The organism is Streptomyces sp. NPDC016640 (genome assembly GCF_043076215.1).
Classification (GTDB): Bacteria; Actinomycetota; Actinomycetes; order Streptomycetales; family Streptomycetaceae; genus Streptomyces.
On record NZ_JBIBRG010000002.1, the window covers coordinates 57,672 to 114,050 of the forward strand.

Here is a 56,379-nt window from a genome sequence, read left to right on the forward strand (position 1 = left end):
CCCGATCTACCAGCTCGGGCTGATCTCGCTCTTCCACTACACCCAGGCGCAGGTCAGCGGCGGGGAGCCGACCACCTTCGAGGGGTTCGGCAACTACGCCGCGCTCTTCGCCGACGAACAGTTCTGGCAGGTGCTGCTGGCCACCGTGCTGTTCGCGGCGGCCTGCGTGGTCAGCACCCTGGCCGTGGGCTGCGCGCTCGCCGTGCTGCTCACGCGGGTGCGGGCCGTGCCCCGGCTCGCGCTGATGCTGGCCGCGCTCGGCGCCTGGGCGACCCCGGCGATCACCGGCTCCACGGTCTGGCTGTTCCTGTTCGACGCCGACTTCGGCCCCGTCAACCGGGTGCTGGGCCTCGGCGACCACTCCTGGACGTACGGGCGGCTCAGCGCCTTCTTCCTGGTACTGCTCGAAGTGGTCTGGTGCTCCTTCCCGTTCGTGATGGTGACGGTGTACGCCGGCATCCGCGCCGTACCCTCCGAGGTGCTGGAGGCCGCCGCCCTGGACGGCGCCTCGCAGTGGCGCATCTGGCGCTCGGTGCTCGCCCCGATGCTCCGGCCGATCCTGGTGGTGGTCACCATCCAGTCGGTCATCTGGGACTTCAAGGTCTTCACCCAGATCTACGTCATGACGAACGGCGGCGGCATCGCGGGCCAGAACCTGGTCCTGAACGTCTACGCCTACCAGCAGGCGTTCGCGTCCTCGCAGTACGGCCTCGGCGCGGCGGTCGGCGTGGTGATGCTGCTCGTCCTGCTCGCCGTGACGCTGGTGTATCTGCGGCTGCTGCGCCGCCAGGGGGAGGAACTGTGACGCTCGTGGGCCGGAACCGGGAACCCCGGGTGAATCCTGTGCGCCGGTTCGTCCGGCGGCCGGGACGGCTGGCGGCCGAGACGGCGGCACTGCTGACCGCCGCGGTGGTCGCCTTCCCGCTGTACTGGATGGTGCTGAGCGCCTTCAAGCCGGCCGGGGAGATCGAGTCGTCCGAGCCGCGTCCGTGGACGCTGGCGCCCACGCTGGACTCCTTCCGGCGGGTGTTCGGACAGCAGGAATTCGGCCGGTACTTCCTCAACAGCGTCGTCGTCGCGGTCGCCGTGGTGATGGCCTCGGCGCTGATCGCCTTTCTCGCCGCGACGGCCGTGACGCGATTCCGGTTCCGTATGCGGACTACCTTGATGATCATGTTTCTGGTGGCCCAGACGGTGCCCGTGGAAGCGCTGACGATCCCCTTGTTCTTCCTCATGCGGGACTTCGGTCAGCTGAACACGCTGTGGTCGCTGATCCTGCCCCACACCGCGTTCTCGCTGCCGTTCGCGATCTGGATGCTCAGGGGGTTCGTGAAGGCCGTTCCGGAGGCGCTGGAGGAGGCCGCGTACATCGACGGGGCGAGCCGCGCCCGCTTTCTGTGGCAGATCCTTTTCCCGCTCGTCCTGCCCGGTCTGGTGGCCACGAGCGTGTTTTCCTTCATCTCCGCCTGGAACGACTTCCTGTTCGCCAAGTCCTTCATCATCAGCGACATCTCGCAGTCGACCCTGCCGATGGCGCTGCTGGTCTTCTACAAACCCGACGAGCCGGACTGGGGCGGGGTCATGGCCGCGTCCACCGTGATGACGATTCCGGTACTGGTCTTCTTCGTACTCGTACAGCGGCGTCTGGTCTCCGGACTGGGCGGCGCGGTAAAGGACTGACGTGTCGGAAAGGACTGATGTGACCGAACTGATTCCAGCGCCCCGCAGCGTCGTCGCCGGCTCCGGTGAGGTGCGGCTGACGGCGGATTCCCGGCTCCACGCCGGTTCCGGGACGGAGGGCGTCGGCCACTGGCTGCGCACCGTCCTGCGGGAGGCGACCGGCCTGCCGCTGCGCGAGGGGCGGGAGCCCGGCGACGCGGACGGCGACGGCATCGTGCTCCGGCTCGGCCCCGGGCTCGGCCCCGAGGCGTACCGCCTCGTCAGCGACGGGAGGGGCGTCCTGGTCGAGGGCGGCGGCGCGGCCGGGGTGTTCCTGGGCGCCCAGACGCTCCGGCAGCTCCTCGGCCCCGACGCGTACCGCCGGGCCCCGCTCCGCCGCGACCGGGTCTGGACGGTGCCGCACGTCGCGATCGAGGACGCGCCCCGCTTCCGCTGGCGCGGACTGATGCTCGACGTCGCCCGGCACTTCATGCCCAAGGAAGGCGTGCTGCGCTATCTCGACCTGATGGCGGCGCACAAACTCAACGTCCTCCACCTCCACCTGACGGACGACCAGGGATGGCGGATCGAGATCCGCCGGTATCCGCGGCTGACCGAGGTCGGCTCCTGGCGCGCCCGGACGAAAATCGGCCACCGCGCCTCACCCCTGTGGGACGACAGGCCGCACGGCGGTCACTACACCCAGGACGACATCCGCGAGATCGTCGCCTACGCCGCCGAGCGCCATATCAGCGTCGTCCCGGAAATCGACGTGCCCGGCCACTCGCAGGCCGCCATCGCCGCGTATCCGGAACTCGGCAACACCGATGTCGTCGACACCGCGTCGCTGACCGTGTGGGACACCTGGGGGATCAATCCGAACGTACTCGCCCCCACGGACGGCACCCTGCGCTTCTACGAGGGGGTGCTCGAGGAAGTCCTGGAACTGTTCCCGGCGGACGCCGGCCCGTTCTCGCCGTTCGTGCACATCGGCGGCGACGAATGCCCCAAGGACCAGTGGCGCGCGTCGGACACCGCGCGGAAGCGGATCGAAGACCTCGGACTCGCGGACGAGGAGGCGCTCCAGGCCTGGTTCACCGGGCACTTCGAGAGCTGGCTCGCCGCGCGGGGGCGCCGGCTGATCGGCTGGGACGAGATCCTGCAGGGCGGCCTCGCGCCGGGCGCCGCGGTGTCCTCCTGGCGCGGCTACGCGGGCGGGGTCGCCGCCGCCCGGGCGGGGCACGACGTGGTCATGTGCCCCGAGCAGCAGGTGTACCTGGACCACCGGCAGGACGCGGGCCCCGACGAGCCGGTGCCGATCGGGTACGTGCGCACCCTGGAGGACGTCTACCGGTTCGAGCCCGTGCCGGCGGAGCTGACGCCCGGGGAGGCCGGGCGGATCCTCGGCACCCAGGCCAACGTGTGGACCGAGGTGATGGAGGACCAGGGGCGCGTGGACTACCAGACGTTCCCCCGCCTCGCCGCCCTCGCCGAGGTCGCCTGGAGCGCCCTGCCCGCCCCCGCCGAACGGGACTTCGCCGGCTTCGAACGGCGCATGAGCGCCCACTACCGGCGCCTGGACGCCCTCGGGGTCGCCTACCGGCCGCCCACCGGGCCCCTGCCCTGGCAGCGGCGTCCGGGCGTGCTGGGACGCCCGGTCGACGGCCCGCCGCCGAACCGGTAGCCCGCGCTCCCCTGGGTCCCGGCGCGGGTGACCCGCCGCCCGCCCGGGACCTCGAACGGGCCCCGCGCACCCGTTCGCCCGGAGCCGAACGGACCGTGCGACACGGGGACGGGGGTCAGCGAGGGGTGCCATGGTGAAAACGCGCCGGTGAAGACGGGTGAAACCGGTCACCTCCCGGGCGAGGCGGGCGAATGCCTCCTAGCGGACCCCCGTCTTCGGCGCCTGCCAAGATGTGCCAGAGTTGCCACGTCCGCCCTGTCAGCACGTACCGTACGGCAGCACAGGTGGGACCAGGTGGGGCAGCGGGAAGGGGCAGCCGGTTTTGAGCACGCACGCACCGCGGACGGCGCAGGCCGTGACGCTGCCCACGACCCTGGACGAGGCGGTGGCGGTCCTCACCGCCATGCCCGCCGCCGTGCCCGTCGCGGGCGGCACCGACCTGATGGCCGCCGTCAACTCCGGGCAGCTCAGACCCGCCGCGCTGGTCGGCCTCGGCCGGATCAGCGAGATCCGCGGCTGGCAGTACCTGGACGGGCACGCGCTGCTCGGCGCCGGTCTCACCCACGCGCGCATGGGCCGTCCCGACTTCGCCGCCCTCATCCCGGCGCTCGCCGCCTCCGCGCGGGCCGCCGGACCGCCGCACATCCGCAACGCCGGAACCCTGGGCGGCAACATCGCCTCCGCCGCCCCCACCGGGGACGCGCTGCCGGTGCTGGCCGCGCTGGAGGCGACGCTGATCGTCGCGGGCCCGGGCGGTGCCCGCCGCGAGGTCCCGGTGTCGCACCTGCTGGCCGGGATGGACCTGCTGCGCCCCGGTGAACTGATCGGCTTCGTGCGCGTGCCGCTGCTGCACGCCCCCCAGGTCTTCCTGAAGGCGACCGGCCGCACCGGTCCCGGCCGCGCGGTCGCCTCCGTCGCCCTGGTGCTCGACCCGGCCCGCCGCGGGGTGCGCTGCGCGGTGGGCGCCATCGCGCCGATGCCGCTGCGGCCCCTGGACGCCGAGCAGTGGGTCGCGCAGCTCATCGACTGGGACAACAACCGCGCGATCGTGCCCGACGCGCTGAACGCGTTCGGGGAGTACGTCGCCGCGGCCTGCATCCCCGACGCCGCACCCGGCGAGGACGGCACGGTCCCACCGCTTCCGCCCGGGGTACTGCACCTGCGGCGCACCGTCGCCGCGCTGGCCCGACGAGCACTGGGGAGGGCGCTGTCGTGACCGACGACCAGCACGGACAGGGAACGCCCCCGGGCGGCGGGCGCTGGGACCCGCTGCCGCAGGGCGAGTACGACGACGGCGCCACGGCCTTCGTGAATCTCCCCGAGGGGGGCATCGACGCCCTGCTGGACGCCATGGAGAGCCCGCTCGCCGCGCCCGGCCACGGCTATGTGCCGCCGCAGATAACGGTCACGCCCGCGACCGCCGCGGGCACCGACCCGGCGGCCCCCGGCACCTGGGCCGCGCCCGTCGACGGTGTCCAGTGGCACGATCCGCAGGCCGCCGAGGGGGGCGCGACGCCGGCGGACCGGTTCACGTACGACCCCGGTGCCGCCGGGCAGTGGGCCTACGAGGAGACCGCGGCGGAGAACCCCGCGCCGGGCCACGACGTCACCGGCCAGTGGTCGATCCCCGTCGCCGGCGGCGACCTGCCGGACGAATCGGGCGAGTTCACCACATCGGCCCTGGCCCAGCAGTGGGGCGGCACCCCTCCGGCCACCCTCCCGGGCGGCGCCCCGGCCCCCTGGGCCCCCCAGTCCATCGGCGAGCCGTGGGGTCCCGGCGTGCCGGGCGTCCCGCAGGAGCAGGACCGGCCGGACGATGGGTACGGCCTCGCGCACCAGCCGCCCGCCGGCCCGGACGGGTACGGCGTGCGGTCCGACGCGTCCGCCCCCGGGTGGCAGCTGGGCGGACACGCGCCCGAGCGGCCCGGCCCGGCGGACCACCTGCCGGACGCCGGTCCCGTGCCGGAGCCCTCCGGCTTCCCCGGTCACGCGCCGGAGCGGCCGGCGGACACCGCCGGAGCCGGGACCCACGGGGAACCCGACGGGGCCGGCGCCCCCGGTTCCCCGTCCGGCGCGGACCCGTACGGCGGGCAGCCGGCCGACGCGCCGGCGCCCGAGCCGCCGGCGGGCGAACACGCCCCCGGCGGGCCCGCGCACGACGGCCCCCGGTCCTCCGGCGCCCCCCAGCCGTACCCGGAGCCGCAGTGGCAGTCCGGCGCCGAGGCCGCGGACGGGGCCCCGGCCGGGCTCCGCGAGCACCCGCACCCCGGCGGCCAGGACGGCGCGGAGGCCGCTTTCGAGGCGGACGGGACCCCTGTGGCGCCGGAGGCCGCGGAAGCGGCTCCTGAGGCCGCCGAGGGCCCGGCGGAGCCCGCCGCCGCCCCCGCTCCCGGCGCGGAAGCCGGAACCGAAGCCCCCGAAACCGCCGAAGCCCCCGAAACCGCCGAGACCCCCGAAGTCACCGAAGCCCTCGAAGTCACCGAAACCGCCGAGGCCGCCACCGGCGACGACGCACCGGCGGCCGGCCCCGGGACCCCGGGCGCGGCCGACGGCCCGGACCCCGGGACGGAGTCCGGCGCTCCCGGCGAACCGGACACCTCGGGCGTGCCCGACGCCCCGCCCCACGACGACCACCCTCCGGCCACCTACGTGCTCCGCGTCAACGGCACCGAGCGGCCCGTCACCGACGCCTGGATCGGCGAGTCGCTGCTCTACGTGCTGCGCGAACGCCTCGGGCTGGCCGGCGCCAAGGACGGCTGCTCGCAGGGCGAGTGCGGCGCCTGCAACGTGCAGGTCGACGGGCGGCTCGTGGCGTCCTGCCTGGTCCCGGCCGCCACCGCGGCCGGCAGCGAGGTCCGTACCGTCGAGGGCCTGGCTCAGGACGGCCGGCCCTCCGACGTGCAGCGGGCGCTCGCCCGGTGCGGCGCCGTGCAGTGCGGCTTCTGCGTACCGGGCATGGCGATGACCGTGCACGACCTGCTGGAGGGCAACCCGGCCCCCACCGAGCTGGAGACCCGCCAGGCCCTGTGCGGCAACCTGTGCCGGTGCTCCGGGTACCGGGGAGTTTTGGACGCGGTCCAGGAGGTCGTCGCCGAACGCGAGGCGCACTCCGAGTCCCCCGGACCCGGCCAGGACGGCGAGGCGGACACGCCCCGCATCCCGCACCAGGCGGGGCCCGGCGCCGGCGGCGTCAACCTCTCGGCGTTCGGCGCCCCCGGTCACCGCGACCAGCCGCAGGGCCGGCCGCACGACCAGTCCCAGGACCAGTCCCATGACCAGTCCTACGACCAGCCCTACGACCAGTCCCATGACCAGTCCCACGGCCAGGACGGAGGCCAGGCGTGAGCAACGAAGCAGCCACCGCGCAGGCCGTGCAGGCCGCGGAGGCCGCCCCCGAGCCCGAACCGGTCCCGCACGGAATCGGCGCCTCCCTGCCGGCCGCCGACGCCCGCGCCAAGACCGAGGGCACCTTCCCGTACGCCGCCGACCTGTGGGCCGAGGGCCTGCTGTGGGCGGCCGTGCTGCGCTCACCGCACCCGCACGCGCGCATCGTCTCCATCGACACCACCCACGCGCGTGAGATGCCCGGCGTCCGCGCGGTGGTCACGCACGAGGACGTCCCCGGCACCCCGGTGCACGGCCGCGGCAGGACGGACCGCCCGGTCTTCGCCTCCGAGGTGGTGCGCCACCACGGCGAGCCCATCGCGGCCGTCGCCGCCGACCACCCGGACACCGCGCGGATGGCCGCCGCCGCCGTCATCGTCGAGTACGAGGTGCTCGATCCGGTGACCGACCCCGAACAGGCCTTCGAGGCCGAACCGCTGCACCCCGACGGCAACCTGATCCGGCACATCCCGCTGCGTCACGGCGACCCCGAGGCGGCCGGCGACGTCGTCGTCGAGGGCCTGTACCGCATCGGCCGCCAGGACCCCGCCCCGATCGGCGCCGAGGCCGGACTCGCCGTGCCCCGCCCCGACGGCGGCGTGGAGCTGTACCTGGCCTCCACCGACCCGCACGGCGACCGTGACACCGCCGCGGCGGCCTTCGGCCTGGCGCCCGAACGGGTGAAGGTCGTGGTCACCGGGGTCCCCGGCGCCACCGCCGACCGCGAGGACCAGAGCTTCCAGCTCCCGCTCGGCCTGCTGGCGCTGAAGACCGGCTGCCCGGTCAAACTCACCGCCACGCGCGAGGAGTCCTTCCTCGGCCACGCCCACCGCCATCCCACCCTGCTGCGCTACCGCCACCACGCCGACGCCGAGGGCAAGCTGGTCAAGGTCGAGGCGCAGGTCCTGCTCGACGCGGGCGCCTACGCCGACACCTCCTCGGAGGCCCTGGCCGCCGCCGTCGCCTTCGCCTGCGGCCCGTACGTCGTCCCGAACGCCTTCATCGAGGGCTGGGCCGTGCGCACCAACAACCCGCCCTCCGGCCATGTGCGCGGCGAGGGCGCGATGCAGGTGTGCGCCGCCTACGAGGCGCAGATGGACAAGCTGGCCAAGAAGCTCGGCGTCGACCCGGCGGAGGTGCGCCTGCGCAACGTCATGGCCACCGGTGACGTCCTGCCCACCGGCCAGACCGTGACCTGCCCGGCCCCCGTCGCCGAACTCCTCGAGGCGGTACGGGACTTCCCGCTGCCGCCGCTGCCCAAGGACACCCCGGAGGACGAGTGGCTGCTGCCCGGCGGCCCCGAGGGCGCGGGCGAACCGGGCGCGGTGCGCCGGGGCGTGGGCTACGGCCTGGGCATGGTCCACATGCTCGGCGCGGAGGGCGCGGACGAGGTGTCCACGGCCACCGTGCGGGTCCAGGGCGGCGTGGCGACGGTGCTGTGCGCGGCCGTGGAGACCGGCCAGGGGTTCTCCACCCTGGCCCGGCAGATCGTGCAGGAGACCCTCGGCGTCGACGAGGTCCACGTGGTGCCCGTCGACACCGACCAGCCCCCCGCCGGCCCGGGCTGCCGCGGCCGGCACACCTGGGTGTCGGGCGGCGCGGTGGAGCGCGCGGCGAAGATGGTCCGCACCCAGCTGCTCCAGCCGCTGGCCCACCAGTTCGGCATGTCCACCGAGCTGCTCCAGATCACCGACGGCAAGATCACCTCGTACGACGGCGTGCTGTCCACGACCGTCACCGAGGCCCTGGACGGCAAGGAACTGTGGGCCACCGCCCAGTGCCGTCCGCACCCGACGGAGCCGCTGGACGGGTCCGGCCAGGGCGACGCCTTCGTCGGCATGTCCTTCTGCGCGATCCGCGCGGTGGTCGACGTCGACATCGAGCTCGGCTCGGTGCGGGTCGTGGAGCTGGCGGTCGCCCAGGACGTGGGCCGGGTGCTGAACCCGGCGCAGCTGGCGGCCCGGATCGAGGCGGGCGTGACCCAGGGGGTGGGCGCCGCGCTCACCGAGAACCTGCGCACGCCGCGCGGCCTGGTCCGCCACCCGGACCTGACCGGATACGCCCTCCCGACCGCGCTGGACGCGCCGGACATCCACATCGTGAAGCTGGTCGAGGAGCGGGACGTGGTCGCCCCGTTCGGCGCGAAGGCGGTCAGCGCGGTGCCGGTGGTGACCTCGCCGGCGGCCATCGCCTCCGCCGTGCGGGCCGCCACCGGCCGCCCGGTGAACCGCCTGCCGATCCGTCCGCAGGCCGCGGTGGTGACCGGCGGCTGAGAGCCGTCGCGGACCATGGCCGTGACGGTTCCCGCGGCGGTCCCCGTGACGGTTCCCGCGACGATTGCCGTGGAGAGGCAACGCACGGGGGCCTCCGGGCGTCTTCGGTGGCAGGGGCGCCGGTCCCGCCGTCGCCGTTTCCGGCCAGGGGGCCGTTGTCAGTGACGGGGCGTAGTGTTCTGAGCGGTGGGGGACGGCTGCCGGGCCCGGAGGGGCAGGGGCCGTCCTGCCCGGGGCGGGGCGTTCGCGAGCCCGGGACCGAGCACACGTATCGCGGGGGAATCATGAGCACGACCGACACCGTCACCACGACGGCGATCACACTCACCGACGCCGGCCTCGACCCCTTCCTCTTGCACGCGTCCGCGCACCGCCGGCCGACCGGCACCGGACTGCCCGCGGACAGCGGCCCGTTCGGCTTCGCGGAGCCGGTGCGGCAGTGCGGCCCGCGCACCGTGGCCGACGCGACGGGCGGTCCCGGTGACCTGCTCCCCGCCGGGCTGCGGGGCCGGCCGGTCATCGGCGGACTGCTGGACCCCGTCGGTCCGGACACCGGGCCGGTGCTGCTCGACGGGGCGGCCGGCGAGGTCCAGGCGACGTGCTTCTTCCGTGACCGGCCCGACCTGATGGACCGCCGGCCGCTCGTCCCGTCCCTGTCCACGCTGGTGCGGTTCGCCGCGGCGACGGACGAACTGGCGGCCCTGCGCGGCCAGTTCGCCGACCACGCGGACCGCTACGGCACCGAGGCGGTCGCGGAGGCCTCCCGGCAACTGCTCGCGGTGTTCGAGGAGGGCGCGGACGGCGGGCCGGCGCCGTTCCGGAAGCTGGCCGCGCTGATCCGCCCCCTGGCCCTGGTGACGGGCCCCGGCACGGCCTCGGCGCCGGCCCTCGACCTGCCCCCGCGCCTGCTGGACGAGGAGTTCGGCCGGGGCGGCGTGGTCCGCTTCGAGGAGGTCGACTTCCCCGCGACGCTCACGCACGAGCCGACCCGCCGCTTCCTGCGGGGGACCGGCCTGCCGGAGCACGCCTTCCTGTTCCTCCTGGACACCGACCTGCCGCTGCGCACCCTCGCGGAGTACTACGGCGACGAACACGACGGCGCGTTCCCCGCCGGCCGCCTCCCCGCCCGGGCCGGACAGCTGATACGCCTCGGGTCGCTGGTGGAGGACACCGCCCTGGTCGTCGACGGAACCACGGGCGCGATCCTCAGCTGGAGCCCGCCGGAATCCGCCCTCCGCCCCCTCTGCACGGACATCTCCACGCTCGCCTTCACCCTCTGGCTGCTCCACCGCGAGCACGCCGTCGACGAGCGGTCGGGCCACGCGCTGACCTCCGACACCTACGACCAGCTGGCGCTGACGATGATCCGGGTGCTGTCGTCCATCGACCCGGCGGGCACCCCCACCGACACGGACTGGCACTACTGGACGGAGCTCCTCCAGGACGAGGCGGGCGGGGTGCTCTGACAGCACCCCTCCGCGGGAGCCGGTGCGGAAAGGGCGGCGCCCCCGGAGGAGCGCCGCCCACCGGTCGTTCCGATCGGGAAAAGCGGAGGCCGTGGCGGGATTCGAACCCGCGTACCTCGCTTTGCAGGCGAGTCCCTGGGCCACTCGGGCACACGGCCGTGTCGGGGGCGGAGCACCGTGCGGTGCTTCGGCTTTCCGGACCCGGTGCGCCGACCGTACGGCGCGGCGGCCGCGCCGCTCAAGGCAACGAGGAGTGCCGCAACGGGACTGCCACACGCCGTTCATGAAGCGGCGCGGCGGGACCCGGGACGGTCCTAGGACCGAGGTCCGGGGCCCGGTCCGCCCCCCGACAGGGGTCAAACCGCACCGTGGCCCTTACTCTGGCGGGCATGACCACCCCGAACCCGCGCGACACCGATGTCGCCGTGACCGCCGACGGCCCCGCCCCGGACGCCGCGTCCGCCGAGACCGTGCTGAGCCGCCCGTACCGGGCGCTGAGCATCGGGATCGTCTCCGTCGTGCTCCTGATCGCCTTCGAGGCGACCGCGGTCGGGACGGCGATGCCGGTGGCGGCGCGGGAACTGGACGGGGTGGCGCTGTACGCGTTCGCGTTCTCGGGCTACTTCACGACCAGCCTGTTCGGCATGGTGCTCGCCGGCCAGTGGTCGGACCGCAGCGGCCCGCTCGGGCCGCTGACCTCGGGCATCACCTCCTTCGCCGTCGGACTGCTGCTGGCCGGGACGGCGGGGTCGATGTGGCTGTTCGTCCTGGGCCGGGCCGTGCAGGGACTCGGCGGCGGGCTGGTGATCGTCGCGCTGTACGTCATCGTCGGACGGGCCTACCCGCAGCGGCTGCGGCCGGCGATCATGGCGGCGTTCGCGGCGAGCTGGGTCGTCCCGTCGATCGTCGGCCCGCTCGCCTCCGGCGCGGTGACCGAGCAGCTCGGCTGGCGCTGGGTGTTCCTCGGGATACCTGTGCTGGTGGTGTTCCCGCTGGCCCTCGCGCTGCCGCAGATCCGGCGCATGGCGTCCGGGCCGGTGGGTGACGGAGCGACCGCGCCCGCCTCCTCAGGCTCCCGCCGCATCCGGCTCGCCCTGGCGATCTCCCTCGGCGCGGGACTGCTCCAGTACGCCGCCCAGGACCTGCGCTGGATCTCCCTGCTGCCGGGCGCCGTGGGCCTGGCGCTGCTCGTCCCGGCCGTACGGGGACTGCTCCCGCGCGGCACCTACCGGGCGGCGCGCGGCCTGCCCTCGGTGGTGCTGCTGCGCGGCATCGCGGCGGGGTCCTTCATCGCCGCGGAGTCCTTCGTGCCGCTGATGCTGGTCACCCAGCGGGGGCTCAGCCCGACGCTCGCCGGGTTCTCGCTCGCGGCGGGCGGCGGGACGTGGGCGCTGGGTTCGTGGGTGCAGTCGCGGCCCCGGCTGGAGCCGTACCGGGATCGGCTGACGACACTCGGCATGGTGCTGGTGGCGGCGGCCATCGCGGCGGCCCCGAGCGTGCTGATCGACGCGGTGCCCGCCTGGACGGTCGCGGTCGCCTGGGCCTTCGGCTGCTTCGGGATGGGCCTGGTGATCTCCTCCACCAGCGTGCTGCTGCTCCAGCTCTCCGCCCCCGAGGAGGCGGGCACCAACTCCGCCGCGCTCCAGATATCCGACGGGCTGTCCAACGTCCTGCTGCTGTCCGCGGGCGGCGCGGCGTTCGCCGCCCTCGGCGGCGGCACGGTCACCCACGCGGCCACGCAGGCCACCGGCTCCCACCCGGCCGCCTTCGCGGCGGTGTTCCTGCCGATGGCGGCGGTGGCCCTGGCGGGGGCGTGGGTGACGACACGGCTGCGGGCCGCCTCCTGAGCGGTACCAGTCCGGCCCCACTCGGTGGGTGCCGATGAACGGTGTGGAACCGCGTCCGGACACCGACGCCGCGAACGCCTGGTGATCGCGGCGGCCACCGGGGCCGTGGACGAGGTCGAGGCCCTCCCCGAGGCCCTGCGGGAGCTGTCCGGACCGCCGGTGTGACGTCGGTCCCACCCTCGGAGGGCCCGGCACGGCCCGCGCGTCGGCGGATGCGGCCCGCCGGTAGGGTGGCCCGGTCGTCATACGTAGCCGAGCCGCTCGACCCCATCCGACGGAGACCGTGACTACCACCGCCAGCTCCAGCACCGCCTCCCACTCGCACCACCTGTCGCCCGCCTTCCCGGGCCGTGCCCCCTGGGGTACCGCCGGCAAGCTGCGCGCCTGGCAGCAGAGGGCGATGGAGAAGTACATCCAGGCGCAGCCCCGGGACTTCCTGGCGGTCGCCACGCCCGGTGCCGGTAAGACGACCTTCGCGCTGACGCTGGCCTCCTGGCTGCTGCACCACCACGTCGTGCAGCAGGTGACCGTCGTCGCGCCCACCGAGCACCTGAAGAAGCAGTGGGCGGAGGCCGCCGCCCGCATAGGCATCAAGCTCGACCCGGAGTACAGCGCGGGCCCGCTCGGCAGGGAGTACGACGGTGTCGCCGTCACGTACGCCGGTGTCGGGGTGCGCCCCATGCTGCACCGCAACCGTGTCGAGCAGCGCAAGACGCTCGTCATCCTCGACGAGATCCACCACGCCGGCGACAGCAAGTCCTGGGGCGAGGCGTGTCTGGAGGCGTTCGAGCCGGCCACCCGCAGGCTCGCGCTCACCGGTACGCCGTTCCGGTCCGACACCAACCCCATCCCCTTCGTCACCTACGAGGAGGGTGACGACGGGATCCGGCGGTCGTCGGCCGACTACACCTACGGGTACGGCTCCGCCCTCGCCGACGGCGTCGTCCGCCCCGTCATCTTCCTCTCCTACAGCGGCAACATGCGCTGGCGCACCAAGGCCGGCGACGAGATCGAGGCCCGCCTCGGCGAGCCCATGACCAAGGACGCGGTCAGCCAGGCCTGGCGCACCGCGCTCGATCCGCGCGGCGAGTGGATGCCGTCCGTGCTGCGCGCCGCCGACCAGCGGCTCTCCGAGGTCAGGAAGGCCATCCCGGACGCCGGTGCCCTCGTCATCGCCACCGACCAGGACTCCGCCCGCGCCTACGCCAAGCTCATCCGTGACATCACCGGACACCGGGCCACCCTCGTGCTGTCCGACGACACCGGCGCGTCCCAGCGGATCGACGACTTCAGCGGCGGCGACGACCGCTGGATGGTCGCCGTGCGCATGGTGTCCGAGGGCGTCGACGTACCGCGCCTCGCGGTCGGCGTGTACGCCACCACCATCTCCACCCCGCTGTTCTTCGCCCAGGCCGTCGGCCGTTTCGTCCGGTCCCGGCGGCGCGGCGAGACCGCGTCCGTGTTCCTGCCGACCGTCCCCGACCTGCTCGGCTTCGCGGGCGAGATGGAGCGCGAGCGCGACCACGTCCTCGACAAGCCCAAGAAGGGCGGCGAGGAGGACCCGTACGCCGAGTCCGAGAAGGAGATGGCGGAGGCGAACCGGGAGGAGGACGAGGACACCGGCGAGCAGGACATGCTCCCCTTCGAGGCGCTGGAGTCCGACGCCGTCTTCGACCGGGTGATGTACAACGGCGCCGAGTTCGGCATGCAGGCCCACCCGGGGAGCGAGGAGGAGCAGGACTACCTCGGCATCCCGGGGCTGCTGGAGCCCGACCAGGTGCAGCTGCTGCTGCAGAAGCGGCAGGCCCGGCAGATCGCGCACAGCCGCAAGAAGCCGGACGAGGAGGCCGACCTGCTCGAACTGCCCGCCGAGCGGCGGCCGGTGGTCTCCCACAAGGAGATGATGGAGCTGCGCAAGCAGCTCAACAACCTGGTCGGCGCGTACGTCCACCAGAGCGGCAAGCCGCACGGCGTGATCCACACCGAGCTGCGCCGGGTCTGCGGCGGGCCGCCCTCGGCGGAGGCCACGGCGGGCCAGCTGCGCCAGCGGATCGACAAGGTGCGGGAGTGGGCCACGCGCATGCGGTGATCCCGTCTGCCGAACACCATGCCGGCAAACCCGTGCACGTACCGGGACATACGGAACCACTTTGTCGCGACGGTGCCCGGATTCTGGACGGAGCCTTCCGCTGACCGAACCGGCTCGCTACTGTCCCGCTACGCACACGCCCCGTGGCAGCGCCGCCGCGGAGCGCAGCCGTGAAGCGACTGTGCCCGGGACACCGCCGGGCCGCCGGCCGATCGGCGGCCTCTGAAGCGCGTGACCGACGGGACTCGGTGACGCATCCGCCGCGAGGGACCGCCGACTTCACCACTAAGGAGTGGGCGTCGTGACCGCGGAGACCTCTCAGACGCTCGACCGGGGACTGCGGGTCCTCAAGCTGCTGGCCGATACGGACCACGGGCTGACCGTCACCGAGCTGTCCCAGAAACTGGGCGTCAACCGGACTGTTGTCTACCGGCTGCTTGCCACGCTGGAGCAGCACGCGCTGGTCCGCCGTGACCTCGGCGGACGGGCCCGGGTCGGGCTCGGGGTGCTGCGGCTGGGCCGGCAGGTGCATCCACTGGTGCGCGAGGCGGCGATGCCGGCGTTGCGGTCGCTGGCGGAGGACATCGGAGCGACCGCCCACCTGACGCTGGTCGACGGGTCGGAGGCGTTGGCCGTGGCCGTGGTGGAGCCGTCGTGGACGGACTACCACGTGGCGTACCGGGCCGGGTTCCGGCATCCGCTGGAGCGGGGGGCCGCGGGGAAGGCGATCCTCGCCGCCCGGCAGCAGCGGGCCGACGACCCCGGGTACACGCTGACGCACGGTGAGCTGGAGGCGGGGGCGTGCGGGGCGGCCGCGCCGTTGCTGGGGATCACCGGGGTGGAGGGGAGCGTCGGGGTCGTCATGCTGGCGGACGTCGTTCCGGAGCGGGTCGGTACGAGGGTGATGGACGCGGCACGGGAGGTGGCGGAGGCACTGCGGTGAGCCGGGGCGGACCGTTCCGCCGGCGTTCGCCGGGTGCCCTGCCCGCACACATGTCGCGTTAGATTGACCCCGTGCTCTCTCGCCTCACGCGTCCCCAGGCCCTGGCCGTCTGCGCCGCCCCCGTCGTCGCCCTGCTGGCCACGGCCGTGTTCGCGCCCCTGCCGTTCTCGGTCGCGCAGCCCGGGATGACGGCCGACGTGCTCGGCGAGAACAAGGGGACGCAGGTCATCACGGTCTCCGGCGCCCCCGTGCGGGAGACCACCGGGCAGCTGCGGATGACCACCATCGAGGCGACCTCCCCGGACACCCGCGTCGACCTCCCGGACGTGATCGACGGCTGGCTGCGCACCGACCGGGCGGTCATGCCCCGTGACTCGGTCTACCCCAGTGGGGACGACGTCCGGGAGATCGAGCGCTACAACCGCAAGCAGATGAAGGAGTCCCAGGACGAGGCGACGCGGGCCGCGCTGGGACACCTGGACCTTCAGGACGAGGACATCGAGGTCACCCTGGAGCTCGCCGACGTCGGCGGCCCCAGCGCCGGGCTGCTGTTCTCCCTCGGCATCGTCGACAAGCTGAACGGCGACGGCGACGGCGGCGATCTCACCGGCGGCCGGGTCGTGGCCGGCACGGGCACGATCGACGAGGACGGCACCGTCGGCCCGGTCGGCGGCGTCCCCCTGAAGACGCAGGCGGCCCGGCGGGACGGCGCCACCGTCTTCCTCGTCCCCGAGGCCGAGTGCTCCGACGCCCGGACCGGACTGCCCGAGGGACTGCGCCTGATCCCGGTCACCACGCTCGAGGGCGCCGTCGACGCGCTGGTCGCGCTGGAGAAGGGCACCGGTGGGGTCCCCGCCTGCTGACGCCGGCCGCCTACCCCTCCTTGACGAACCCCTCCGCGACCATCCAGTCCAGCGCCACCTGGTGGGGGTCCTCCCCGTCGACGTCCACCTTGGCGTTGAGGGTCTGCGCCACGTCGTTGTCCAGCCTCGCCGTCACCGGGTCCAGGACCTCGGCGATGGCCGGCCACTTCTCGAAGGTGCCGGTGTTGACCGTCGGCGCCGCGGTGTAGTGGGGGAAGAACTTCCCGTCGTCCTCCATCACCACCAGGTTCATGGACCTGATGCGCCCGTCGGTGGTGAACACCTCGCCGTAGGTGCAGGCGCCCTTCGCCGTCTGGGTGTAGATGATGCCGGTGTCCATCTGCGTGACGTTGCGCGCCGGGAGGTTCATGCCGTACGCCTTCTCCATGCCCGGCAGCCCGTCCGCGCGGTTGGCGAACTCGCCCTCCACGCACAGCGTCACCGCGCCCGGGTCGGACGTCGCCAGCGCGGCCACGTCGGAGAGCGTCCGGGTGCGGTACCTCTCGAAGGAGGCCTGGTTCATGGCGAGGGCGTAGGTGTTGTTCAGGTCCGACGGCTCCAGCCAGGTCACGCCGTTCCTCGCGTCCGCGTCCCGCACCGCCTCCCACTGCCCGCGCGGATCCGGGATCGGCCCGCTGTTGCCCTGGTACGTGATCCACGCCGTGCCCGTGTACTCGAAGCCGGCGTCCGCCTCGCCCTTGACGACCGCCTCCCGGGAGCCGACGGACCCCTGGATGCCGGTCCGGTCGACGACCTCCGCGCCGGCCGCCTGGAAGGCGATGCCCATGATCGCGCCCAGAACGAGCTGCTCGGTGAACTCCTTGGAGGTGACGGTGAGCTTCGCGCCCTCCAGCGGCTCGCCCCCGCCGATCGAGCCCGGCTCCACGTCGTCGACCATGGGGGAGCCGCTGGTCAGCCCGCAGCCGGCGGCCGCCGCCAGCAGGGCCGCGGCGAGGAGCGCACCCCTGTGCCGTCCCGGACGTCTCACGGGTTCGCCTTCAGACCCCGCGGCCGCAGCAGCAGCTCCGCCAGTGAGGCCAGCCAGTCCACCAGCAGCGCGAGGGCGACGGTGAGGATCGAGCCCGCCATCAGCACCGGCATCCGCTGGCTGGTGATTCCCGTGGTGATCAGTACGCCCAGGCCGCCGCCCCCGCCGAAGGCCGCCAGGGTCGCCGTGCCGACGTTCAGGACGAGCGCGGTGCGCACACCGGCGAGGATGAGCGGGACCGCCAGCGGCAGCTCCACCCGGGTCAGCACGCCCAACGGGGACATGCCGATGCCGCGCGCCGCCTCCAGCAGCGTCGGGTCGTTGGCCTTCAGACCGGCGATGGTGTTGGCCAGCACCGGCAGGACGGCGTAGGCGACGATGCCGATCAGGGCGGCCCTGCGGCCGATGCCCAGCCAGATCACCAGCAGCGCCAGCAGGCCGATGGCGGGGGTGGCCTGGCCCGTGTTGGCGAACGCCATCGCCACCGGGCCGGCCCGGCGGAACACCCGGCGGGTCAGCAGGACGCCCAGCGGGATCGCGATGACCAGCACGAAGAACGTCGAGACGACGGTCAGCCGGAGGTGCTGCCACAACGCCTTGGACACCCGGCCGTCCGACAGCGCGTTCCGGGTCAGCGCGTCGAGGTCGGCCTGCTCGAACCAGAGCCAGGTGGCGAGCAGTACGGCGATCAGCACCGCCGGCAGGAACGTCAGCTTGCGCCAGGTCACCCGGGGCGGTCCCGACGGCGGCGGGGGAGCGGTGTCCCCCTCCTCCCCCGGCGCGCCTCCGTCCCGGAAGGCGAGGCCCTTCACCTCGTGCTCGCCCTCGGGCCGACGCCCGGACGCGGGCCTCACGCCTTCGCCTCCGCGCCGAAGCCCTCCTGCTCGGCGTGCGTCTGCGCGGCCCGCTGCTCCTCCAGATCGTGCCGGGCCTCCCGCGCCTCCAGCCGGTCGGCCTCCAGCAGTTCGTGCACGGAGTTCATCAGCGTCTCCACGTCCACGACACCCTCGTACGCGCCGCGCCGCCCGGTGACCGCGACCCGGCCCGTGTTGTCGGTGAGCACCGCCTCCAGCGCGTCCCGCAGCGTCGCGTCCCGGGTCACCGTGTCGTGGACCGGCGTGCCGGCCCGGGCCGGCGAGCCTTTGGCGCGCATCACGTCGCCGCGCCGCAGCCACTTGTAGGGGCGGCCCTGTTTGTCGAGCAGCAGGATCTCGTCGAAGCCGCTGGAGCGCAGCCGGTTGAAGATGTGCTGGAGCGGGTCGTCGACGGTCGCCGTCGGGTAGTCGGTGATCTCCACGTCCCGCACCCGGGTGAGGTTGAGCCGCTTCAGCGCCGCCCCGGCGCCCACGAAGCCCGAGACGAAGTCGTCGGCGGGGTTGGTGAGGATCGCCTCGGGGGTGTCGAACTGGGCGATGCGGGAGCGTTCGCGCAGCACCGCGATCCGGTCGCCGATCTTGATCGCCTCGTCGAAGTCGTGGGTGACGAAGACGATCGTCTTGTGCAGTTCGCGCTGTAGCCGGATCAGCTCGTCCTGGAGGTGGTCGCGGGTGATCGGGTCGACCGCGCCGAACGGCTCGTCCATCAGCAGCACCGGCGGATCCGCGGCGAGCGCCCGCGCCACCCCCACCCGCTGCTGCTGGCCGCCGGAGAGCTGACGCGGGTAGCGGCCGTGGAACTCGCCGGGGTCCAGGCCGACCAGGTCCAGCATCTCCTCGACCCGCGCCCGCACCCGGCTTGTCGGCCAGCGCAGCATCCTCGGCACCAGCGCGATGTTCTGCGCCACCGTCATGTGCGGGAACAGTCCGCCGGCCTGGATCGCGTAGCCGATCGTGCGGCGCAGCCGCACCGGGTCCATGTGGGTGACGTCCTCGCCGCCGATGCGGATGCGGCCGCCCGTCGGCTCGATCAGCCGGTTGATCATCTTCAGCGTGGTGGACTTCCCGCAGCCCGACGGGCCGACGAGGATCACCGTCTCGCCCGCCCTGATGTCCATGCTGACGTCGTCCACGGCCGGCAGGGCGCTGCCCGGGTAGCGCTTGGTCAGACCCTCCAGCTCGATGGCCGCCCCGGCCGACCGGGACGGCGTCCCGGGCGCCGTGGCGGCACCGGGGGCCGTGGTGGCACCGGGGGCCGCGGGTGTCCCGGGTGTCTCAGCCACGGATCCCCCTGGGAATGGTCAGCCGTCCGACCAGGACGTACGCGGCGTCGAACAGCAGGGCCAGCACGATGATCCCGAGCGTGCCCGCGAGGACCTGGTTGAGCGCGTTCCTGCTGCCCAGGGAGGCGATCCCGCGGAAGATCAGGTTGCCCAGGCCCGGACCGGAGGCGTAGGCGGCGATGGCGGCGATGCCCATCAGCATCTGCGTGGAGACCCTGATCCCGGTCAGGATCGGCGGCCAGGCCAGCGGCAGCTCCACCCGGGCCAGCCGGGCCACGCGCGACATGCCGATGCCCTTGGCCGCGTCCACCAGGGACGGATCGACCCCGCGCAGTCCCACGATCGAGTTCCGCACGATCGGCAGCAGACCGTACAGCGTCAGCGCGATCACCGTCGGCGGCACCCCGAGCCCCACGACGGGGATCAGCAGACCGATCATGGCCAGCGCCGGAACGGTCAGCAGGGTGGCGGTGACGGTCGTGGCGAGGTCGCCCGCCCACTCGCTGCGGTAGGTGGCCACCCCGATCAGCACGCCCAGCACGGTCGCCACCACCATGCACTGGAAGACGGCGCCGGCGTGCTGGAACGCGTCGGCGAGCAGTTGCTGACGGCGGCTGCCCAGGTACTCCCAGAAGTTCACATCCGCTCACCCCAGCTCGGCCAGGTCGGTTCGCTCGCCGAGCGACGCCTGCTCCACCAGCGGGATGATCCGCAGCGGAACGGGGTTCTCCATGACGATCGCCGTGGAGGCCCGGACGATGCCATCAAAGCCGACGACGCGGTCGATCACCCGCTGGAGATCGGCGTTGGACCGGGCCACCAGCCGGCACAGCATGTCCCCGGTGCCGGTGGTGGTGTGCAGCTCCAGCACCTCCGGCACGGTCGCCAAGTGGGCCCGCACGTCGGCTCCTTGCCCCTGCCGGATCTGCAGCGTGGCGAACGCCGTGACCGGGTAGCCGAGGGCCGCCGGGTCGACCTGGGGACCGAATCCGCGGATGACTCCGTTCGACTGAAGCCGGTCGAGGCGGGCCTGCGCGGTCCCGCGGGCCACCCCGAGCCGGCGGGACATCTCCAGCACTCCGATCCGTGGCTCCCGCGCCAGCAGCAGGATGATCCGCCCGTCCAGATGATCGATCGTCATGGCCGCCTCCCTGATGGTCATCCTGTACAGACAGCCCGGCACAATGGGCATGCGGCTGTACAGCCTGCCCAGTGATCGGGCCAACTATTGCGCATCTTGCAAAGCTGACTCACCCTGCACCTATGACGCAGACCACACACCACGCTCCCGCACCGACCGCCCGGCAGGCCGACCCCTTCCCGGTCAAGGGAATGGACGCGGTCGTCTTCGCCGTGGGCAACGCCAAGCAGGCGGCGCACTACTACTCCACCGCCTTCGGCATGAAGCTGGTCGCCTACTCCGGACCGGAGAACGGCAGCCGCGAGACCGCGAGCTACGTCCTGGAGAACGGCTCCGCCCGCTTCGTCCTCACCTCGGTGATCAAGCCGGCCACCGAGTGGGGCACCTTCCTCGCCGAGCACGTGGCCGCGCACGGCGACGGCGTCGTCGACCTCGCCATCGAGGTCCCGGACGCGCGCGCCGCGTACGCCTACGCCATCGAGCACGGCGCCCGCCCGGTCGCCGAGCCGTACGAGCTGAAGGACGAGCACGGCACCGTCGTCCTGGCCGCGATCGGCACCTACGGCAGGACGCGCCACACCCTGGTCGAGCGCGGCGGCTACGACGGCCCCTACCTGCCCGGCTACGTGACCGCCGACCCGCTGGTCGAGCCGCCGGCCCAGCGCACCTTCCAGGCCATCGACCACTGCGTCGGCAACGTCGAGCTCGGCCGGATGAACGAGTGGGTCGGGTTCTACAACAAGGTCATGGGCTTCACGAACATGAAGGAGTTCGTGGGCGACGACATCGCCACCGAGTACAGCGCGCTGATGTCGAAGGTGGTCGCCGACGGCACGCTCAAGGTCAAGTTCCCGATCAACGAGCCCGCCGTCGCCAAGAAGAAGTCCCAGATCGACGAGTACCTGGAGTTCTACGGCGGCGCCGGCGTCCAGCACATCGCGCTGAACACCAACGACATCGTGCAGACGGTCCGCCGGATGCGCGCCTCGGGCGTCCAGTTCCTGGACACCCCGGACTCCTACTACGACACCCTCGGCGAGTGGGCCGGCGAGACCCGGGTGCCGGTCGAGACCCTGCGCGAGCTGAAGATCCTCGTCGACCGCGACGAGGACGGCTATCTGCTGCAGATCTTCACCAAGCCGGTCCAGGACCGGCCGACCGTGTTCTTCGAACTCATCGAACGCCACGGCTCGATGGGCTTCGGCAAGGGCAACTTCAAGGCCCTCTTCGAGGCCATCGAACGCGAACAGGCCAAGCGCGGCAACCTGTGACGCCGGCCGCCGCCGGCTGCGGACAGCCGCACCGCGCCCACCGCGGGCGGTCGTGCCTCCCCCCGTGCCCGAACGGCCCGGGAGGCGCCCCGCAGGCACCGGGCCGCGCGACCGGCCCCCGGCCCGCACCGGCCCGGGGCACTCCTGCCGACGCGTTCAGGAAGGCCCCGGCCCCGCCTGGACGGACGGCTCCCCCAGGCGGGCCAGCGCCGCCTTCGCCCGCGGCACCCGGAGCGGACAGAAGTACGGATTGATCTGCAACGCCTCCCGCAGATGCCGCCGAGCCGCCCCGTACCGCCCCAGCTCCCGTTCGATCATCCCCCGGTGGAACACGTACGGCGCGCTGCGCACCCCACCGCCCCGCGTCCCCTCCGTCGCCCGCACCGCGAACGGCAGCGCCTCCCGCGACCGCCCCGCCCGGTGCAGCGCCCACCCCAGCGCATCCGCCACCGCCGTCGACGGCTGCCGCTCCCACTCCGCCCGCAGCCGCCGCACCGCCGCCCGCGCGTCCCCGTGGTCCGCCTCGTACCGGCCGAGCACCAGGTCCTCGTCGCCCCCGTGCGCGGCGGCCAGCCGCACCCGCTCCCGCAGCAGCCCGTACTGCACCCCGGCCGCCTGCCGCAGCCCCAGCGACTCGTACAGCTCGCCCAGTTCCAGCGCGTACTCGGGCCGGGGGTGCCTGGCCAGCGCCACCCGGTACGCGCTGAGCGCCTCCGTCATCCGGCCCAGCGACGCCAGCGCCCGCCCCTGACCGGCCTGCGCCGCCCGCTGGTCGGGGTCGGTCCGCACCGCCTCCCGGAAGTGCCGCAGCGCGTCCTCCCGGTCGCCGCGCTCCCAGGCCAGCTGCCCGGCCCGCTCCAGGTACGCCGCCCGCTCGGCCGGCTCCCCGGCGGCCGCCGCCGCGTCGGCCAGCGCGGCCGCCGCGTCCTCCCGCCAGCCCCGCTCCCGGTACACGGCCGCCGCCCGCGCCCGTACGGCCGGCCCGTCCCGCAGGTCGCCCAGCCGCTCCAGCAGCTTCCCGGTCTCCTCGTCGTCACCGAGCCCCATGGACGCCTCGATCAGCGGCGGATACGCCGTCCACCGCCCCGGCTCCAGCCTCCGCGCCGCCTCGCCCCACCGGCGCGCCCCGGCGAAGTCCCGGCGGGCGTTCGCCAGCGCCGCCAGCCCCCGCAGCGCCGGGGCGTTGTTTCCCGGCCGCACCTTCAGCGAGGTGCGCAGCGCCTTCTCCGCCCGCGAGTAGTACACCGGGTCCGCCAGCCGCAGCGCCTGCTCCACCCGGGCCGAGCCGAGCACCGCCCAGGCCCGGGCGTCCCCCGGCCGCTTCCTCAGATGCCGCTCGCGCTCCTCGGCCAGCGCCGCCAGATCGGGCAGCGCGGCCGGCACGCCGCCGGTGACCGCCGCCAGCGCCCGCGCCCCCGGACCCGGGGGCGGCACCGCCTGCCCCCAGGGCAGCACCAGCACCCCGCCCAGCACCGCGCACCCGGCGACCGAGGAGAGCAGCACCCGGTGCCTCACCCGCTTCCGGGGCTCACAAGGCTTGTCGTCCATGGCGCACACTGTGCGCCACACCCCGCGTCCATACGATGAACACACCCCGGGGTACGGCGGCTGCCGTACGCGGGGTTCACACCGATGGCCCCGGGTGCGACGCTGTGATCATGAGCCGTATCGAAGCGCGACGCGATGAAGACACGGTGACGGCCGGCTCCCTCGTCGACCGGCTGCTCGGCGGACTGCCCGCGGAGGCGGTCCTCACCGATCCCGACGTCACGGCCTCCTACGCCAACGACATGGCGAGCTTCTGCCCGGCCGGCAGCCCCGCGGTGGTCGTCCTGCCGCGCACGGTCGAACAGGTCCAGCACGTCATGCGCACCGCCACCGAGCTGCGGGTCCCCGTCGTCCCGCAGGGCGCCCGCACCGGCCTGTCCGGCGCCGCCAACGCCACCGACGGCTGCGTCGTGCTCTCCCTGATCCGGATGGACCGCATCCTGGAGATCAGCCCGGTCGACCGGATCGCCGTCGTCGAACCCGGCGTCCTCAACGCCGCCCTCTCCCGCGCCGCCGGCGAACACGGCCTCTCCTACCCGCCGGACCCCTCCAGCTGGGAGACGTGCACCATCGGCGGAAACATCGGCACCGCCTCGGGCGGACTGTGCTGCGTGAAGTACGGGGTGACCGCCGAGTACGTCCTCGGACTGGACGTCGTCCTCGCCGACGGCCGGCTGATGTCCACCGGCCGGCGCACCGCCAAGGGCGTCGCCGGCTACGATCTGACCCGCCTGTTCGTCGGCTCCGAGGGCTCGCTCGGCATCGTCGTCCGGGCGGTTCTCGCCCTGCGGCCCGAACCGCCCGGGCAGCTGGCGCTGGCCGCCGAGTTCGCCTCCTCCGCCGCCGCCTGCGACGCCGTGTGCCGCATCATGGCCGGCGGTCACGTCCCCTCGCTCCTGGAACTCATGGACCGTACGACGGTCAAGGCGGTCAACGACATGGCCCGCATGGGCCTGCCGGAGTCCACCGAGGCGCTGCTGCTGGCCGCCTTCGACACCACCGACCCGGCCGCCGACCTCGCCGCCGTCGGAGCGCTGTGCGAGGCCGCCGGCGCCACCCGGGTCGTGCCGGCCGAGGACACCGCCGAGTCCGAACTGCTGCTCCAGGCGCGGCGGATGTCCCTGGTCGCGCTGGAGGCGGTCAAGGGCACCACGATGATCGACGACGTGTGCGTGCCGCGCTCCCGGCTCGGCGAACTCGTCGAGGGCGTCGAGCGGATCGCGCGGAAGCACCGGCTCACCATCGGCGTCGTCGCCCACGCGGGCGACGGCAACACCCACCCGACGGTCTGCTTCGACGCGGCCGATCCCGGGGAGGCCCGGCGGGCCCGCGAGTCCTTCGACGAGATCATGGCGCTCGGCCTGGAACTCGGCGGCACCATCACCGGCGAGCACGGCGTGGGTGTGCTGAAGAAGGAGTGGCTGGCGCGCGAACTCGGCCCGGTGGGGCTGGAGATGCAGCGGGCCGTCAAACGGGTCTTCGACCCGCTGGGCATTCTGAACCCGGGCAAGCTCTTCTGAACGAGAAGGTGCCCGAAAGGAGTGGGGTACGGCCGGACGGACGGCCCGGCTCCCGCTCGTCTGGTAGATGTGGTTCCCCCCGACCCACCCCTCGAGCAGATACGGGACGACGGACATGAGCGCCCCAACCCCGGCCCCCGGTGACGACAGGCCCCGCGACGGGTACTACCCGGACCCGTCCATTCCTGGATATGTCCGCTACTGGAACGGTTCCTCCTGGGTGCCGGGCACGAGCCGTCCGGCGCCCAAGGACGGCGAGGTGCTCCCCCCGCCGCCCGGTGCAGGCCCGGCGGGGCCCTCCGTGGAGGAGACCGGCCCGCACTTCTTCGACGAGGACCCGGCCGGCGAACCGTCCCCGGACCCGTCGTCCGCGGCGGGCCCGTCCCCGGCCGAGTCGCAGCACGGCAGCCGGCCCGAACCCGCCTCGGCCTGGGTCGCCGACCGCTCCCGCCAGTCCGGCTTCGGCGGCGACCAGGACCGCAAGGTCTCCTGGGGCGCCGACCCGAGGGTGCCGCACGCGTCCGCACCGGCCGCCCCGGAGGCGGCCGCGGGCACGCCGGCCGCACGGACGGCGGACGCGGGGACGGCCGGTGCCGCCGGCGCGGGCGACACCTTCACGTTCCGCAGGCCGGCGGCGGAGCCCCGGCAGGCGGCCGACGCCTCCGGCGCGGCGCCCGCGGACGAGGGCACCATGACCTTCCGCGCCGTCAGGCGGGACACGGCGCGGGGCCCGGCGGGGCAGCCGGGCCCCGCGCCCTCCGGGCGGCCCGGGTTCGCGGCCGGGAAGGCCGCCGCCGCGCGTGCCGGCTCGGCGGCCACGGCGCCGTCCGGTCCGCAGCAGGCCGCCGCCCCGGCCGTGCCCCCGCGGACGGGCGCGCCGGTTCCCCCCGCCGCTTCCCCCGCCCCGGCGGCTTCTCCCGCTCCGGCCGCTCCCGCCGCTTCCCTCGCGCCGTTGACGAGCGGTTCCGGCGGCGGCCAGTCCTCGTGGGCGCAGCAGGTGCACCGGCTCGCCGACGGCGAGGAGCCGCCGGCCGCGCCGTGGAAGCCGCCGGTCGAGGACCCGTTCCAGGCCATGGCACGGCGACAGGCCGCGGCCCGCCCCGCCCCGCTCGGGAAGCGCCTGGCCGCCCGGCTGCTGGACACCGTCGTCCTGGGCGCCGTCACCGCCGTGGCCGGCGTACCGCTGGGCATCGAGGCCGTCGACCACATCGAGGCGAAGATCGAGGCGGCCAGGCTGTCCGGCGAGACCGTCACGGTCTGGCTGCTCGACGGCACGACCGCCGTCCACCTCGGCATCGTGCTCGCCGTCCTCCTGCTCGCGGGTGTCCTCTACGAGGTGCTGCCCACCGTCAAGTGGGGCCGCACACTGGGCAAGAGGCTGCTGGGGATCGAGGTGCGGGACATCGAGGGCCACGAGGCGCCGGAGTTCGGCGCGGCCCTGCGCCGCTGGCTGGTCTACAGCGTCCCCGGGCTGCTCCTCGTCGGTGTCGTCGGCGTCCTGTGGTGCCTGTTCGACAAGCCCTGGCGCCAGTGCTGGCACGACAAGGCGGCGCACACCTTCGTCGCCGGCTGATCCGCGGCGGCACTCCCGGCACCGGTACTCCGGACGGCGGCTCGCCGGATGCGGGGCCGGGGGCTTCGCGGTCGACTCGGGCCATGAGCACCGAACCGCCCTCCGGCCCCGGTCAGCAGCCGCCGGACGACGACCCGTTCAGGAAGCACCCCCCGCCGGGCGGTCCCGGCGCACCGGGGCCGGGCTCTCCGTACGACACCCCCGGCGGCCCCCACGGCGCCGACGGCGGTCGGCACGAGGGCGGCCCACAGGGCGGCGGCCCGTACGGCGGCGGGCCCCAGGGCGGCGGCCCGTACGGCGGCACCCCCGGCCCCGCCGATCCCCTCTCCGGCATGCCCCCGCTCGCCGACAGCGCCAGACGCACGCTCGCCCGCATCGTCGACATGCTCCTCGTCGGCATCGTCGTCTGGCTGCTCACCTGGCCGTTCGGGGTCAGCGAGTACAACGTCGACGGCGACCGGATCAACGTCGGCAACGGCTTCGGGCAGTCCGTCATCGCCGCCGTCCTCTACACGGCGTACGACACCTTCATGACCGCCCGCTCCGGTCAGACCCTGGGCAAGAAGTGGCTGGGCATGCGGGTGGCCGATCTCGCCGACGGCTCGAACCCCTCCGTGCAGACCGCGCTGACCCGCGCCGCCGTGCTGTGGCTGCCGTTCGCGTTCTGCTGCGCCTGCGTGTGGACCGCGATCTCGGGCGGCTGGAGCTTCTTCGACCGGCCCTACAAGCAGGGCCTGCACGACAAGGCGGCGAAGACCGTGGTGGTCAGCACCAGGTGACGCGCGGGCGGACGGACCGGCCGGGGTGTCAGGGCGCCGCCCGCTCCCGCGCCGGCTCGCGGGCCGGGGAGGGGAGGGGGGCCCGTACCGCCTCGGGCGGAGCGGGCTGTTCCACCGCGGCCGGGCGCCGGGGCCCGGGGACCGGGACCCTCGTGGCCACCAGCAGTCCGAGGGCGAGCGCCGAGACGGCGACGACCGCGATGCCCGCGCCCGAACTCGTCCCGGACAACAGCAGCATGGCGAGAGTCGCCAGGACCACGGTGCACGAACCGTAAGCGAGCTGGGCGGCAGTCGGACGGGGCATGGCCATCGTGTCCTCGGACGTCGGGGCTGTCGGCCTGGCTTTCCGCCGGTTCAGGGGCGTTCCGCCAGCCGGCTCTCACCGCGAGGGTGCCCGGGCGGAACAGACGGTAAGCGTGACCTGACCGACAGGGCCGGTGCACAGGGGGCGCACGGAGTCATGGCGTCCGCCCCGTGAACGATTGCGCGCGCCTGTCTCCGGTTCGCACCGATGTGTCCGGTAAGTGAACGTCGCCTTCGCATAGTGCAGTTGAACGGTGCAAGTCAAGGGCTGTTTTTTCCGTCGAACCTCTAGTCAAATGTCGTCACTTGACTACACGCGTTGATCACGTATGCGCGGGACCCTTCCAATCACGGAACCTCCCTTGTCCGCGCATGCGCACGCAAGAGGGGACCTCAAGTGAAGAGAAGACCCTGGACGTTCAGAGCGGCCGCGATAGGCGTCGCGCTCGCGGCGGCCACCGCCACCTGCTCTGCGTTCACCACGGCCCAGGCCGACACGGCGGACGGGGCCGATCGCCCCGGCGCGGTCGACCGGCACGACCCGGCGGACCGCCACCACGCCGACCACGACCTCGACGGCCCGCTCTCCAAGACGCAGGCGGCCCAGCGCGAGGAGGCGCTCAAGCAGGTCATATCCGGTGAGGCCACGGTCAAGAACCGGGACGGTTCGAAGGTCGTCCAGCTGAAGAGCAAGAAGGGCGACGGCAAGTACGTCGAGCTCGGCCGCGAGAAGACCGACAAGATCTTCACGATCCTGGTCGAGTTCGGGGACAAGGTCGACAGCCGCTACGGCGGCACCCCGGGCCCGCTGCACAACCAGATCGCCAAGCCGGACCGCAGGACGGACAACTCCACGGCCTGGCAGGAGGACTACGACCAGCAGCACTTCGAGGAGCTGTACTTCGGCTCCGGCCAGGGCGTCGACTCGGTCAAGACCTACTACGAGAAGCAGTCCTCCGGCCGCTACTCGGTCGACGGCGAGGTCTCCGACTGGGTCAAGGTCCCCTACAACGAGGCCCGGTACGGCTCCAACAAGTGCGAGCCCGACAACTGCGCCTGGTACGCGGTGCAGGACGGTGTCACCGCCTGGGTCGAGCAGCAGAAGGCGGCCGGCCGGACCGACGCCCAGATCACGTCGCAGCTCTCCCAGTACGACCTGTGGGACCGCTACGACTTCGACGGCGACGGCGACTTCAACGAGTCCGACGGCTACATCGACCACTTCCAGGTCGTGCACGCCGGTGAGGACGAGTCCGCGGGCGGCGGCGCCCAGGGCGAGGACGCGATCTGGGCCCACCGCTGGTACGCCTTCGGCACGGACGCCGGCGCCACCGGCCCCGAGCAGAACAAGCTCGGCGGCACCCAGATCGGCGACACCGGCATCTGGGTCGGCGACTACACCATCCAGCCGGAGAACGGCGGACTCGGCGTCTACGCCCACGAGTACGGCCACGACCTCGGTCTGCCGGACCACTACGACACCGCCGGCGGCGAGAACTCCACCGGCTTCTGGACGCTGATGTCGTCCGGTTCCTGGCTCGGTACCGGCAAGAACGAGATCGGCGACCTGCCCGGCGACATGACCGCCTGGGACAAGCTCCAGCTCGGCTGGCTGAACTACGACACGGCCAAGGCCGGCGTCGACTCCTGGCACAAGCTGGGCGTCGCCGAGTACAACACCAAGCACAAGCAGGCGCTGGTCGTCGAGCTGCCGGAGAAGGCCGTCTCCACCGAGATCGTCCAGCCGGCCGAGGGCGCCACCCAGTGGTGGAGCGGCAGCGGCAACGACCTCAGGAACACGCTGACGCGTCCGGTCGACCTCACGGGCACGTCGCGGGCCGAGCTGACCTTCGACGGCTGGTACGACATCGAGGCCGACTACGACTACCTCTACACCGAGGTGTCGACCGACGGCGGCGCCAACTGGACCGCCGTCGACGGCACGGTCGACGGCCGGCCGATCCCGCGCGACGGCAGCGGCAAGCCGGCCCTGCACGGCACCGTCGACGGTCACGAGAAGCTCGCGTACTCCCTGGACGCCTACGCCGGCCAGAAGATCGACCTGCGCTTCCGCTACCAGACGGACGGCGGCGTGGCCCAGAAGGGCTTCACGGCCGACGCGATCACGGTGACGGCCGACGGCAGGCCGCTGTTCTCCGACGACGCCGAGAGCGCGGACGCCGCCTGGAAGGCCACCGGCTTCTCCCGCGTCGGCGCGTCCTTCACCGAGGACTACGCGCAGTACTACATCGCCGAGAACCGCCAGTACGTGTCGTACGACAAGACGCTGAAGACGGGCCCGTACAACTTCGGCTTCGCGAACAGCCGCCCGGACTGGGTGGAGCACTACGCGTACCAGACCGGTCTGCTGATCTGGAAGTGGGACACCTCCCAGGCGGACAACAACACCAGCCAGCACCCGGGCACCGGCCTGCTCCTGCCGGTCGACTCGCACCCGGCCGCGCTGAAGTGGTCCGACGGCACGCTGATGCGCAACCGCGTCCAGTCCTACGACTCGCCGTTCAGCAAGTACCGCACCGAGGGCATGACGCTGCACAAGTCGGACGTGGCGACGTGGATCCCGTCGTCCAGGGGCGTGCCGGTCTTCAACGACCGCGCCAACGACTACTACGACGCGTCGAACCCGACCGCCGGTGTCAAGATCACTGACACCAACACGAAGATCAAGATCGCCAAGGAGGCCAAGGACGGCTCGACGATCGAGCTCGAGGTCGGCCCCGCGGGCAGGTAAATAGCATCTTCGCAGGTCAAGGCGTGATCGGCGGTGACCCCCTGGCGGGTCACCGCCGATCCGTGTTTAGGTGCCTCCTGTGGCTCTCTTATTGACACCGGCTGACACGGGGGTATGACCGCATGGCCGCAGGAGGTTTCTGCAAGCTGCCGAACGGCACGGTGGTGGTGGCACTGAACCTGCCCAGCCCCGCCGCCGACGCACCGGCCGGGGTCCGCGTCCTCGTCCACGCCCACAACCGGGCGCGCGCCCTGACCAGGCTGCGCAACCTGGGGATGCGCGCGGTCTACCTGCGGGGCAACGCCGCCCCGCCGACCCCCGACGAGATCACCGCGGTACTCCACCACCCCGACGGCCTGATATGGCGCACGACCGCTGACAGCGATGTCACGTTCACGGGGCTGTGGCGCCCGATCCGGGCACTGCTGCGGCAGCCCGCCGCGCCGGCCTGATGCGCGGACCCTCGCTCCCGCACCCGGATGCCGGTGGGACCGTCGGCCGGCGACACGACGGCCGCGGCCGTCGCCCGCGGTGACGCCTCACCGGGAAGCGGTCCGCAAGGGATCGGCGATCATGGAGGAGACATGGGAAAACTCATCGTGAGGATCATCGGCATCGTGGCGGTCTTCGTCCTGGTGCTGACGGCCTTCGGGGGACTCGTCGGTGAGGTGGAGCTGGCCGTCCTGACCGTTCTGCTGGTCGCGGCCCTCACCTACGTCGTGGTGGATCACCGAAGGTCCCCGCAGGACGGGTGACCCGGTGAAGCCCGGCCGGCGCCCCTTCCGGGACCGTGCCGGCCGGGCCGCCGGTGTGCGGCGTCCCGTCCGGGGCGGGAGGCGGATGCCGGACGGCCGGGGCGTCCTCAGACGACCGGTTTCCCGGAGAGCTCCACCCCCGCCTCCCGCAGCTCCTCGAGCGCCCGCTCGGTCGTCTCCCGGCTGACCCCCGCGGTGAGGGCGAGCAGCACCTGGGTGCGAAAGCCCTCCTTCGCCGCGTCCAGGGCGGTGGCCCGCACGCAGTGGTCCGTGGCGATGCCCACCACGTCCACCTCGTCGATCTCCCGCTCCCGCAGCCAGTCGGCCAGGCCCGTGCCGTTCTCGTCGGTTCCCTCGAACCCGCTGTACGCCGCCGAGTACGCCCCCTTGTCGAAGACGGCGTCGACCGCGCCGGAGGCGACCGCGGGGGCGAAGTTCGGGTGGAAGCCGACGCCCTCGGTCCCGGCCACGCAGTGCGCGGGCCAGGAGCGTACGTAGTCGGGCTGGTCGGCGAAGTGGCCGCCGGGGGCGATGTGGTGGTCCCGGGTGGCCACCACGTGCCGGTAGCCGGCCGGGGCCTGGCCGACCAGTTCGGTGATGGCGGCGGCCACGTCGGCACCGCCGGCCACGGCGAGGCTCCCCCCCTCGCAGAAGTCGTTCTGCACGTCAACGACGATCAGTGCGCGGCGCATGGTCGGTGTCCTTCGACTAAGTCGACTACGGGGGTCGAGGGCGGGATGGGGGGACGGGCCCGGCCTGGTGAACCTCCGAGCCTATGGAACAGCGGACGGCGCGGACAGGGGCACGGCACGGCGCCCGAGGGGTCCGGGCCCGCGTACCGGGGGCTCCGCCCCGCGTACGGGGGGCACGCGGGGGTCAGCTCCCCGACGGCAGGTGCGCGTACTCCGTCGGAATGACGGGTTCCCCACGGGAGAGCTGAGTAGCCGACAGCGGCAGACCCGCGCGGGCCGCCGCGTGCCGGTCGCGGACCACGTCCAGCGGCTCGCGGGCGACCACCTCGCCGCCCTTGACCAGCGGCACCAGCAGCTGCCGGTCGGCCAGCCCGGCGGGCACCGGACCGGTGCCGACCACCTCGGCCTCGGCGACGCCGTACTCGTCCGGCCGCCGCGCCGCCCACTTGCGGCCGCCGAGGGAGGTCTTGCCGCCGGCGGACCTCTTCGCCACCGGCACCAGCGGCGCCCTGGGGTCGGCGGACTCGGCGCGGGCGACCAGCTTGTAGACCATGGACGCCGTCGGATGCCCGGAGCCGGTCACCAGCTGGGTCCCGACCCCGTACGCGTCCACGGGCGCCGCGGCCAGCGAGGCGATGGCGTACTCGTCCAGGTCCGAGGTCACGATGATCCTCGTGCCGGTGGCGCCCAGCTCGTCCAGCTGCTGCCGCACCCGGTGCGCCACCAGCAGCAGGTCACCGGAGTCGATCCGCACGGCACCCAGGTCCGGTCCGGCGATCTCGACGGCCGTACGGACCGCCTCGGTCACGTCGTAGGTGTCCACGAGCAGGGTCGTACCGCCGCCCAGGGAGTCCACCTGGGCCCGGAAGGCGTCCCGCTCCCGGTCGTGGAGCAGGGTGAAGGCGTGGGCGGAGGTGCCCACGGTCGGGATGCCGTAGCGGAAACCGGCCGCCAGGTCGGAGGTGGAGGTGAAGCCGCCGACGTAGGCGGCCCGCGCGGCGGCCACCGCGGCCAGCTCGTGGGTGCGCCGGGCACCCATCTCGATCAGCGGGCGGTCCCCGGCGGCGGACGACATCCGGGAGGCCGCGGCGGCGATCGCCGAGTCGTGGTTGAGGATCGAGAGGATCACCGTCTCCAGCAGGACGCACTCCGCGAAGCTGCCCTCGACCCGCATGACCGGCGAGCCCGGGAAGTACACCTCGCCCTCGGGGTAGCCCCAGATGTCACCGGAGAAGCGGTAGTCGGCCAGCCAGTCCAGGGTCTCCCCGTCCACGATGTCCTTCTCCCGCAGGAACCCGAGGACGCCCGGGTCGAAACGGAAGTTCTCCACCGCGTCGAGGACCCGCCCGGTGCCGGCCACCACGCCGTAGCGGCGGCCGTCCGGCAGCCGCCGGGTGAAGACCTCGAACACGCTGCGCCGCCCGGCCGTACCGGCCTTCAGCGCGGCCCGCAGCATGGTCAGCTCGTACTGGTCCGTGAAGAGCGCCGTCGAGGGAACGTCCACCGGCAGCCCAAGGTCCGCTGTGTTCATGGCAGGAATGCTACCCCCATTTCGTCAGTTTGACGAAATGGGGTCCGCATGCCGGACGGCACCCCGGCCCGCCGGGCCGGTTTGTGCCAACACCCCCCTGCGGTGGCAGCATGGGTCGTGTGACGTCACCCGCACCCCTGGAGATCGAACGCACCGAGCCGGCGGAGGAGGTCTTCGCCGTACCCGAGCCCGACGTCCCGTGGGTCACCATCGTCCACAACGACCCGGTCAACCTCATGAGCTATGTGACGTACGTCTTCCAGACGTACTTCGGCTACTCCAAGGACAAGGCCACCAAGCTCATGCTCGACGTCCACCACAAGGGCCGGGCGGTCGTCTCCAGCGGCAGCCGCGAGGAGATGGAACGCGACGTCCAGGCCATGCACGGCTACGGACTGTGGGCCACCCTCCAGCAGGACCGCAAGTGACCGAGCCGTCCGTGACCCCACCCCGCCCGCAGGACCGGAAGTAGCGAATCGCCGCCATGCCAGGACACTTCGAACCGCTCCCCGGCGGCGGCGCGGCCGTCGCCCTCGACGACGTCGAGATCTCCATCATCCGGTCCCTGGCCGTGCAGCTGCTGGAGCTCATCGGTCCCGGCCCCGCCGAGGACACCTCCGGCGACCCGCTCGCCGAACTCTTCGCCGAGGGCCCGAGCGAACCGCCCTCCGACCCGGTGCTGCGCCGCCTCTTCCCGGACGCCTACGGCGACCCCGGGGCCGCCCCGGGGGCCGAGGAGGCCGAGGAGCGGCGCGCGCACTCCGCGGAGTTCCGCCGCTACACCGAGAACGACCTGCGGGCCGGCAAGCGCGACAACGCCCTGGCGGTGATCCGGTCCCTGGACGCCCTCGCCCCGGCCGGCGGGGGCGGGGCGGTGCTCGAACTGTCGCCGGAGGAGTCCCGCCGGTGGCTCGGCTCCCTGAACGACCTGCGCCTGGCGATCGGCTCCCGGCTGGAGATCGGCGACGAGGACGACAGCGACCTCCTCTTCCACCTCCCCGACGAGGACCCGCGCAAGCCGATGGTGATGGCGTACCTGTGGCTCGGCGGCCTCCAGGAGACCCTCGTCTCGACCCTCATGCCGTGAATCCGTGAGCCCCCGTGCCGTGCCCCGTGGGCCGTGGCCCCCACGCCGGGGGCCCGTGACCCCCATGCCGTGAATGCGGGCCGGATGTCCGGAAAAGTGCCCTGACGTGTTCGCTCAGAGGGTGCTCAAATCCGGATAACGATCGCGTCAAAGCGCCCATCCCCTATGGCCCCTTCGGGCGCCTTCTGTCTGCTTATCCGCGTGAGGCACGCCACAAATCGTCCGCGTGGTCAGGACGGCGGCCGTGGTAAATCTTCACGATCGCCCGGCGCGCACCACCTGTATGCCGCGCCGGGTGCGCCACCGAGCCGGTGACCGCCGGCCAGGCACGAGCGGGCTCCCCGAGTCCGCTCAGCTCCATCAGTCCGGGGGGATCGAGACCCGATCCGGGGCCGACAGCGGCCCGGGTCGGCATGGAGAAAGGCGCACCACACATGGCCTCACCGCAGGTCGACACGGAGTCCGTACCCGAGGAGGGGTACGAGCGCGGGCTCGGCAGCCGTCAGGTCCAGATGATCGCGATCGGCGGCGCCATCGGCGTCGGACTCTTCCTGGGAGCCGGGGCGAACATCGCCAAGGCCGGACCCAGCCTGATCGTCATGTACGCCCTCGCCGGCGTGATCATCTTCTTCATCATGCGGGCGCTCGGCGAGCTCCTGCTCTACCGTCCCGTCTCGGGCTCCTTCGCCGAGTACTCGCGCGAGTTCCTCGGCCCGTTCTTCGGCTACTTCACCGGCTGGACGTACTGGCTGATGTGGGTGGTCACCGGCATGGCCGAGCTGACCGCCGCGGCCATCTACATCAACTACTGGTTCCCGGCGATCCCGCAATGGGTCACGGCCCTGGTCTTCCTGGTCGTCCTCTTCGCGGCCAACCTGATCTCGGTGAAGCTGTTCGGCGAGATCGAGTTCTGGTTCTCGATGGTCAAGGTCACCGCCATCATCGGCATGATCCTGATCGGCCTGGGCGTGCTCACCTTCGGCTTCAGCGCCGCCGGTGACACCGCCGCCGTCTCCAACCTCTGGGCCTTCGACGGCTTCTTCCCCAAGGGCATCGGCTCGTCCCTGATGACCCTGCAGGGCGTCATGTTCGCCTACCTCGCCGTCGAGCTGGTCGGTGTCACGGCCGGCGAGTCGGAGAACCCGGAGAAGACCCTCCCCAAGGCGATCAACACCCTGCCCTGGCGCATCGCGCTGTTCTACGTCGGCGCGCTCACCGTCATCCTGTGCGTGGTGAAGTGGACCGAGTTCTCCGACGGGGCCAGCCCCTTCGTGAAGGCGTTCGCGGTCATCGGCATCCCGGCCGGCGCCGGCATCGTCAACTTCGTCGTGCTGACCGCCGCCCTGTCGTCCTGCAACTCCGGCATGTACTCCACGGGCCGCATGCTGCGCACCCTCGCCGACAACGGCGAGGCCCCGGGGGTCTTCCGGCGGCTGTCCTCCACCAAGACCCCGGCGCTCGGCATCGCCACCTCGGTGGTCTTCATGGGCATCGGCGTGGTCCTGAACTACGTCGTCCCCGAGAAGGCGTTCGGCTACGTCGTCTCCGTCGCCACCGCGGCCGGCATCTGGACCTGGCTGATGATCCTGATCAGCCATGTCCTCTACCGCCGCCAGGTCGTCGCGGGCCGGCTGCCCGCCTCGTCCTTCCCGGCGCCGGGCGGCTCGGTCTGCTCCTACGTCGCCATCGCTTTCCTGCTCTTCGTCACCGGCCTGATCGCCTACGACGCGGACTCCAGGATCTGTCTGTACGTGATGGCCGGCTGGGCCCTCGCCCTCGGCATCGGCTGGGCGGTCCTCAAGAACCGCAACCCGCAGGTCACCCGGCGCGACGAGACCGAGTTCGAGAAGGTCGGCGGCTAGCCCCGGCCCCCACCGCGGACGCCGGGCCGCCGGGAGCGCCCGCGGCGCCCCCCACGGCCCCTCGCGGCAGACGTCCGGCATACGGGCCGCTCCGTACCACCCCTCGGTACGGAGCGGCCCCTCTGCTTATCCTGACCCTCATGCTGACCATCACCCAGGCCCTGTACGACCGGATCGTCGCCCACGCGCGCGAGGACCACCCCGACGAGGCGTGCGGCGTGGTGGCGGGCCCGGCGGGCTCCGGCCGCCCCGAGCGCTTCATCCCCATGCTGAACGCGGCCCGCTCGCCCACCTTCTACGAGTTCGACTCCCAGGACCTGCTGAAGCTGTACCGGGAGATGGACGACAACGACGAGGAGCCGGTGGTCATCTACCACTCCCACACGGCCACCGAGGCCTACCCCTCGCGCACCGACATCTCCTACGCCAACGAACCCGGCGCCCACTACGTCCTGGTCTCCACCGCCGACACCGACGGCGCCGGCGCGTTCCAGTTCCGTTCGTTCCGCATCGTGGAGGGCCGGGTCACCGAGGAAGAGGTCGAGGTCGTCGAGGCCTACCGGCCCTGGTGATCCGGCGTTGGTCTCGCATGGCGGAAGAAAGGTGTCCGACGGGTGAGATCACACTCTGGAAGCCGGTCCGGGAATCGATACGATGACCCCATGGTTCTTCTCGACGTGAGCGAAAAGGCGCCGGGCTCGCTGCTCGTGGCGCGGCTGCACGTCGACCTGTGCAGGCTGAACAGCGCCATCTGTTGACCGTCCGCTGCCGCCGCGTGCCGTGAGCCGCGGCGGACTGCCGCGTGCCGCCGCGCGCCCTCTCGAACCCACGACAGACCCTTCCGACAGGAGCCCTCAGCCATGGCCATCGAGGTCCGCATCCCGACCATCCTCCGCCAGTACACCGACGGTCAGAAGGCGGTGGAGGGCACCGGGAACACCCTCGCCGAGCTCTTCGCCGACCTCGAGACCCGGCACACGGGCATCCGGGCCCGCATCGTGGACGGCGAGCAGCTGCGCCGCTTCGTCAACGTCTACCTCAACGACGAGGACGTCCGCTTCCTGGACGGCATCACCACCAAGCTGTCCGACGGCGACAGCGTCACGATCCTGCCGGCCGTCGCCGGCGGCATGGCCTGACCGGCGATGCGTTACGACTCCCCGCTGGCCGCGGTGGGCAACACACCCCTGGTGCGCCTGCCGCGGCTGTCGCCGTCCGCCGACGTCCGCCTCTGGGCCAAGCTGGAGGACCGCAACCCGACCGGCTCGGTCAAGGACCGCCCCGCCCTGTACATGATCGAGCAGGCGGAGAAGGACGGCCGCCTCACCCCGGGCTGCACGATCCTGGAGCCGACCTCCGGCAACACCGGCATCTCCCTCGCCATGGCGGCCAAACTCAAGGGCTACCGCATGGTGTGCGTGATGCCCGAGAACACCTCGCAGGAACGCCGGGACCTGCTCGGCATGTGGGGCGCGCAGATCATCTCCTCCCCGGCCGCGGGAGGCTCCAACACCGCCGTACGCGTCGCCAAGGAACTCTCCGCCGAGCACCCGGACTGGGTGATGCTGTACCAGTACGGCAACCCCGACAACGCCGGCGCGCACTACGCCACCACCGGCCCCGAGATCCTCGCCGACCTCCCGTCCCTCACCCACTTCGTGGCCGGACTCGGCACCACCGGCACCCTGATGGGCGTCGGCCGCTACCTGCGCGAGCACAAGCCCGACGTGAGGATCGTCGCCGCGGAACCCCGCTACGACGACCTGGTCTACGGCCTGCGCAACCTCGACGAGGGCTTCGTGCCCGAGCTGTACGACGCCTCCGTGCTCACCACCCGGTTCTCCGTCGGCTCGGCGGACGCCGTCACCCGCACCCGCGAACTCCTGCAGCAGGAGGGCATCTTCGCCGGCGTCTCCACCGGCGCCGCCCTGCACGCGGCGATCGGCGTGGCGAAGAAGGCGCAGAACGCGGGGGAGTCCGCCGACGTCGTCTTCGTCGTCGCCGACGGCGGCTGGAAGTACCTGTCGACCGGCGTCTACACCGCCGCGACGACGCAAGAGGCCATCGACACGCTCCAGGGCCAGCTCTGGGCGTAGCACCACCCGCGCGATCAGGGGCCGGAGCACCTCTCCGGCCCCTTCCGCGTTCCCGGGGGCCGTGCCCGGACACGGGACCACTCCCGCCCGTGGCCCCTCCCGGCCCTTCGCCGCCTCCGGTTCCGCTGCCCCCGGCCCCATCCGCCGACGAACGCGCCGACCGGCGCGAGCAGGGCCACCGCGGCGGAGGCGGGCCGCCAGGACGCGGCCATGCCCCGACCGTACCGGCGCGCGCCACCGCCGCACGCCCCGCCCGGCTCCCACGCGCGCCCCATCCCACCGAACCGGTGACAGCGCAGGTGAGTTCGCCCACAACCGCCCCTGGTGGAGGAGCGGCCCCAGGTTCCGCGCCTTACGCTCGACGGACCGCACGACCCCCGTCTCTCCACCCGCCAGCGGAGGTTTCTGCTTCATGAAGCTCACCGTCGTCGGCTGCTCGGGGTCGTTCCCGTCCGCGGAATCGGCCTGCTCGAGCTACCTCGTCGAGGCCGACGGCTTCCGGCTGCTCCTCGACATGGGCAACGGCGCCCTGGGCGAGCTGCAGCGCCACTGCGGTCTCTACGACCTCGACGCGATCTTCCTCAGCCACCTGCACGCCGACCACTGCATCGACATGTGCGCCTACTTCGTGGCGCGCTACTACCGGCACGACGGCGGCCGCTGCGCCCCGCTGCCGGTCCACGGACCCGAGGGCACCGAGCACCGGCTGACCACCGCCTACGCCGACACCCCCTCGGCCTCCTCCATGAGCGAGGTCTTCGACTTCCACACGGTCAAGCCGTCCACCTTCGAGATCGGCCCGTTCCTCGTGCACACCGAGCGCGTCGCGCACCCGGTGGAGGCGTACGGCATCCGCATCGAACACGGTGGGAAGACGCTGACCTACTCCGGCGACACCGGCGTGAGCCCCGCGCTCGACGACCTCGCCCGCGACGCCGACCTCTTCCTGTGCGAGGCCGCCTTCACGCACGGCAAGGAGGACATCCCCGACCTGCACCTCAACGGCCGCGAGGCGGGTGAGACCGCGGCCCGCGCCCACGCCCGCCGCCTGATCCTCACCCACATCCCGCCGTGGACCGACCCGCAGATCAACCTCACCGACGCCCGCGCGGTGTACGACGGCCCGGTGGGGCTGGCGGCAACCGGGGCGACGTACGAGATCTGACGCGGGACGACCGGGGCCCCGGAAGCCGTCACGGCTTCCGGGGCCCCGGTGTCATGTCGTACGAGGACGGCTCACGCCTTCGTGGTGTCCTCGAGCTCCTCCTCGGGCTCGCGGCCCGGGGTCGGCAGGTTGAACCTGGTGATCGCGAAGCGGAAGAGCACGTAGTAGACCGCCGCGAAGACCAGACCGATCGGGATGATCAGCCAGGGCTTGGTCGCCAGGTTCCAGTTGAGCCCGTAGTCGATGACGCCCGCGGAGAAGGTGAAGCCCGCGTGGACACCGAGTGCCCAGGTGATCGCCATGGACAGCGCGGTGAGCACCGCGTGGATCGCGTACAGCACCGGGGCGATGAACATGAACGAGAACTCGATCGGCTCGGTCACCCCGGTCACGAAGGAGGTCAGCGCGAGCGAGACCATCATGCCCATCACGGCCTTGCGGCGCTCCGGGCGGGCGGCGTGCGCGATGGCGATGGCGGCGGCCGGAAGACCGAACATCATGATCGGGAAGAAGCCCGACATGAACTGACCGGCGTCGGGGTCACCGGCGAAGAAGCGGTTCAGGTCGCCGTGCACGATCTCGCCCGCGGCGTTGGTGAAGTCGCCGATCTGGAACCAGGAGACGGTGTTCACGAACTGGTGCATGCCGATCGGGATCAACGCGCGGTTGATCAGACCGAAGAGACCGGCACCCGCGGCGCCGAGACCGGTGATCCACTCACCGGCGTCGGAGATGAGCTCGCCGATCGGCTCCCAGACCAGACCGAAGAAGACGCCCATGGCGGTGCCGACGAACGCCATGACGATCGGGACCAGTCGGCGCCCGTTGAAGAAGCCCAGCCAGTCCACCAGCCTCTTGCGGTGGTAGCGCTGCCAGAGGACCGCGGCCAGCAGACCCATCAGGATGCCGCCGAGGACGCCGGGGTTGTTGTAGGTCGCGGCTATGTCCGCGCCGTCCTGCACCTTCGCCTCGGTGACCGGGAAGGCCTTCAGGACGTTGCTGTAGACCAGGAAACCGACGAGGGCGGCGAGGGCCGTGGAGCCGTCGGCCTTCTTGGCGAAGCCGATCGCGACGCCGATGCAGAACAGCATCGGGAGGTTGTCGAAGATCGCCCCGCCCGCCGTGGCGAACACCGCGGTGACCTTGTCGGGCAGGTTCAGTTTGTCCTGGACGTCCGCCTGGCCCAGGCGCAGCAGGATACCGGCCGCCGGCAACACGGCGATGGGCAGCTGAAGGCTGCGGCCGATCTTCTGCAGGCCCTGGAACAGGCCGGATCCCCGCTTCTTCGCGGGGGCCGCCGAGGCGGTGGCGGTGCTCATGCTTCCTCCATCGGTGGTGGTCTACACCACTACTGGTGTAGACCTGTTCTAGCATGGTGAAGGCCGCATAAGGAACCCGCGAATCCTGCTACCGCCGGGCTACGCACCGTACTCGTCCTGGCCCCCGGCCGGAGCCGTCCCCGGACACACCGAAAAGTCCCCGGCCCCTGGAATCCGCCGGGATCCGGGGACTCCGGCAGCCGCCTCCACCTCAGGAGATCACGCCTTCGCCGTGTCCTCCACCTCCTCCTCCGGCTCCCGCCCCGGAGTCCTCGGGCCGAACCGCGCGATCGCGAACCGGAAGACCACGTGATACACCACCGCGAAGCACGCCCCCGGCCGGAACGGCCGCCCGCGGCCGGGGTGCCGGGTTCCCGCCGATGACGTGGCCGACCGGCCCCGCCGGGACGCTGAACCCGTCGCACACCCCCGGGGTCCGGTACGTGAAGGCGGCCACCGTCCCGTCCGCCGCCCGGCAGCGCGCCGCCCGCGCCCACCGTCACCTCGGAGGCGTTCGTCCGGCCCGGGCCCTCGTCCCCGAACACGTCCGGCTGCCCCGGCCGGTTCAGGGTGCCCGCCGCCGGCGGGACTCCCGGCACTCATCCGGTCCCCTTCGCCGAAGAGCGGCGAGGACGGGTTTGTCGGCAGTCCACCCGGTGGTGTAGACCAGTCGGGCAGGACGGTTCCGTCGTCGTGACGCCATCATCCGGCTCCCACGACAGGGCCGCTCGCAAAGATGGGCCAACTGTGGGTTACTGCGACAAAGCGGTTCGGATCAGGGAGAACGAACATGGCCACCAAGGCTGAGAAGATCGTTGCCGGGCTCGGCGGCATCGACAACATCGAAGAGGTCGAAGGCTGCATCACCCGCCTCCGCACCGAGGTCGTGGACCCCGCCAAGGTCGACGAAGCCGCCCTCAAGGCCGCCGGCGCCCACGGCGTCGTCAAGATGGGCAGCGCCATCCAGGTCGTCATCGGCACCGACGCCGACCCCATCGCGGCCGAGATCGAAGACATGATGTGAGCCGCTGAGCCACCGCCACCGAGCCACCGCCGCCGAGGCGCTGACCACGGTGCCGACGTGCCACGGTGCCGACGCGCCACGGCCACACCTTCGGGGCCCCTTCCCCCGCGGAAGGGGCCTTCGCCGTGCGTACCACTAGGCTCGACGCCATGTCTCGAATCGACGGCCGCACCCCCGAACAACTCCGCCCGGTCACCATCGAACGCGGCTGGAGCAAGCACGCCGAAGGCTCCGTCCTCGTCTCCTTCGGCGACACCAAGGTCCTCTGCACCGCCTCCGTCACCGAAGGCGTCCCCCGCTGGCGCAAGGGCAGCGGCGAGGGCTGGGTCACCGCCGAATACGCCATGCTCCCCCGCGCCACCAACACCCGCGGCGACCGCGAGTCCGTCCGCGGCCGCATCGGCGGCCGCACCCACGAGATCAGCCGCCTCATCGGCCGCTCCCTGCGCGCCGTCATCGACTACAAGGCCCTCGGCGAGAACACCGTCGTCCTCGACTGCGACGTCCTCCAGGCCGACGGCGGCACCCGCACCGCCGCCATCACCGGCTCCTACGTCGCCCTCGCCGACGCCATCGGCTGGGCCCGGTCCAAGAAGCTGATCCGCGCCGGCCGCCAGCCCCTCACCGGCACCGTCAGCGCCGTGTCCGTCGGCATCGTCGGCGGAGTCCCCCTCCTCGACCTCTGCTACGAGGAGGACGTCAAGGCCGACACCGACATGAACGTCGTCTGCACCGGCGACGGCCGCTTCGTCGAGGTCCAGGGCACCGCCGAGGCCGAGCCCTTCGCCCGCGACGAACTCGACGCCCTCCTCGACCTCGCCGTCGCCGGGTGCGGAGAACTCGCCGCCGCGCAGCGCGCCGCGCTTGATACCGTCCTCGAAAGGTAAAGGACACACCAAGGAAGGTGGCCGGCGCGGAGCAACCGCGCCGGCCGCCCCCGCGTCTGAACAAGTACGGGCGCACGGCTCATCCCCGGGCGTCCGGCCAACGACCCAGGGCCCCAGGGGCCCGACGAGGAGGGACCGTTCCATGGCCGCGAGCCGCCGACGCCGCACCACAGCCGTCGCCGCCATCCTGGCGGCCGTCGCGCTGACCGCCGGACTCACCACCGGCTGCGACGCCGTCGACAAGGCACTGGACTGCGTCCAGACCGCCGACGCCGTCGCCGACAGCGTCACCGACATGCAGCAGGCCGTCGAAGGCGCCTCCAGCGACGTCACCCAGCTCGAGGAGTCCCTCGACTCCATCGACAAGAACCTCGGCGACCTCGGCGACAAGACCGACAACGCCGACGTCGGCAAGGCCGTCGCCGACCTCGACAAGGCCGTCGACAACGTCCGCACCTCCATCGACAACGGCGACCCGACCCCCGACATCAGCCCCGTCACCGACGCGGCCGGCGAACTGACGAAGGTCTGCACCCCGTAAGGGCGCCGCGGGCGACGGCCGAGGGGGCCGGAATACTGGTCCCCATGACCCGCCTGATCCTCGCCACCCGCAACGCCGGAAAGATCACCGAACTCAGGTCGATCCTCGCCGACGCCGGCCTGCCCCACGAACTCGTCGGAGCCGACGCCTACCCCGACGTCCCCGACGTCAGGGAAACCGGCGTCACCTTCGCCGAGAACGCGCTCCTGAAGGCCCACGCCCTCGCCCGCGCCACCGGCCTCCCCGCCGTCGCCGACGACTCCGGCCTCTGCGTCGACGTCCTCGGCGGCGCCCCCGGCATCTTCTCCGCCCGCTGGTCCGGCACCCACGGCGACGACAGGGCCAACCTGGACCTCCTCCTGGCCCAGCTGTCCGACATCGCGGACGAACACCGGGGCGCCCACTTCGCCTGCGCGGCGGCACTCGCGCTGCCGGACGGCACGGAGCGCGTGGTCGAGGGCCGGCTGAGGGGCACCCTGCGCCACACCCCGGCAGGCACGAACGGCTTCGGCTACGACCCGATCCTCCAGCCGGAGGACGAGACGCGCACGTGCGCCGAACTGACGGCGGCCGAGAAGAACGCGATCAGCCACCGGGGGAAGGCGTTCCGCGCACTGGCACCGGTGGTCCGGGAACTGCTGGGCTGAGCAACGCTGAGGGGCCACCCGACATGGATCAACGGAGTCGGTCGGGCGGCCCCTTCGGACGGTGCGGCCGGTGGGACTCGAACCCACACGGGTGTTAACCCACTGGGACCTAAACCCAGCATGACTGCCAAATTCCATCACGGCCGCTCAAAACCGGTCATGACGCCTGACCGGCGACCTCAGTGTACGGGCGAACGGGTCACCCTGCGAGGGCCACCCTTCCCTTCTGGCGGCACCACGTCTCCGTCAGGGCATGGCAGTTGGGACACAGGTACCGCAGGTTCTCCCGGCGGTTGTCGCGCCAGTCTCCGCTGACGTGGTCGATCTGCAAGGTGATCGGCCGCCCCAGCCACTCCCCGGTGTTGCCGCAACTCGCGCAGGCGTAGGGCACCCCGAGTGCGGCCAGGGCCCGGTGGAGCTGGGCCCTGCCGGTACGCCCCGCGTGGTCGGGGAGAACGACCAGCACTCGGTGGGCGATGAGGGCAGGTGCGGGCCGCTCGGGCCGGCCCCAGCTCCGCCTCCTGAAATGGCTGGTGTCGAGGCCGAGGCGGGCTGCCGCACGTCGGACGCGCCGATGATTGGTGTCGGTCACGTTCAGCCCGAGACCACGCATCACGTCGGCGTAGCTCGTCGAGGTCCGCACGAGCTCGCGGAGTCTGCCCTCGGGGATCGCGATACGCCGGTAAGCGAAGTGCTCCACGCCGATCCCCCGGGCGCGCAGCATGCGACTCAGCGTCGCGCGTGACCGGCTGTCGTCCGACACGCCGAGGGCACGGGCCACTCCGCGGATGCTGGTCGCTGACGCCGCCGCTTCTCTCAGCTCCTCGGTGGTGAAAGGCAGATCCAGTTCGTCGCGATCGATACCTGGAAAGTGGCTGATGTCGATGCCCGCCGCGAGAATGCGACGCCGGATGTGGGAAAGGGTCCCGGTGGCAGGAGTGGCACCGAGTCGGAGGGCCACTTCGCGAAGCGATGACGACGATGCGGCGGCTGCGGCGATGGCTCCGTCCGGGTACTTGCGCCAGGGGCTGCGTTTGACGAAGTGGCTTGTGTCCAGTCCATGTGCGGCCACCTTCTCCTGCAGCGTGCGCCGTCGCCCCCCATTGGCCGGGAGACCGAGTCGCCGCATCAGGTCTGCCCAGTTACGGGCCTGAGGGACGACCAGGGCGAGTTGCTCCTCGCTGTACGGATCCGTCACCTGTCGCACGACCATGCGCCCCTCCGCTTCCTCGACCAGCCGTTCGCGGCCTCGCACGGAGTAACGAACCGGATACCGGACGGTCACGTACGAAAAGCGGAACGGCCCGTACCGGAGTTCCGGTGCGGGCCGTTCCCCGGGCGCGGCGGACTCAGATGCCCAGATCCTTGATGATCTTGGCCACGTGGCCCGTCGCCCGCACGTTGTAGAGGGCGTGTTCGACCTCGCCCCGCTCGTCGACGACGATCGTGGAGCGGATGACGCCCAGGTAGGTCCTGCCGTAGTTCTTCTTCTCGCCGAAGGCGCCGTACGCGTCCAGGACCTTCTTCTCCGGGTCGGCGAGGAGGGTGACCTTCAGGGACTCCTTCTCGCGGAACGCGGCGAGCTTCTCGGGCTTGTCGGGGCTGATCCCGATGACGTCGTAGCCCGCGCCCGCCAGCAGTTCCAGGTTGTCCGTGAAGTCGCAGGCCTGCTTGGTGCAGCCGGGGGTGAGCGCGGCCGGGTAGAAGTAGACGATGACCTTGCGGCCCCTGCGGTCGGCCAGGGACACCTCGTTGCCGTCGGCGTCGGGCAGGGTGAAGGCGGGGGCCTCGTCCCCGGGCTGGAGGCGTTGGCTCATCGGTCTGTTCTCCTCGTACGTACGCGCTGCGTGGATCGGGTGCCGGGATCGAGGGTAACCGGGGGTCCTGACGGCGAGTGGCGGACCGAAGCTGACAGACTGTCCGGCACAGGTACGGGTATCAGCGGATTTCGGAGGCGGCACGGTGGCGGACACGGCGGACACCAGAACACCGGCGCAGATCGAGGCGGACATCAGGAGCCGTCGTGCGGGGCTGGCCGAGACCCTGGACGAGATCGGTGTGCGGGTGCACCCGAAGACGATCGTGGGGGACGCGAAGGCCAGGGTCGTGTCCAACGTGGACCACACGCTCGGGCGGGCGTACGTCGGTGTCAACCGTGTGGTGAGCGACGTCAGGGCGCAGTTCGTGGACGAGGACGGCGCGCCCCGGCTGGAGCGGGTCATTCCGGTCGCGGTGCTGGTGGTGGGGGTCGTGGGGCTGCTGGCCGTGGGTGCCCGCCGGCGCCGGCGCTGACCCGCCCGTCCCCGTTCGCGGCGAATGCAGGTAGGTTTCAGGACGTGAGCGCCAAGAGACACGAGCACAGTTCCCAGGACGACAAGCTGCCCATCCGGATGCTGCACGACCGCGTACTCGTGCGGCAGGACACCAGTGAGGGCGAGCGGCGTTCCGGGGGCGGCATCCTGATTCCCGCGACGGCGGCGGTGGGCCGCCGGCTGGCCTGGGCCGCGGTCGTCGCGGTGGGACAGAACGTACGGACCGTGGAGCCGGGTGACCGGGTGCTGTTCGATCCGGAGGACCGGGCGGAGGTCGAGGTCCGGGGGACCGCGTACGTCCTCATGCGGGAGCGTGATCTGCACGCGGTGGCCGCGGACCGGTTCGAGGATGCCGAGGATTCGACCGGCTTGTACCTCTAGACCGGTGACGGGAAGGGCTGGTGACCATGGTCACCGGCCCCTTTTCCGGTGGTGGGCTACGGTGGGAGGACCCAAGGGACCCCGACGAGACGCGCCGTACCGGGGTGAAGGCAAAGACGACGCACCCCCGTTCCCGTTCGTGTCCCGGAGGTGCCTGTCATGGCCTGGGTCCTGCTCGTCGTCGCCGGTCTGCTGGAGGTGGGCTGGGCGGTCGGGATGAAGTACACCGATGGCTTCACCCGGCTGGTGCCCAGTGTGCTCACCGGTGCCGGCATCGTCGGCAGCATGCTGTTGCTGTCGTTTGCCGCGCGTACGCTGCCCATCGGTACGGCGTACGGCGTGTGGGTGGGGATCGGTGCGGCCGGGGCGGCGGTGCTGGGCATGGTGGTGCTGGGTGAGCCGGTGACCGCCGCGCGGATCTTCTTCGTGTCCTTGCTGGTGGTCGCCGTGGTGGGGTTGAAGGCGACCTCCGGGCACTGAGGGCCGGGGACGGTGGGGCCGGGGCCCGGGCGGGCCGGCCGGTCAGTCCCGGCGGGGGTGCCGGCTGATCGCGTCGGCCGGTCCGGTGCGGCCGGGGGCGTCGTCCCCGTTGGAGTCGCCGCGGGGGGTGTCGCCGTCGTCGGTCCTCCCGCCGCCGTCCGGGCCGCCGTCGGTGCCCTCGTCCCCGGTGCCGTCCCCGGTGACCCCGGTGTCTTCCGTGGTGCCGCCGCCGGTGGCGTCCCCGGTCCCGTCCGCGGTCCCGTCCGCGCCGTCCTCACCGCCTTCTCCGCCTTCTCCGCCCTCGTCGGTCCGGCTCTCCGCGGGCTGTTCCCCGGTGCCGCCGGGGGTCCGGCCGCCGGTGTCCTGGCCGGGGCCGTCGGAGGCCGGCCCGGTGCCGCCGGCGTCGGCGGGCGGCCGGGTGACCCAGGCGCCGGGCTGGAGCCGCAGGTCGAAGGCCCGGACCGGTTCTCCCGCGAGGGCCTCGCGGGTGTACTGGCCCCAGATCTCCGCCGGGGCGCCGCCGCCGTTGACGCGGGACAGGCCCATGGCGCCGTAGAGCGACTTGTGACCGGCGGTGACGGGGTCCTGGCCCATCACGGCGACGACGGTGGCGAGGTCGGGGGTGTAGCCGGCGAACCAGGCGGCCGTGTCCTCCTCGGCGGTGCCGGTCTTGCCGGCGGCGGGGCGGCCGGCGCTCTGGGCGGCGGTGGCGGTGCCGCTCTGGACGACGCTGCGCAGAATGGAGGTGGTGGTGTCGGCGGCCTGGCGGCTGACGGCCTGGCGGGTGCGGCGCTCGGGCAGTTCGACGGTCCTGGTGCCGCGGGTGACTTTCTCGATCATCGTGTAGGCGCCGTGCTCGCCGTGGTTGGCGAGGGTCGCGTACGCCTCGGCCATGTCCAGGACGCTGGCGGTGGCGACGCCGAGGGCGATGGAGGGCCCGGCGTCGTCGAGGCTGGGGGTGTGCTCGGACAGGCCCAGGTCGATGGCGGTCTCGCGGACCTCGTCGGGGCCGACGTCGACGGCCATCTGCGCGTACACGGCGTTGACGGACTTGTCGGTGGCCTCGCGGACGGTGATGTCGCCGTAGTCGCGGTGGTCCTCGTTCTCCGGGGCGTAGTGGCCGCTCCAGCCCTGGACGGGGCGTTCGCTGGTGCCGTCGTAGACGGTGTTCGGGGTGATGGGGCGGCCGTCCTGGGTGCGGGAGCCGTTCTCGACGGCCGAGGTGAACACGAACGGCTTGAAGGCGGAGCCGACCTGGAAGTCCCGGCGGGTGGCGTTCGGGGTGTACTGCTTGACGTAGTCGATGCCGTTGTACATCGCGACGACCTTGCCGGTCCCGGGGTCGATGGAGGCGCCGCCGGCGCGGACGTAGGTGTCGACCTTGCGGCTCCGTCCGTCGAGCCGGTCCATCAGGTGGTCGTCGACGGCGTCGACGAAGGCGTCCTGCTTGTCCTTGTGCAGGGTGGTGGTGATGCGGTAGCCGCCCGCGTCGAGGGAGGCCTCGTCGACGATGCCGTCCCGGATCAACTGGTCCTTGACGACGTTCACGATGTAACCGCGCTGGCCGGACAGGCCGGTGGGCAGGGTGGTCCGCTTGGGCATCGGGAACTTCATGCCGGCGCGCTCGGAGGGGTCGAGCCAGCCCTCGTCGACCATGCCGTCCAGGACGTAGTTCCAGCGGTCCTCGACGGCGTCGCGGTTCTCCGGGTGGGTGACGACGTCGTACTGGCTGGGGGCGTTGACGAGGGCGGCGAGGTAGGCGGCGCGGCCGGCGTCGAGTTCGGCGGCGTCCATGCCGTAGTAGGCGTGGGCGGCGGCCTGGATGCCGTAGGCGCCGCGGCCGAAGAAGCTGGTGTTGAGGTAGCCCTGGAGGATCTGGTCCTTGCTCTGTTCGCGGTCGAGCTTGATGGAGATGAAGAACTCCTTCACCTTGCGGGTGACGGTCTGCTCCTGACGGAGGTAGTAGTTCTTCACGTACTGCTGGGTGATCGTGGAGCCGGACTGCTTGCCCTTGCCGGTGGCGGTGTTCCAGGCGGCGCGGACCATGGCCTGCGGGTCGATGGCGGACTCGGTGTAGAAGTCGCGGTCCTCGGCGGCCAGTACGGCGTGCCGGGCGTCCTCGGAGATCCGGTCGAGGGTGACGTTCTCCCGGTTGACCTCGCCGTCGCGGGCGATGACGGTGCCGTCGGCGTAGAGGTAGACGTTGGCCTGCTGGGTGGCGAGGGCGTTGGCGGCGGGGATCCCTACGAGGTGGTAGCCGAGGAAGAAGCCGCCGACGGTGAGCAGGGCGACGACGAGGAAGGTCCCGAGGGTCGTCCGCCAGGTGGGGACCAGCCGGCGCCGGCCGGTGCGCCGGGGTGCGCCTCCCGCCTCGTCCCGGGGTGCGTCGGCCGCCCGGGGCCGTCTCGGTGCCCGGCCCCGGGCGGGCTGCTGCGGCTTCGGCTCGTCGCTCATGTCGTGCACGGACTCCTGTTCCGCCTCGTTCGCGCTGTTCGTGCCTTTACGTCGTGTCGCGCGCCCCCTGGGGGGTGCGCGCCTGTTGTCCAAGACTGTCCCATCCGGTGGTCCGTTCCCCGGCGGCGGCGCGCGTCGCGCACCCGTCCGGCTTCTCACACGCATGGTCCTGTGGCGGTGTTCCGGTGCCCCCGCGGCGGCGGAAAATGCGTGGCAGCGGGCCCGCCGCGCGCATTAGGCTCCTGCGCTTCGGTGCCGGGGTGCGGAGAGGAGGGGTGCGGCGTGGGCTGGGTACGGCTGTATGCGGCCGTCGCGGTGGGGGGTTTCCGGCGGTACGCGTCGTACCGGGCGGCCACCGCGGCCGGGGTGTTCACCAACACCGTGTTCGGGCTGATCCTGGTGTACACCTATCTGGCGCTGTGGGAGGAGAGGCCGGGGCTCGGGGGGTACGACCAGGCGCAGGCGGTGACGTACGTGTGGCTGGGGCAGTGCCTGTTCGCGACGCTGGCGATCCAGGGCGGCGGCGCGGAGAAGGAGCTGATGGACCGTATCCGCACGGGTGAGATCGCCGTCGACCTGTACCGGCCGGTCGATCTGCAGCTGTGGTGGCTGGCCGGTGATGTGGGGCGGGCGCTGTTCCAGCTGCTGGGGCGGGGCGTGGTGCCGTTCCTGGTCGGCTGGCTGTTCTTCCCGATGGCGCTGCCGACGGAGGCGGGCGTGTGGGCGGCGTTCGCGGTCGCGGTGCTGCTGGCGGCGGTCGTGAGTTTCGCGATCCGCTATCTGGCGGCGCTGAGCGTGTTCTGGCTGCTGGACGGCAAGGGCGTCGGTCAGATGGTGATGATCGCGGGGGTGTTCTTCTCGGGCATGGTGCTGCCGCTGAACGCCTTTCCTGGCGCGTTGGGCGAGGTGGTGCGGGTGCTGCCGTGGGCGGCGCAGCTGCAGATGCCGGCGGATGTGCTGATGGGGGAGACCGGTGCGCTCCGGGCGTTCGCGTTCCAGGCGGCGTGGGCGGTGGCGCTGCTGGCGGTGGGGCGGTTGGTGCAGTCGGCGGCGACGCGGCGGGTGGTGGTGCAGGGTGGGTGAGCGCAACGTCGCCGTCGAGGCGCTGCGGGCGTACTGGCTGATCGCGGGGATGTGGGTGCGGGCCGGTATGACCTACCGGGCCTCCTTCGTGGCCACGATGGTCGGCAACCTGGTGCTGACCGGTATGGACTTCGTCGGCATCCTGCTGATGTTCTCGCAGGTCGACTCGCTCGGCGGCTGGTCGCTGCCCGAGGTGGCCCTGCTGTACGGGCTGTCGGTGACGTCGTTCGGGCTGGCCGACCTGGCGCTGGGCTCGATGGACGTCCTGGGCGCGCGGATACGGGACGGTTCGTTCGACACGCTGCTGGTGCGTCCCGTGCCGGTGCTCGCGCAGGTCGGGGCGGACCAGTTCGCGGTGCGCCGCTTCGGCCGGATCGTCCAGGGGTCGGCGGTGCTGGGCTGGGCGCTGGTGTCGGTCGACGTCGACTGGAGCGCGTCGAAGGTGCTGCTGGTGCCGGTGATGGTGGTCAGCGGCGCGGTGATCTTCTCGGCGGTGTTCGTGGCGGGCGCGGCCTTCCAGATCTTCGCGCAGGATGCCGCCGAGGTGCAGAACGCGTTCACGTACGGCGGGACCACGCTGTTGCAGTATCCGCCGAGCGTGTTCGGGAAGGACCTGGTGCGCGGCGTGACCTTCGTGCTGCCGCTCGCCTTCGTCAACTGGGTGCCGGTCGCCCACGTGCTGGAGCGGCCGTACCCGGTCGGGCTGCCGGGGTGGGCGGCGTTCGCGTCGCCGCTGGTGGCGGTGGGGTGCTGTGTGCTGGCGGGTCTGGCATGGCGGACGGGTCTCAGGTCGTACCGGAGCACGGGGAGTTAGCGAGCAGACGATGGACGCGACGGACCCTTTCATTGAACTGGACGGTGTCGAGAAGGTCTTCGACGTGCGCAGGAAGACGGGCTTCCTGAGACGGGAGCGGCACCGGGTGCGGGCCGTCGACTCGGTCTCCTTCACGGTGGCGCGCGGTGAGATGGTCGGCTACATCGGCCCGAACGGCGCCGGGAAGTCGACGACGATCAAGATGCTGACCGGGATCCTCACGCCGAGCGGCGGCCGGCTGCGGGTCGCCGGGATCGACCCCTCCCGGGAGCGGATGCGGCTGGCGCACCGGATCGGGGTGGTGTTCGGGCAGCGCACGACGCTGTGGTGGGACCTGCCGCTGATCGACTCGTACAAGCTGATGCACCGCATGTACCGCATCCCGGACGCGCGGTACCGGGAGAACCTGGACCGGCTGGTCGAACTGCTGGGCCTGGAGGCGTTGCTGGACGTGCCGGTGCGTCAGCTGTCCCTCGGGCAGCGGATGCGCGGGGACATCGCGGCGGCGCTGCTGCACGACCCGGAGGTGCTGTACCTCGACGAGCCGACCATCGGTCTGGACGTCATCTCCAAGACCAGGGTGCGGGAGTTCCTGCGGCAGTTGAACGCCGAGCGGGCCACGACGGTGCTGCTGACCACCCACGACCTGCAGGACATCGAGCAGTTGTGTTCCCGGGTGATGGTCATCGACCACGGCCGGATGGTGTACGACGGTGCGCTCGCCGGGCTGCACGAGGCGGGCGGGAGCGAGCGGACGCTGGTGGTGGACTTCGAACGGGAGCTGTCGCCGATCGACGCGCCGCCGCCGGCGCGGGTGGTGCGGGTGGAGGGGCCCCGGCAGTGGCTGGCGTTCCCGGCGTCGGCGCCGGCGGCGGGGCTGGTGGCGCGGATCGCCGCGGAGTACCCGCTGGTCGACCTGTCGGTGCGGGAGCCGGACATCGAGGCGGTGATCGCGAAGATGCTGCACGGGCCGGGGGACACCTCCGGACCCCCGCCGGAGCGGACCGGCCGGGCGGTCCCGTAGGCGTGCGGCGGGGACAACTCGTAGGCTGCTGCGTATGACCGACGACGCATCCGCCCGGGATCTCCGCGCCTCCGACGCCGACCGTGAACGGGTCGCCGAGATCCTGCGGGACGCCCTCGCGGAGGGCCGCCTGGACATGGAGGAGTTCGAGGAGCGCCTGGACGCGACGTACCGGGCGCGCACGTACGGGGACCTCGCGCCGATCACCCGCGATCTGCCGGGCCACGGCACGGCGTCGGTGCCCGCCGTCTCGCTGGCGAAGGACCCGGAGCGGGGCGGCGACTGGGGGAGCCGGATCGTCCGCGGTGACGAGCCCGCGTCGACGTGGGCCGTGGCCGTGATGTCGGGCTTCCAGCGCAAGGGGCACTGGACGGTGCCGCGCCGGTTCAACTGCTTCGCCTTCTGGGGCGGCGGTGAGATCGATCTGCGGGAGGCGTACTTCGCCGACCGGGAGATCGTGATCAACGCGGTGGCGATCATGGGCGGGGTGGACGTCGTCGTCCCGCCCGGGGTCGAGGTCGTGGTGCGCGGCGTCGGCGTCATGGGCGGCTTCGACCACCGCGAGGAAGGCGTGCCGGGGGAGCCCGGCGCGCCTCGCGTGGTCGTCACGGGCCTGGCCTTCTGGGGCGGCGTGGGCGTCCAGCGCAAGCTCCCCCGCTCGGCGAAGCAGCGCCTGCGCGAGGAGCGCCGCCGTCAGAAACTGGAGCGCGGGGAGGAACGCCGCCGGGAAGTGGAGGGCTCTCGCCACGACCTCCACGACCTCCACGACCCGCTCGGCCTGAACCTCCACGACCGCCGGGACCGGCACCGCGGGGGGAGCGGCGGCCACGGCCGCGACAGCGACCGCTGAGCGGGTCTCCCCGCCCGCCGCCCGGTCCGGTCTCCCCGCCCGCCGGCCCGGTCCGGACCGGACCGTGCCCGCGGGCGGCCGCCGGGGCGCCCGTCGCGCGGTGCTGCCCGGCGGGGGCGCACCCGTGAGGCGTGAGACGCACCCGTGAGGCGCCGGACACACCCGTGAGGTGTCATGGGTGGCGGGGAGGACGCCGGGAACCCTTAGGTGATGTCCCTGGCCCAGCCCCTTCCGGACAGACGCCGGGAACTCCTGTCCCGTTCCGGGAGTCGGTCAGGAAGGAACAATAGGTGAGGGATCACCGGACGGGTGGAGCGGATGGAACGGACGAAAGCGGCGGAAACCGAAGACGGAGGCGCCGAAGGGCGGACTGCCCGCACCGGCGCCTTCTCGAACCGCGCGATGACGACCTTCAGCCCCGCGGACGAGGAGAAGCGGCGCGGGGTGCGCCGGATGAAGCTCACCGCCACCGGACTGCTGTTCTTCGTCGCCGTGGTCTACGTCCTCACCGAATGGGCCTCCCACCAGGGCGCCGGCCCCTGGGCCGGTTACGTCGCCGCGGCGGCCGAGGCCGGCATGGTCGGCGCGCTCGCCGACTGGTTCGCCGTCACCGCCCTCTTCCGCCGCCCCCTCGGCCTGCCCATCCCGCACACCGCGATCATCCCCACCAAGAAGGACCAGCTCGGCGTCTCCCTCGGCGAGTTCGTCGGTGAGAACTTCCTCTCCGAGGACGTCGTACGGCTGCGGCTGCGCGCCGTCGGGATCGGCGGCCGGCTCGGCGCCTGGCTCGCCGTCCCCGAACACGCCGACCGGGTCACCGCCGAACTGTCGGCGGCCCTGCGCGGCGCGCTGACCGTGCTGCGCGACTCCGACGTCCAGGCGGTGGTCGGCGAGGCCGTCACCCGCCGCGCCGAGGCCCAGGAGATCGCACCCGGCATGGGCAAGATGCTGGAGAAGGTCGTCGCCGACGGCGGGCACAGACGCGCCGTCGACCTCGTCGTCACCCGCGCGCACGACTGGCTGGTGCTGCACGGCGACTCCGTGATGGACGCCGTGCAGGGCGGCGCGCCCGGCTGGACCCCCCGATTCGTGGACCGCAAGGTCGGCGAGCGCGTCTACCGGGAACTGCTGCGCTTCGTCACCGAGATGCGCGACATGCCCGCCCACCCCGCGCGCGGCGCCCTCGACCGCTTCCTCACCGACTTCGCCTCCGACCTCCAGTCCGACACCGACACCCGCGCCCGGATCGAACGCCTCAAGGGCGACATCCTCGGCCGCGACGAGGTGCAGGACCTGATCGCCTCCGCCTGGACCGCCGTACGATCCATGATCGTCTCCGCGGCGGAGGACGAGCGCAGCGAACTGCGGCTGCGCCTGCGGGCCTCGCTGCTCTCGCTGGGCGCCCGGATGGCGGCCGACCCCAAGGTGCAGGGCAAGGTCGACGGCTGGCTGGAGGGCGCCGCCGTGTACGTCGTCACCACCTACCGCAAGGAGATCACCTCCCTGATCACGGACACGGTGGCGAGCTGGGACGCCGAGCACACCACCAGGAAGATCGAGGCCAACATCGGCCGCGACCTGCAGTTCATCCGCATCAACGGCACGGTGGTCGGTTCCCTGGCCGGTCTGCTGATCTACACGGTGTCCCGGGCGATGGGGGCCTAGCCGGCCGGCCGGGAGCGGCCGGGTGCGCGCGGCGCGGTGCGGGAGCGGCCGGGCGTGAAACCGCGTGTCCCGGGGCAGACGACGGGCGTTCGCTTCGCCGAGGGGGGAGCCCATGACCACCGCACAGTCCGCGACCGGACGCACCGTCACCAGCAGCATTCCCGCCCGCCTGGACCGGCTTCCGTGGTCCCGCTGGCACTGGACCATCGTGATCGGCCTCGGCACCGTGTGGATCCTCGACGGCCTGGAGGTCACGGTCGTCGGCAACATCGCCGGCCGGCTGTCCGAACCCGGCAGCGGACTGCCCATCACCTCCGGCCAGGTCACCGGCATCGCCGCCGCCCTCTACGTGGCCGGTGCCTGCGTCGGCGCCCTCTTCTGGGGCCGCCTGACCGACGTCTGGGGGCGCAAGAAACTCTTCATGATCACCCTCGCGGTCTACCTCGGCGCCACCGCCCTGACCGCGTTCTCCTTCGACACCTGGTGGTTCCTCCTCTTCCGCTTCCTCACCGGCTTCGGCGTCGGCGGCGAGTACGCGGCCATCAACTCCGCGATCGACGAGCTGATCCCGGCGCGGTACCGGGGCCGCGTCGACCTGATGATCAACGGCAGTTTCTGGCTCGGCGCGGTCGGCGGTTCCCTGCTGTCGATCCTCGCGCTGAACACCGAGATCTTCCCGGCGGACGTCGGCTGGCGCCTGACCTTCGCCCTCGGCGCCGTCCTCGCCCTGGTCATCCTCCTCGTACGGCGTCACGTCCCCGAGAGCCCGCGCTGGCTGCTGATCCACGGCCGCGAGGAGGAGGCGGAACGCATCGTCGGCGACATCGAGCGGCGGATCGAGGCCGAGACGAAGGAGCCGCTGCCCCGCGCCGAGAGCGAACTGACCATCCATCAGCGCGGGAGCGTCACCTTCGCCGAGATCGCCCGCACGCTCTTCGCCAAGTACCGCAAGCGTTCCGTCCTCGGCTTCTCCCTCTTCATCGGCCAGGCGTTCCTCTACAACGCCATCACCTTCGGCTTCGGCGCCATCCTGACGACGTTCTTCGACGTCCCGTCCGGCAGCACCGGCTACTACTTCGCCGTCATCGCGCTCGGCAACTTCATGGGCCCCCTGCTCCTCGGCAAACTGTTCGACACGGTCGGCCGGCGCGTGATGATCTCCGGCACCTATCTGGCCTCCGGCGTGCTGCTCTTCGGCACGGCCTGGCTGTTCGACCGGGGCTCGCTGAGCGCGAGCACGCTGACGGCCTGCTGGTGCGCGGTGCTGTTCTTCGCCTCGGCGGGCGCGAGCAGCGCCTACCTGACGGTCTCCGAGATCTTCCCCATGGAGACCCGCGCGATGTCCATCGCCTTCTTCTACGCCCTCGGCACCGCCGCGGGAGGCATCAGCGGGCCCCTGCTCTTCGCCGACCTCACGGGCACCGGCAAGGTCGGCGACACGGTCCTCGCCTTCCAGATCGGCGCCGGGC

52 protein-coding genes, 2 tRNA genes, 1 pseudogene and 1 riboswitch (2 of these 56 running past the window's edge) are annotated in these 56,379 nt (G+C 72.4%); of the genes and pseudogenes, 39 read left to right on the forward strand and 16 right to left on the reverse strand.

Annotation, left to right across the window (positions count from 1 at the left end; translation table 11 throughout):
- The 7 genes from ACF07S_RS03880 to ACF07S_RS03910 form a co-directional block, all read left to right on the forward strand.
- A protein-coding gene (locus ACF07S_RS03880) for a carbohydrate ABC transporter permease (RefSeq protein WP_391973356.1) crosses the window boundary here: on the forward strand, positions 1 to 805 show its 3' portion. 185 nt of this gene lie to the left of the window's left edge; only the last 805 of its 990 coding nucleotides appear in the window; its start codon lies beyond the left edge, outside the window; the stop codon is at positions 803 to 805.
- A 29-nt stretch (positions 806 to 834) separates the two neighbouring features.
- Positions 835 to 1,680, forward strand: a complete 846-nt coding sequence (locus tag ACF07S_RS03885; protein ID WP_391973357.1) for a carbohydrate ABC transporter permease — start codon at positions 835 to 837, stop codon at positions 1,678 to 1,680.
- A gap of 19 nt (positions 1,681 to 1,699) precedes the next feature.
- Positions 1,700 to 3,343 carry a beta-N-acetylhexosaminidase gene (locus tag ACF07S_RS03890; protein WP_391973358.1) on the forward strand — a complete coding sequence of 548 codons (1,644 nt, stop codon included), beginning with the start codon at positions 1,700 to 1,702 and terminating at the stop codon, positions 3,341 to 3,343.
- A 322-nt stretch (positions 3,344 to 3,665) separates the two neighbouring features.
- On the forward strand, positions 3,666 to 4,559 hold the full coding sequence (locus ACF07S_RS03895; RefSeq protein WP_391962423.1) for an FAD binding domain-containing protein: 894 nt from the start codon (positions 3,666 to 3,668) through the stop codon (positions 4,557 to 4,559).
- Positions 4,556 to 6,688, forward strand: a complete 2,133-nt coding sequence (locus ACF07S_RS03900) for a 2Fe-2S iron-sulfur cluster-binding protein (RefSeq protein WP_391973359.1) — start codon at positions 4,556 to 4,558, stop codon at positions 6,686 to 6,688. Before ACF07S_RS03895 ends, ACF07S_RS03900 begins: the two co-directional genes overlap by 4 nt.
- Positions 6,685 to 9,000, forward strand: coding sequence for a xanthine dehydrogenase family protein molybdopterin-binding subunit (locus ACF07S_RS03905; protein ID WP_391962421.1), 2,316 nt, complete (start codon positions 6,685 to 6,687; stop codon positions 8,998 to 9,000). Before ACF07S_RS03900 ends, ACF07S_RS03905 begins: the two co-directional genes overlap by 4 nt.
- Positions 9,001 to 9,284: 284 nt before the next feature.
- On the forward strand, positions 9,285 to 10,466 hold the full coding sequence (locus tag ACF07S_RS03910; protein WP_391973360.1) for an SUKH-4 family immunity protein: 1,182 nt from the start codon (positions 9,285 to 9,287) through the stop codon (positions 10,464 to 10,466).
- A gap of 86 nt (positions 10,467 to 10,552) precedes the next feature.
- Here ACF07S_RS03910 and ACF07S_RS03915 read toward each other — a convergent pair.
- Positions 10,553 to 10,624, reverse strand: a tRNA-Cys gene (locus ACF07S_RS03915).
- A 231-nt stretch (positions 10,625 to 10,855) separates the two neighbouring features.
- On the opposite strand from ACF07S_RS03915, the gene ACF07S_RS03920 reads away from it, so the two are divergent.
- The 4 genes from ACF07S_RS03920 (at position 10,856) to ACF07S_RS03935 (ending at position 16,208) form a co-directional block, all read left to right on the forward strand.
- A complete protein-coding gene (locus ACF07S_RS03920) occupies positions 10,856 to 12,313 on the forward strand; it encodes an MFS transporter (protein ID WP_391962419.1) in 1,458 nt (485 codons plus the stop codon).
- 283 nt (positions 12,314 to 12,596) lie between these two features.
- On the forward strand, positions 12,597 to 14,402 hold the full coding sequence (locus tag ACF07S_RS03925) for a DEAD/DEAH box helicase (protein ID WP_391962417.1): 1,806 nt from the start codon (positions 12,597 to 12,599) through the stop codon (positions 14,400 to 14,402).
- A gap of 301 nt (positions 14,403 to 14,703) precedes the next feature.
- A complete protein-coding gene (locus ACF07S_RS03930) occupies positions 14,704 to 15,345 on the forward strand; it encodes an IclR family transcriptional regulator (protein ID WP_391962416.1) in 642 nt (213 codons plus the stop codon).
- Positions 15,346 to 15,416: 71 nt separating this feature from the next.
- Positions 15,417 to 16,208 (forward strand): S16 family serine protease, encoded by a 792-nt coding sequence (locus ACF07S_RS03935; protein WP_391962415.1) that lies wholly within the window; start codon positions 15,417 to 15,419, stop codon positions 16,206 to 16,208.
- Positions 16,209 to 16,218: 10 nt separating this feature from the next.
- On the opposite strand, the gene ACF07S_RS03940 is transcribed toward ACF07S_RS03935, so the two are convergent.
- The 5 genes from ACF07S_RS03940 to ACF07S_RS03960 are packed head-to-tail and all read right to left on the reverse strand — an operon-like array spanning position 16,219 to position 20,495.
- The gene (locus ACF07S_RS03940; protein WP_391973361.1) at positions 16,219 to 17,196 is read right to left on the reverse strand and encodes a glycine betaine ABC transporter substrate-binding protein; all 978 of its coding nucleotides are present in this window, start codon (positions 17,194 to 17,196) and stop codon (positions 16,219 to 16,221) included.
- Positions 17,193 to 18,050: an ABC transporter permease gene (locus tag ACF07S_RS03945; RefSeq protein WP_391962413.1), complete on the reverse strand. Its 858-nt coding sequence runs from the start codon at positions 18,048 to 18,050 to the stop codon at positions 17,193 to 17,195. Before ACF07S_RS03945 ends, ACF07S_RS03940 begins: the two co-directional genes overlap by 4 nt.
- Positions 18,047 to 19,354 carry a betaine/proline/choline family ABC transporter ATP-binding protein gene (locus ACF07S_RS03950; protein WP_391973362.1) on the reverse strand — a complete coding sequence of 436 codons (1,308 nt, stop codon included), beginning with the start codon at positions 19,352 to 19,354 and terminating at the stop codon, positions 18,047 to 18,049. The genes ACF07S_RS03945 and ACF07S_RS03950 overlap by 4 nt, the downstream gene beginning before the upstream one ends.
- Positions 19,347 to 19,994 carry an ABC transporter permease gene (locus tag ACF07S_RS03955; protein ID WP_391973363.1) on the reverse strand — a complete coding sequence of 216 codons (648 nt, stop codon included), beginning with the start codon at positions 19,992 to 19,994 and terminating at the stop codon, positions 19,347 to 19,349. The genes ACF07S_RS03950 and ACF07S_RS03955 overlap by 8 nt, the downstream gene beginning before the upstream one ends.
- A 6-nt stretch (positions 19,995 to 20,000) precedes the next feature.
- A complete protein-coding gene (locus tag ACF07S_RS03960) occupies positions 20,001 to 20,495 on the reverse strand; it encodes an Lrp/AsnC family transcriptional regulator (RefSeq protein ID WP_391962410.1) in 495 nt (164 codons plus the stop codon).
- Positions 20,496 to 20,617: 122 nt separating this feature from the next.
- Here ACF07S_RS03960 and hppD point away from each other — a divergent pair, with 122 nt between their 5' ends.
- Positions 20,618 to 21,766, forward strand: a complete 1,149-nt coding sequence (hppD, locus tag ACF07S_RS03965) for a 4-hydroxyphenylpyruvate dioxygenase (RefSeq protein ID WP_391962409.1) — start codon at positions 20,618 to 20,620, stop codon at positions 21,764 to 21,766.
- A 156-nt stretch (positions 21,767 to 21,922) separates the two neighbouring features.
- Here the strand turns inward: hppD and ACF07S_RS03970 are convergent, their stop codons facing one another.
- The gene (locus ACF07S_RS03970; protein ID WP_391962408.1) at positions 21,923 to 23,314 is read right to left on the reverse strand and encodes a tetratricopeptide repeat protein; all 1,392 of its coding nucleotides are present in this window, start codon (positions 23,312 to 23,314) and stop codon (positions 21,923 to 21,925) included.
- 104 nt (positions 23,315 to 23,418) lie between these two features.
- Here ACF07S_RS03970 and ACF07S_RS03975 point away from each other — a divergent pair, with 104 nt between their 5' ends.
- The 3 genes from ACF07S_RS03975 (at position 23,419) to ACF07S_RS03985 (ending at position 27,186) form a co-directional block, all read left to right on the forward strand.
- Entirely contained in the window at positions 23,419 to 24,834 is a 1,416-nt protein-coding gene (locus ACF07S_RS03975) for an FAD-binding oxidoreductase (RefSeq protein ID WP_391962407.1), read from the forward strand.
- Between the two features lie 115 nt (positions 24,835 to 24,949).
- Positions 24,950 to 26,407 (forward strand): RDD family protein, encoded by a 1,458-nt coding sequence (locus tag ACF07S_RS03980; RefSeq protein ID WP_391962406.1) that lies wholly within the window; start codon positions 24,950 to 24,952, stop codon positions 26,405 to 26,407.
- A gap of 83 nt (positions 26,408 to 26,490) precedes the next feature.
- Positions 26,491 to 27,186, forward strand: coding sequence for an RDD family protein (locus ACF07S_RS03985; RefSeq protein WP_391973364.1), 696 nt, complete (start codon positions 26,491 to 26,493; stop codon positions 27,184 to 27,186).
- Positions 27,187 to 27,214: 28 nt separating this feature from the next.
- On the opposite strand, the gene ACF07S_RS03990 is transcribed toward ACF07S_RS03985, so the two are convergent.
- Positions 27,215 to 27,496 (reverse strand): hypothetical protein, encoded by a 282-nt coding sequence (locus ACF07S_RS03990; protein ID WP_391973365.1) that lies wholly within the window; start codon positions 27,494 to 27,496, stop codon positions 27,215 to 27,217.
- A gap of 390 nt (positions 27,497 to 27,886) precedes the next feature.
- Here ACF07S_RS03990 and ACF07S_RS03995 point away from each other — a divergent pair, with 390 nt between their 5' ends.
- The 3 genes from ACF07S_RS03995 to ACF07S_RS04005 all read left to right on the forward strand — a co-directional run bounded on the left by ACF07S_RS03995 (position 27,887) and on the right by ACF07S_RS04005 (position 30,996).
- Entirely contained in the window at positions 27,887 to 30,241 is a 2,355-nt protein-coding gene (locus ACF07S_RS03995) for an immune inhibitor A domain-containing protein (RefSeq protein ID WP_391973366.1), read from the forward strand.
- Positions 30,242 to 30,363: 122 nt separating this feature from the next.
- Positions 30,364 to 30,693: a hypothetical protein gene (locus tag ACF07S_RS04000; protein WP_391962402.1), complete on the forward strand. Its 330-nt coding sequence runs from the start codon at positions 30,364 to 30,366 to the stop codon at positions 30,691 to 30,693.
- 132 nt (positions 30,694 to 30,825) lie between these two features.
- Complete coding sequence (locus ACF07S_RS04005; RefSeq protein WP_391962401.1) at positions 30,826 to 30,996, forward strand: hypothetical protein; 171 nt, start codon at positions 30,826 to 30,828, stop codon at positions 30,994 to 30,996.
- A 107-nt stretch (positions 30,997 to 31,103) separates the two neighbouring features.
- Here ACF07S_RS04005 and ACF07S_RS04010 read toward each other — a convergent pair whose 3' ends face one another.
- Together ACF07S_RS04010 and ACF07S_RS04015 are read right to left on the reverse strand one after the other, a co-directional pair.
- Positions 31,104 to 31,688, reverse strand: a complete 585-nt coding sequence (locus ACF07S_RS04010) for a nicotinamidase (RefSeq protein WP_391973367.1) — start codon at positions 31,686 to 31,688, stop codon at positions 31,104 to 31,106.
- A gap of 184 nt (positions 31,689 to 31,872) precedes the next feature.
- Complete coding sequence (locus ACF07S_RS04015; RefSeq protein ID WP_391962399.1) at positions 31,873 to 33,219, reverse strand: nicotinate phosphoribosyltransferase; 1,347 nt, start codon at positions 33,217 to 33,219, stop codon at positions 31,873 to 31,875.
- 110 nt (positions 33,220 to 33,329) lie between these two features.
- On the opposite strand from ACF07S_RS04015, the gene clpS reads away from it, so the two are divergent.
- The 8 genes from clpS to ACF07S_RS04055 all read left to right on the forward strand — a co-directional run bounded on the left by clpS (position 33,330) and on the right by ACF07S_RS04055 (position 39,429).
- On the forward strand, positions 33,330 to 33,647 hold the full coding sequence (gene clpS, locus ACF07S_RS04020) for an ATP-dependent Clp protease adapter ClpS (protein WP_391962398.1): 318 nt from the start codon (positions 33,330 to 33,332) through the stop codon (positions 33,645 to 33,647).
- A 56-nt stretch (positions 33,648 to 33,703) separates the two neighbouring features.
- A complete protein-coding gene (locus ACF07S_RS04025) occupies positions 33,704 to 34,306 on the forward strand; it encodes a DUF2017 domain-containing protein (RefSeq protein WP_391962397.1) in 603 nt (200 codons plus the stop codon).
- A 434-nt stretch (positions 34,307 to 34,740) separates the two neighbouring features.
- Complete coding sequence (locus ACF07S_RS04030) at positions 34,741 to 36,168, forward strand: amino acid permease (RefSeq protein WP_391962396.1); 1,428 nt, start codon at positions 34,741 to 34,743, stop codon at positions 36,166 to 36,168.
- 140 nt (positions 36,169 to 36,308) lie between these two features.
- On the forward strand, positions 36,309 to 36,740 hold the full coding sequence (locus tag ACF07S_RS04035; RefSeq protein ID WP_391973368.1) for a Mov34/MPN/PAD-1 family protein: 432 nt from the start codon (positions 36,309 to 36,311) through the stop codon (positions 36,738 to 36,740).
- A 90-nt stretch (positions 36,741 to 36,830) separates the two neighbouring features.
- Positions 36,831 to 36,926: a putative leader peptide gene (locus tag ACF07S_RS04040; RefSeq protein WP_391962394.1), complete on the forward strand. Its 96-nt coding sequence runs from the start codon at positions 36,831 to 36,833 to the stop codon at positions 36,924 to 36,926.
- Between the two features lie 102 nt (positions 36,927 to 37,028).
- Positions 37,029 to 37,307, forward strand: a complete 279-nt coding sequence (locus tag ACF07S_RS04045) for a MoaD/ThiS family protein (RefSeq protein WP_391962393.1) — start codon at positions 37,029 to 37,031, stop codon at positions 37,305 to 37,307.
- Between the two features lie 6 nt (positions 37,308 to 37,313).
- A complete protein-coding gene (locus ACF07S_RS04050; protein ID WP_391962392.1) occupies positions 37,314 to 38,264 on the forward strand; it encodes a PLP-dependent cysteine synthase family protein in 951 nt (316 codons plus the stop codon).
- A gap of 412 nt (positions 38,265 to 38,676) precedes the next feature.
- Complete coding sequence (locus ACF07S_RS04055) at positions 38,677 to 39,429, forward strand: MBL fold metallo-hydrolase (RefSeq protein WP_391962391.1); 753 nt, start codon at positions 38,677 to 38,679, stop codon at positions 39,427 to 39,429.
- Positions 39,430 to 39,500: 71 nt separating this feature from the next.
- Here the strand turns inward: ACF07S_RS04055 and ACF07S_RS04060 are convergent, their stop codons facing one another.
- Positions 39,501 to 40,748, reverse strand: coding sequence for a PTS transporter subunit EIIC (locus ACF07S_RS04060; RefSeq protein ID WP_391973369.1), 1,248 nt, complete (start codon positions 40,746 to 40,748; stop codon positions 39,501 to 39,503).
- Between the two features lie 219 nt (positions 40,749 to 40,967).
- Positions 40,968 to 41,178 (reverse strand): annotated as a pseudogene (locus tag ACF07S_RS04065) (PTS lactose transporter subunit IIC); the annotation flags it as partial.
- 360 nt (positions 41,179 to 41,538) lie between these two features.
- On the opposite strand from ACF07S_RS04065, the gene ACF07S_RS04070 reads away from it, so the two are divergent.
- The 4 genes from ACF07S_RS04070 (at position 41,539) to rdgB (ending at position 43,847) form a co-directional block, all read left to right on the forward strand.
- Complete coding sequence (locus ACF07S_RS04070) at positions 41,539 to 41,772, forward strand: glucose PTS transporter subunit EIIB (protein ID WP_030868674.1); 234 nt, start codon at positions 41,539 to 41,541, stop codon at positions 41,770 to 41,772.
- Between the two features lie 149 nt (positions 41,773 to 41,921).
- A complete protein-coding gene (gene rph / locus ACF07S_RS04075; protein WP_391962389.1) occupies positions 41,922 to 42,659 on the forward strand; it encodes a ribonuclease PH in 738 nt (245 codons plus the stop codon).
- 142 nt (positions 42,660 to 42,801) lie between these two features.
- Positions 42,802 to 43,200 (forward strand): hypothetical protein, encoded by a 399-nt coding sequence (locus tag ACF07S_RS04080; protein ID WP_391973370.1) that lies wholly within the window; start codon positions 42,802 to 42,804, stop codon positions 43,198 to 43,200.
- 44 nt (positions 43,201 to 43,244) lie between these two features.
- A complete protein-coding gene (rdgB, locus tag ACF07S_RS04085; RefSeq protein ID WP_391962387.1) occupies positions 43,245 to 43,847 on the forward strand; it encodes an RdgB/HAM1 family non-canonical purine NTP pyrophosphatase in 603 nt (200 codons plus the stop codon).
- A 62-nt stretch (positions 43,848 to 43,909) separates the two neighbouring features.
- Here rdgB and ACF07S_RS04090 read toward each other — a convergent pair.
- The 3 genes from ACF07S_RS04090 to bcp all read right to left on the reverse strand — a co-directional run bounded on the left by ACF07S_RS04090 (position 43,910) and on the right by bcp (position 45,664).
- Positions 43,910 to 43,994, reverse strand: a tRNA-Leu gene (locus ACF07S_RS04090).
- 52 nt (positions 43,995 to 44,046) lie between these two features.
- Entirely contained in the window at positions 44,047 to 45,132 is a 1,086-nt protein-coding gene (locus tag ACF07S_RS04095; RefSeq protein ID WP_391973371.1) for an HNH endonuclease, read from the reverse strand.
- A 64-nt stretch (positions 45,133 to 45,196) separates the two neighbouring features.
- Positions 45,197 to 45,664 (reverse strand): thioredoxin-dependent thiol peroxidase, encoded by a 468-nt coding sequence (gene bcp, locus ACF07S_RS04100; RefSeq protein ID WP_391962385.1) that lies wholly within the window; start codon positions 45,662 to 45,664, stop codon positions 45,197 to 45,199.
- A gap of 145 nt (positions 45,665 to 45,809) precedes the next feature.
- Between bcp and ACF07S_RS04105 the strand changes: the two genes are divergently transcribed.
- The 3 genes from ACF07S_RS04105 (at position 45,810) to ACF07S_RS04115 (ending at position 47,020) form a co-directional block, all read left to right on the forward strand.
- Positions 45,810 to 46,139 (forward strand): DUF3618 domain-containing protein, encoded by a 330-nt coding sequence (locus ACF07S_RS04105; RefSeq protein ID WP_391962384.1) that lies wholly within the window; start codon positions 45,810 to 45,812, stop codon positions 46,137 to 46,139.
- A 44-nt stretch (positions 46,140 to 46,183) separates the two neighbouring features.
- Positions 46,184 to 46,540, forward strand: coding sequence for a GroES family chaperonin (locus tag ACF07S_RS04110; protein ID WP_391962383.1), 357 nt, complete (start codon positions 46,184 to 46,186; stop codon positions 46,538 to 46,540).
- Positions 46,541 to 46,605: 65 nt separating this feature from the next.
- Positions 46,606 to 46,666, forward strand: a riboswitch (guanidine-III (ykkC-III) riboswitch).
- Between the two features lie 33 nt (positions 46,667 to 46,699).
- On the forward strand, positions 46,700 to 47,020 hold the full coding sequence (locus ACF07S_RS04115) for a DMT family transporter (RefSeq protein ID WP_391962382.1): 321 nt from the start codon (positions 46,700 to 46,702) through the stop codon (positions 47,018 to 47,020).
- Between the two features lie 42 nt (positions 47,021 to 47,062).
- Here the strand turns inward: ACF07S_RS04115 and ACF07S_RS04120 are convergent, their stop codons facing one another.
- Entirely contained in the window at positions 47,063 to 49,474 is a 2,412-nt protein-coding gene (locus tag ACF07S_RS04120) for a transglycosylase domain-containing protein (protein ID WP_391973372.1), read from the reverse strand.
- Positions 49,475 to 49,756: 282 nt separating this feature from the next.
- Here ACF07S_RS04120 and ACF07S_RS04125 point away from each other — a divergent pair, with 282 nt between their 5' ends.
- The 6 genes from ACF07S_RS04125 to ACF07S_RS04150 all read left to right on the forward strand — a co-directional run.
- Complete coding sequence (locus ACF07S_RS04125) at positions 49,757 to 50,557, forward strand: ABC transporter permease (protein WP_391973373.1); 801 nt, start codon at positions 49,757 to 49,759, stop codon at positions 50,555 to 50,557.
- Positions 50,558 to 50,606: 49 nt separating this feature from the next.
- On the forward strand, positions 50,607 to 51,371 hold the full coding sequence (locus tag ACF07S_RS04130) for an ABC transporter permease (protein WP_391973598.1): 765 nt from the start codon (positions 50,607 to 50,609) through the stop codon (positions 51,369 to 51,371).
- Positions 51,372 to 51,381: 10 nt separating this feature from the next.
- Positions 51,382 to 52,395: an ATP-binding cassette domain-containing protein gene (locus ACF07S_RS04135; protein ID WP_391973374.1), complete on the forward strand. Its 1,014-nt coding sequence runs from the start codon at positions 51,382 to 51,384 to the stop codon at positions 52,393 to 52,395.
- 34 nt (positions 52,396 to 52,429) lie between these two features.
- Entirely contained in the window at positions 52,430 to 53,245 is an 816-nt protein-coding gene (locus tag ACF07S_RS04140; RefSeq protein WP_391973375.1) for a DUF1707 domain-containing protein, read from the forward strand.
- Between the two features lie 318 nt (positions 53,246 to 53,563).
- Entirely contained in the window at positions 53,564 to 54,910 is a 1,347-nt protein-coding gene (locus ACF07S_RS04145) for a DUF445 domain-containing protein (protein ID WP_391973376.1), read from the forward strand.
- A gap of 112 nt (positions 54,911 to 55,022) precedes the next feature.
- Positions 55,023 to 56,379, forward strand: the 5' portion of a protein-coding gene (locus tag ACF07S_RS04150) for an MFS transporter (RefSeq protein WP_391962376.1). Its footprint extends 170 nt past the window's final position; the window shows 1,357 of its 1,527 coding nt (coding positions 1-1,357); it begins with the start codon at positions 55,023 to 55,025; its stop codon lies beyond the right edge, outside the window.

Coding starts and splice junctions, on each gene's coding strand:
- ACF07S_RS03920 (WP_391962419.1), top strand. CDS start 10,856: ATGACCACCCCGAACCCGCGCGACACCGATGTCGCCGTGACCGCCGAC.
- ACF07S_RS04055 (WP_391962391.1), top strand. CDS start 38,677: ATGAAGCTCACCGTCGTCGGCTGCTCGGGGTCGTTCCCGTCCGCGGAA.
- ACF07S_RS04120 (WP_391973372.1), bottom strand. CDS start 49,474: ATGAGCGACGAGCCGAAGCCGCAGCAGCCCGCCCGGGGCCGGGCACCG.
- ACF07S_RS04115 (WP_391962382.1), top strand. CDS start 46,700: ATGGCCTGGGTCCTGCTCGTCGTCGCCGGTCTGCTGGAGGTGGGCTGG.
- ACF07S_RS04140 (WP_391973375.1), top strand. CDS start 52,430: ATGACCGACGACGCATCCGCCCGGGATCTCCGCGCCTCCGACGCCGAC.
- ACF07S_RS04070 (WP_030868674.1), top strand. CDS start 41,539: ATGGCCACCAAGGCTGAGAAGATCGTTGCCGGGCTCGGCGGCATCGAC.
- ACF07S_RS04145 (WP_391973376.1), top strand. CDS start 53,564: ATGGAACGGACGAAAGCGGCGGAAACCGAAGACGGAGGCGCCGAAGGG.
- ACF07S_RS04040 (WP_391962394.1), top strand. CDS start 36,831: ATGGTTCTTCTCGACGTGAGCGAAAAGGCGCCGGGCTCGCTGCTCGTG.
- ACF07S_RS03960 (WP_391962410.1), bottom strand. CDS start 20,495: ATGACGATCGATCATCTGGACGGGCGGATCATCCTGCTGCTGGCGCGG.
- ACF07S_RS04005 (WP_391962401.1), top strand. CDS start 30,826: ATGGGAAAACTCATCGTGAGGATCATCGGCATCGTGGCGGTCTTCGTC.
- ACF07S_RS04050 (WP_391962392.1), top strand. CDS start 37,314: ATGCGTTACGACTCCCCGCTGGCCGCGGTGGGCAACACACCCCTGGTG.
- ACF07S_RS03910 (WP_391973360.1), top strand. CDS start 9,285: ATGAGCACGACCGACACCGTCACCACGACGGCGATCACACTCACCGAC.
- ACF07S_RS04130 (WP_391973598.1), top strand. CDS start 50,607: ATGTGGGTGCGGGCCGGTATGACCTACCGGGCCTCCTTCGTGGCCACG.
- ACF07S_RS04135 (WP_391973374.1), top strand. CDS start 51,382: ATGGACGCGACGGACCCTTTCATTGAACTGGACGGTGTCGAGAAGGTC.
- bcp (WP_391962385.1), bottom strand. CDS start 45,664: ATGAGCCAACGCCTCCAGCCCGGGGACGAGGCCCCCGCCTTCACCCTG.
- clpS (WP_391962398.1), top strand. CDS start 33,330: ATGGGTCGTGTGACGTCACCCGCACCCCTGGAGATCGAACGCACCGAG.
- ACF07S_RS04010 (WP_391973367.1), bottom strand. CDS start 31,688: ATGCGCCGCGCACTGATCGTCGTTGACGTGCAGAACGACTTCTGCGAG.
- ACF07S_RS04045 (WP_391962393.1), top strand. CDS start 37,029: ATGGCCATCGAGGTCCGCATCCCGACCATCCTCCGCCAGTACACCGAC.
- ACF07S_RS04000 (WP_391962402.1), top strand. CDS start 30,364: ATGGCCGCAGGAGGTTTCTGCAAGCTGCCGAACGGCACGGTGGTGGTG.
- ACF07S_RS03990 (WP_391973365.1), bottom strand. CDS start 27,496: ATGGCCATGCCCCGTCCGACTGCCGCCCAGCTCGCTTACGGTTCGTGC.
- ACF07S_RS03980 (WP_391962406.1), top strand. CDS start 24,950: ATGAGCGCCCCAACCCCGGCCCCCGGTGACGACAGGCCCCGCGACGGG.
- ACF07S_RS04060 (WP_391973369.1), bottom strand. CDS start 40,748: ATGAGCACCGCCACCGCCTCGGCGGCCCCCGCGAAGAAGCGGGGATCC.
- ACF07S_RS04030 (WP_391962396.1), top strand. CDS start 34,741: ATGGCCTCACCGCAGGTCGACACGGAGTCCGTACCCGAGGAGGGGTAC.
- ACF07S_RS03985 (WP_391973364.1), top strand. CDS start 26,491: ATGAGCACCGAACCGCCCTCCGGCCCCGGTCAGCAGCCGCCGGACGAC.
- ACF07S_RS03970 (WP_391962408.1), bottom strand. CDS start 23,314: ATGGACGACAAGCCTTGTGAGCCCCGGAAGCGGGTGAGGCACCGGGTG.
- ACF07S_RS04015 (WP_391962399.1), bottom strand. CDS start 33,219: ATGAACACAGCGGACCTTGGGCTGCCGGTGGACGTTCCCTCGACGGCG.
- hppD (WP_391962409.1), top strand. CDS start 20,618: ATGACGCAGACCACACACCACGCTCCCGCACCGACCGCCCGGCAGGCC.
- rph (WP_391962389.1), top strand. CDS start 41,922: ATGTCTCGAATCGACGGCCGCACCCCCGAACAACTCCGCCCGGTCACC.
- ACF07S_RS04035 (WP_391973368.1), top strand. CDS start 36,309: ATGCTGACCATCACCCAGGCCCTGTACGACCGGATCGTCGCCCACGCG.
- ACF07S_RS04025 (WP_391962397.1), top strand. CDS start 33,704: ATGCCAGGACACTTCGAACCGCTCCCCGGCGGCGGCGCGGCCGTCGCC.
- rdgB (WP_391962387.1), top strand. CDS start 43,245: ATGACCCGCCTGATCCTCGCCACCCGCAACGCCGGAAAGATCACCGAA.
- ACF07S_RS04080 (WP_391973370.1), top strand. CDS start 42,802: ATGGCCGCGAGCCGCCGACGCCGCACCACAGCCGTCGCCGCCATCCTG.